Origin of the sequence: Spirosoma endbachense (assembly GCF_010233585.1) — a bacterium.
In the GTDB taxonomy this organism is placed as follows: Bacteria; Bacteroidota; Bacteroidia; order Cytophagales; family Spirosomataceae; genus Spirosoma; species Spirosoma endbachense.
In genome coordinates this window covers 2,102,908-2,160,578 of sequence record NZ_CP045997.1, presented here as the reverse complement: position 1 = coordinate 2,160,578, position 57,671 = coordinate 2,102,908, and the positions used below count along the sequence as shown (strand labels likewise).

The following is a 57,671-nucleotide window of genomic DNA, read 5'->3' as shown; positions in this document are numbered from 1 at the left end:
CCGACGGTTGAATTGCCAGTTTGGCGAAATAGTTGTGTCGGACGACGGTAGTAAAGAAGAACACCGTAATTATCTGAAAAAGCTTCAGGAAGAGTTTTCCTTTCGGATGATTTCGACGCCCAAAAACAAAGGCTTAGGGAATAATATAAACAAAGGCCAGGAGGCTGTTCAGACGCCGTATACGCTCTATATTCAGGAAGATTTTGAGCCTAAACCTGCCTTTCCGGATCGGCTGGTAGAATCGTTAAAGATCATTAATGAACATCCCGAATTCGATATTATTCGGTTTTATGCGTATTATCCCTACGCGTACTTAAAGCCTTATGATAACCAGTTCTCCGAGATGGTTATTCCATCGATATGGGATACGAATTATACCAAAATTTACTATTACAGCGATCACCCGCACTTACGCCGTAGTTCATTTCTGGAGAAATTTGGCCGCTACGTAGAAGGACTGGCTCCTGATAAAACTGAGTACTGGATGTGTGTTTCCTTTATTCAACACAAGGGTAGGGGGTTGTTTTTCAACGAATTCAAACAGCTTTTTGATCAGAAAAACACCCAGACAGAGCCCAGTACCTATAGCCTGAAAAAGTGGGGAGTGAGCAAAAATCAGGTTCTGGTGGTGGTACGGTATGTGTATAGACAACTTAAATACAACTACGATATTTACATCAAAAAGCTGTGATTTTTTAACTCGTCAAACAAAAAACACCGGGCACATTCAGGCTCGGTGTTTTTTGTTTGACGAGTTCGTAGCACTAGTTCACTTTTAATACTTTACGCATTACACGCTCGCCATCCTGCTTGATTTCCAGTATATAGGTGCCGATTGGAAGCTGAGATATGTCGATTTTTGATGAGAATTGATCGCCGGTTTTCTGAACCTTTACCTGCCGATGGATTCTGCCGGTGCCAGCATCAAACAGATTGATTTTAAGGGGCGTATTACTCGAACGCTCGGCCTGTATCGTGACGAAATCGGCAGTAGGATTTGGATAAATACGCACAACATCTTCCAGGCTTTTATCTTCGGCAGTCACCTTCGCAGCTACACGTGCATTGGGTGCAGCAGTCCCCGCGACAACGAACATGGGTGTTTCGGTTACAGTAAGCTGCAGTTTGCCCTGGTTGGTGTTGACCACTTCCATATCCATGTTTTCGCTCCCTACTTTGGGTCGATAAACCTGCGCCTGGGCCGCGCTACCCAGGTCCAGGGTATACGAAGCTGTTCGGCCAACCTCATCGGGCACAACCAAAATATAGGCTGACTTACCATTCAATTCATACCGATCGACAATCGGGTTCTGATTGAGCGTTTCTTTGTAGGAATACTCACCAAAGAGTTTGCCGGTCTGATACATGTAATCAGCAGCAGGCCGACGGGTTGTATTGTCGCCGTTGGCCAGTCCCGAGGTGCCGAACATTCCTCCCGAATTGTTATCGTCATAGAGCTGATAAAAGAACACTTTATCGATACCCTGACGCGCATAAAACAACGACGTCCGCAGAATCCAGTCGCCCTGGGTTTCCAGTGCCGACTTATTGCCAATTGGAATGGCACGCAGGGGACTGCCCTGGTTTACATCATAACCTGCTTCCGTAATCCAGACCGGCATGTCATACGACTGCTGATGGGCTGTTTTACGGAAATCCTCGGCAATTCGGTTGATAGGCGTCACTTCGGGAGCGGCTCCGCGCGTTGAGGTTCCACTCTGCGACGAGGAGGTATTGTCGGAATACATGTGGTAATTGATGATATCCCAGCACAGATTTACGGTGCCGTCGGGTTTGTAGCCCCGATATTGCTTACACCAGTCGATCATTCCTTTGATATAATCGGACCCACTGGAAGCCGACGCCAATCCACCAATGACCACTTTCACACTTGGATCGGCATTTTTAACCCCAACACCGGCTCCCATCGTGTTCTTGTGACCATCGTAAAACGCCGACAGATTGGCCGCATATTCGCGGGCTGTCTGATATGCTTTTCTGCCTTTCCACCACTTATCGCGCTCGTTATCGCATTCGATGTACTTGATCAGCCCAAGACCAATCTTGATCGAATTAGGTGTATCGCCCGTCCAGCGTGGCGTTGAGTTTACACTGAGTAAGGCCGGGTTGACGTTCGGATTACTGCCGTAGCGGGCCATGTACTGAAAGCCTGCTTTCGCCTGTTCCAGATAGGAGTTCGGGTCCAGGAAATCTTTTCCGTAGCGTAACGGAACATTTTCGCCGTCGCGCTGGTCGTCCGGATACGTATTGACCATCCACTCTGGAATCGTTTTCAGGCAGGCCAGTACTTCAATTCCTTCGGCTTTGCAGCGTTCATAAATAGCATCATAATTCCAGCCGCCACTAATGGTCGGATTGTAGGAATAGCTGCCTTCATTCCCTTCCAGTTTATTCCAGTCCATATAATGCCGGACACCGGAAAAACTTTTCACGACGTTCATTTTCGTTTCATTGATCTGCCAGGGCGTATTGCCATCTTCAAAGTTCCATTCATAGGCATTTACCCCGAACATATCTTTTAGTTTCACCGACTTGGCGGGCGCTGGCGTTAGCGGTTGACTGGTTGGTGTGTAGGAACCATATAATTCAATCTCCGTCGGGTAAACACTCCAGGAATTGATAACCAGATAACGGGCATTACTAATGGGCTGATCCAGCTTGAATTTAGCATTTCCAGACGTCGTTCGGTTTGGGTAAGGCCCTACCCAGGTTGCGTATTCCTGACCCGTAAAGGTTGCAATCGGAATCCGTTGCCACTGATCGGTAATGACCGACAATGTCATCGGATTATCGGTATATATCCCCGTAAAATCGTAAAAACGAATGCTCTCCAGTGTCATCGATTCACCATCCAGTAGGGGGTAATAGGCATCGTAATTAGGCAATACTTTACCATAACCCGTTTCGACGTTTACATCCGTAATACCATCGAACAAGCCATCCAGTCCATTACTTACGTTATTGAGCTGATACCAGCGTTTGGGATCGATCGGAATTTTGGCGCTGAGCGGAGTGTTCGATGAAGCCTGAACTACCTGCGTCCGGGTAACATCTGAAGCGGCCAGAAACGAGGAAGAACCCGCCTGCGATGCCGTAATGGTTGCCGTTCCCGCCGATACTATTGTCGCTTTCCATGAACCCGATCCATTAGAAACGCTAACGACAGCTTGATTCGACGAGCTAAACGTAATCGGCGTTTCCGTGTTCGTACTGGTTGCCGACAAACTGAATTCGCCATCGTCGGTCGTCTTGGCCGGGAGATCTGCAAACGTGATCACTGCCGGAGCCACGACTGTGCCGCCCTGACCGACATCGAACCAGTTCATGTTGAAAGCACCCCGCACGGCATACAAGCGCAACACCTGACTGCCAGCCGGTAGGGTGGCCGTGGTGCTGACCGTTGTCCAGGTTTGCCAGCCATACGTCCGGGGTACATCCACGCTCCCCAACACCGAACCACTCTCCGAACGAATCTCGATCTGGCCGTTTCCGTAACTGTTGGCCACCCGAAACTGGAAGGTGTGCAAGCCCGCTGTGGCCACATTGACGTTATAGTCCATCCAGTCCCCATCATCAATATAACCCACATCCGACCCACCCCCACTATCCTCGGTCTGTTCAGGGCGAACATCGGTGGCCACATCGAAGGTCTCAGCCTCGATGCGGGCAGGCAGTGGCCGACTGGCAGCAGCCTCGAACCAGTTGAGGTTCCAGCTGCCCTTGACGATCTGAATCCGCAGGGTCTGGTTGCCCGCGGGCAGGTGAGCGGTGGCGCCAATGGACTGCCAGTTCTGGGCACCCCCGGTTCGGGGCACATCGACGGTTGTCAGCAGGGTTCCGTCGGCGAGTTTGAGCTGGAATTTAGCGCCATCGCTGTAGCCATTGGCGACCCGAAAGCGGAAGGTGTAGACCGCTGCGGTGGGCACATTGACCGAATAATCCATCCAGCCATCATCGGTGATCAGGCTCAGATTCTGGCCCCCGTTCTCATCCGATGTCGTTTCCAATTGGGCACCCTGCATGGCCTTAAAATCTTCCACTTCAATGTGGCCGGGTAAGTTGGCAACACCGCCCCTGGAAACATCGAACCAGTTCAGGTTGAAGGTGCCTCGCACGGCATACAAGCGCAACACCTGACTGCCAGCCGGTAGGGTGGCCGTGGTGCTGACCGTTGTCCAGGTTTGCCAGCCATACGTCCGGGGTACATCCACGCTCCCCAACACCGAACCACTCTCCGAACGAATCTCGATCTGGCCGTTTCCGTAACTGTTGGCCACCCGAAACTGGAAGGTGTGCAAGCCTGCTGTGGCCACATTGACGTTATAGTCCATCCAGTCCCCATCATCAATATAGCCCACATCCGACCCACCCCCACTATCCTCGGTCTGTTCAGGGCGAACATCGGTAGCCACATCGAAGGTCTCAGCCTCGATGCGGGCAGGCAGTGGCCGACTGGCAGCAGCCTCGAACCAGTTGAGGTTCCAACTGCCCTTGACGATCTGAATCCGCAGGGTCTGGTTGCCCGCGGGCAGGTGAGCGGTGGCGCCAATGGACTGCCAGTTCTGGGCACCCCCGGTTCGGGGCACATCGACGGTTGTCAGCAGGGTTCCGTCGGCGAGTTTGAGCTGGAATTTAGCGCCATCGCTGTAGCCATTGGCGACCCGAAAGCGGAAGGTGTAGACCGCTGCGGTGGGCACATTGACCGAATAATCCATCCAGCCATCATCGGTGATCAGGCTCAGGTTCTGGCCGCCATTCTCATCCGATGTCGTTTCCAGTTGGGCACCCTGCATGGCATCGTAGCTTTCGGCTTCGATGTGACCAGGTAGCGTAACGGCAGTTTGGTAGGAAGATTGATTCTGGCTATTATTTATGGGTATTTCTCTTGTTCCGATAAATAACACGCTACTAATTAGGGTAGCGTAAATACTAGTGTGGAGTAAATGTTTTTGCATTTCGTGTTTTATGAATTTTTATGTTACTAAAAAACTCATAAAAATAAATAAAAATTAGTTTTGAAAAATCTTATTAAAGAACTTTAATTTTTAGATTTATTTTTTCATGAAAATATGAAAGCTATGGTTATATTTTTTGTCTATTTAAAAACTAAAAAAATAATTTTGGTGACATATTTTTGCTAGACAAGTTCGTCGATAGTCGACATGTCTACGGCCAGTTTGAGCGTAAGGCCACTTCTCGGTAGGTGATTGACTCCGTATAATTGCTTAGATGGGTACCCTGTCTGACACTGGCCTGCCTGCGGGTATTGCGTGATGTCTGATTCTTAAAGCTGACTTCTGCGGGTTGGGAAACCGCAACTATTTAACGACGAGGTTGGAAGAAGGGAAACGGCGAACCGTCGCATCGGCGTCCTCACTGTGTCGGTTTGAAGAAACCGACACCATATCAAAGAACTCCACGCCTAAAATTTATGAGCAATACAGACAGCCCCAGGTGTGCTATTTAAAACTGATAGATAACGGCATTGATATTCATACCGGCTCCTACGGAAGCAATCACTACTTTGTCGCCCGGCTCTATGTGCTGGTTTTCAAATTTCCCTTTCTCGATCAGATCCAGTAACGTAGGAATAGTTGCCACTGAACTGTTGCCCAGCCACGATATGGTCATGGGCATCAATGACAAGGCAGGGCTGTCCAGATTATATAATTTATAGAGCCGTTGTAGTATGGCGACATCCATTTTCTCATTGGCCTGATGAATGAGGACTTTGCTGATTTGAGACAGATGGATATTCGCTTTATCCAGCGCTTTTTTGATAACTAATGGCACTTGATTTAACGCAAATTCATAGAGCTTACGACCGTTCATTTTCATGAAAATGTCTGGGCTGTCTCCCAGTAAGGGGGCATATGATTTGCTCATGCTCAGGAGCGTGGTATACTCACAGGCATGGGTTTGGGTATGATGCGCTAAAATGCCTGTCTGGTTGCTATCCGACGCTTCCAGAATGACAGCACCGCTACCGTCGCTGAATAACATGGAATCGCGGTCGTGTGGATCAACAACCCTGGAAAGCGTTTCGGTACCAATAACCAGACATCGTTTGGCGTCGCCCGAACGGATGTAATAATTAGCCTGAATGAGCCCTTCTAACCAGCCAGGGCAACCAAACGCGAGGTCATAGGCAATCGTATCTGGGTTGCTGATGTGCAGGAGGGCTTTTATGCGCGAGGCCAGGGAAGGAACCATATCGACCCGGTTGCTGCCATACGTAACATCGCCAAAGTTATGGGCAACAATAATGTAGTCGAGCGTTTCAGGATCGATGCCTGAACTTGACAATGCGTCACTTGCCGCCAGAAACCCCAATTCCGACGCTTTTTGGTCGGGTCGGGCGTAACGGCGTTCGCAGATACCCGTAATTTCCTTAAACTTCTCAAGAACGTGACCCTGATTTTGTGGGATGGCAACCCCTTCTTTCGTATAAAATTGGGAAGTCAGGAAGGACTGGTTAGTGATAGTAACATCAGGAATGTAGCTTCCTGTTGCGGTAAAAACAGATCTGGTCATAGTTACGGAAAAGCCGTCAAACAGCTTCTTTTTTCGGGCAATAAGTCGCGGGTTTTAGAATATCTACTGTTCTTTTAGTGTCGCTAGTAAATAAGTCCTGGCTTCGTTGAAAGCTCTAACCAGATGCCGGTAGAAATAAATACGATCCTGACCGACAAAAAAGGCCAGTTCGTCTTCATGGTTGCAGACAAAAAACAGACCATTTGGAAAATAACCATTGCCTGCTCCGTAGAAGTGATTCATGTCTGGAACAATAACGGTAATGTTCTCGTGGGTATGCCGGTTGGCATTAAAGTTATAAACCGACTGGCGCATGGAATAAATCAGGCTCGTAATGTCCTGAATTTTACCATTGCTCCCCACTTCATCCAGAAAGTCAATGCGTTTGCCCGCCTGTTCAGACTGCTGGAGCAGATCACCTTCCAGACTAAGCAGCTCAATAAAAAGCGACTGGGTTAGATTAGTGTAGGGCGCATTGCGATTGAATGCAGCCTCATGGAGATGATGGTCAATTACGTTCAGGTGCTGTTTAAGCTGCGCCTTATTCCACACTTTACTTGGGTATACTGTCATTAGAGACAAACCTTACTACGTTTAGACAAGCGGGCAGCAGGAGTGTAATAGTATAACGGATTCGACCGGGAATCGCTTTACAATGGGGCGATTCATTTGGACTCAGTCTGACATGAATCAACCCGATCGATTACGTTCGGACTCATAAAGGTAACGAAACCGGATGGACAATCATATAGCCGGGTCTTTGGCGAGTATGCGGAAAGAGTCCTGATCCTATCAGAAGCCAGCTGAAAAATGCTATTCAGGCAGTACGTTCGCTCAAAATATTGACCATTCAATTGCCGGACTGACTACCTTCCGTTATCTATTAAACGGTTCTGATCATGCCGGCTCCAGCTATCAATTTTGAACCACCCTACGACATTCATCTGCTTCGGGGGCAATCGTTCCAAATCGTCAATGCAACAAATGCCTTTGCAACCTTACTAAGAATTGGGGGAGATTTTGCTCACGATTATGTCGATAATCACCATGATATTAGCTATACATTCTGGACCAGCTTCGACGAGGATAAGGCCAATGATTTTGGCATAACCGTTGAGAATCCAGTCGAGCATGATCATGCGTTTGATCGGAAACCTGACTGGCTAATCACGTTGGACGAGAATGAGCCCGCTGCTGCACAAAACCAAGTTCGTAACTTTTACTTATACGCCGAAGTCGAGAATGCGGCTGATAATTCCAGCAACTGGACGGCATTACGAATTCATATTCACACTAGAATCGAAGAGGTATGGATTACGCCTGCGGGTTTAACCATTACGCCTGGTGTTACGCATCAGGCTCGACTGCATGGGCGTTTTGACGACGATGTTATTGCTGAAATCGGTAATCAGCGTTATCGTAATGCTCTGTTTAATATTGATCCCCCGCTCGATATAAGCTGGAATTCGCCTACCCCTACTTTAGTAGATCCGGCCAACGGCTCGATCCGGGCCCAGACTATAACCGGTATTCACGATCTGAATGTATCGGTTGCTTACGATGGGGTCACGCAAACGGCGGCCAGTCTGATCATGGTATCGGAGAATTTGGTAGCCAATTCACCCATACAGGCCGAATTAGTGGCAACGGGTGGGTGCCCAGGCTTTCCCCGATTGAATGAAGTGCCTAATATTCTCTTTTTGTCCGAAGGGTTTACGCTCGAACAGGAATTCAACTTTAAAATTCTGGTTGCAGATTATGTCAAAGATTTGATGAGCAATAAAATTACCGCACCGTTCAATCTGCTTCGAGGCTCGATCAATTTCTGGATGATTTTTATTCCTTCGCGCGAAAGCGGAGCGACCTATCTGGGCGATTTGGCAGTACGCCGGAAACCGAACGAACCAATTCTGCCCAGGTTAACGGGGCGTCCGATTCCATTTATTGAAAGAGATCAGAATAAACCAGTCGACGACTGGGGCATTGAGCACCTCTTGTATTGGGTCGGGTTGCCCGTGAGAGCGGAACGCGACACCAATGACCAGACCGTAATTGATAACTTAGTTACCAAATGGGAAGCCACGACCCACCTGACAGAAGAAGAAATTGAGAAACTAAAGACGAAAAAATCGCTGATAAAGAGTTGGCAGCGACTTGGCGAAAGGCGGTTGCCTCCGGTAAAAGATACCGCTTTGGGCGTTACCATTCAGGATACAACAGCCGCCAGAAGGGAGAACGATTTTAGTGATATTGGTCTGGACCCTAAGCGAATCCAGCGCGGAGATCTGGATACTTTTTTCAGTACATTAAGGGATGATGAAAACAACCTGATCGGTCCCACCTTCGTTCAGCAGGCGAGTCCGACTCAGCCACAGGGAAAGGATTGGGATAACATTGTCGTGTTATCGGCTATTCGTCGGGGGCGGGCTGTAAATAGTTCAGGATACATGTTCTCCGTCGTTGAGAAGGCATCTTATTCAAATGCCAAAGAAGTTTTAATCGGTGATTTAGCCACATTGCGTGTTCCGATTGCGCCAACTGATTTGCCCGACAAACTCCCGATAAAGTCAAAAGCAACCACTACCCATGAACTGTGTCATTCGTTTGGGTTAGAGGATGAATACGGGGAGAATCCTCCCCTGGAAAGCTATAAAAATAAACCGGTCGATGATCCAACGGTTTCAGGCTGGTCGTTTGCCAAGTATACAAAAGCCGCTTCTGCGGTTGATTGGTCCAGCAATGTTCAGGCCAGGGCTGACCTGGAAGTGCCGGTTTCGAGTGGAGGCACTCAAATTCAGCCCTATCGAATCAAATGGCGCTATCATCGCATTCAGAAGTGTGGAGTCGTTACCAATATCACCGTAACGGGTAATCAAATCGAGCTAACGCTGCAGAATGGTCAGGCGGCTCAGTTTGCCGCCAGTAAACCTGTTTTTCTACGGAAACGACGGCGGAATACCACCGTATATTTTATTCATTCCCGCGCTACCGGTCAGGATAGATTAATCGCTTCCATTGTTACGCCTAACCCACTTCCGGCGGCATTTGTAAACGCTGTTGACATAACCGCCATTGATGTCGCTAACGATCGGGTAACGCTTCGTCGTGGTACCGATACGTTGATCGTTCAGGTAGACCGTGGACAGGCGGCTTCGCTACAAACAGGGACGGGATTTACGATTCGGTCCGAAAATAGATATGGTCCTGTGCTGACCTTATTTCGCACAGCGGGTGCCGTACCCAATGGGCCAGATCTAATTACGAAGGCTATTTCTGCTGAACTGACAGTCGTGAGTACTGATCCTGCCAATAATAGACTCACGCTGACCAGTCCGGCAAACGCTACCCTGCCCGACTACATGCGAACCCTGGATGTGAATGAAGCCATCATTGTGTATGAGCCGATTGCCATGCCTGAAGGGCAGCGATCGGCCGATTATCCCTATGCCGAAATTATAGCCCAGAAAGTACTTAATCACTTACTGGTAAATCCTTTTGCGTTCAATACGGATGATCAACACCGTGAAGTAATTGATCGTACGCCGGATAACACGAATATCCCTGGCCATTTAGTGCCTTGTTGCTCGAAGAGAGATAAGGAAATCATCGGTCTCTACAGCGGGGGCAATCTGCATCATGGTGGTGTATATCATCCTGCGGCCAAGTGCATGATGCGTCAACAGGTTGACGATGATCAGTATACGGAGTTGTGTGCTGTATGCCGCTATACGCTGGTCAACCAGATCGATCCAACAAAACATGGTGATTTCGATGCCGATTACATGAAACGGAAAATTTATCCGGATTAAAATGAATGCCGTTGGCTAAATAGCTCTAAAGCGCTATAAGCGAATACATTACCTTTTCTTTTCCTAAACTCAACTTTATTGTATGTCCGCTCCGCGTTGTGCCTTCAACCCGCCCTACGATATTCACCTGCTTCGGGGGCAATCCATCGACCTGTCGAACTTGCTGGAGATTGATGGGACCGACGCGCCAGAGTACACTGACGCACATGCCTCGATTAAATACAGTTTTCAAACGAGTTTTAATGCGTCGACTAATCTGAAGATAACGGCGACGCTCGGCAACCCGACCAGCCGAAAACCTACCTACCTGATTAAACTGGATGCGGCTGCCCCCGCTGATGCCAAATTCCAGATAACGAGCTTTCTGGTATACGCTATTGTAACCGATACGTCCGACAATTCCACGAGCCAGGCTGCCATCCGAATTCACGTGCACAAAACCATTCAGAAAGTCTGGATGACGCCCGACCCGATCACGGTGTATCAGGGTATGGCCGGAGCGCGTGCGGCTGTTTACGCTCTTTTCGACGATAAAGTTGTGGCCGAAATCGGCGATATTTACGTAGGCGACAACGAAGAAATTGTCAAGTACACGATTACCAATAAGGTTCAGATTAAATGGAAATGTACGGCTACGCCCGCATTGATCAACGATAGCGGACGTATAACGCCAGGTAACCGATTTGGTAACCATGTTCTCGGCATTACTGTAAAATACGGTTCACAGACGCTGACTGCTACGGGCACAGTTCAGTTGTCAGACGCGCTGTCGGCCAGTCAGACTACGATCAAAGCGGAGTTGATCACATCGGGCAAATGCCCAGGTTTCGATAAACTGAACGAGGTGCCCAACATTCTTTTTCTGGCGGAAGGCTTCACGAATTCAACCGCGTTCGGGCAACTACTGGACAATTACGTATCGGATCTGGTCAGCAAAAAAATATCGTCGCCGTTTAACCTGCTGAAAGGCTCCATCAATTACTGGAAAGTATTTGTACCCTCCCGCGAAGACGGTTTAACCTATCGGTCGGTGCTGGAAGTGCTGGAAACAGAGCCAAACCGGATGGTAGGCTTACGGGCTAAAGTAGCTACGAAGCCTGCCAGCGCTGATGCCAGTACGTGGACTGCCGAAAACCTGCTTTATTTTGTTGGCGTTCCGGTCAGGAACGACGCAACCGTTGGTAACACTGCGCTTCGGCTACGCTGGGAAAATACCACCAAACTAACGGCGGCCCAGCTGGACGTGCTGTTTGGCCCGACGAGTGGTTTGGTGGCAAGCTGGCGTTCCGATGCCGAATGCCGACTGCCCGACGCGAAAGATACTGCCTTTGGAATTAGCGTGAATGATTACACGGCGGTTGAACAGGATGGCCAGTATAACCTGATCAATTTTGATAAGCGCAGGGTCCAGCGCGATTTTCTGGATGGGTTTATGGGGAGTTTGAAAGACACGGACAACAACCTGATCGGGCCTGTTTTTGTGATGGATACCCCGGCTGGTAATCGGGGAAAAGACTTCGATAATATTATTTTCCTGTTGGTCGATGGGCGCGGCCGGGCGCAGAATGCAACGGGTTATATGTTCTCGGCAGTCAACTTCGACAGTACCATTACACTGATGGGCACCTTAGCCGACGACCGGGTGTCGGAAGTAGCGATCAGCGTACCAGCCACGATTCCGTTGCGGAAAAAAGGGACCATTACGCATGAATTGCTTCACTCATTTGGCCTGGGCGATGAATATGGTGAAGAGCCGGACGATGATGCGTACAAGGGTAAAATCATTACCGATCCACTGGTAGTTAACTGGCCTTTTACTACTTACAAAGACCCGGCTTATTATGCCGATCAATACAGCAATGTTCAGCCCAGAAAGGATTTTGAACGGCCCAAAACAGGCGGTGGAGCCGGAACGGAACTCGATGCCTATAAAATCAAATGGCGCTATCACCGCATTCAGAAATGTTCGTTGGTAACGGCTGTCACTACATCCGGGAATGATGTTCTGCTGACGGTAAAGAACCCGAAGGCTGGTTTTAAGGTGGGCGAATCGGTGTTTTTTCGAAAACGACGAGTCAATCGCTATCAGCTCCGGGTCTTCGATAAAGACATGCGGGTTGTGGCCGACATTGTTAATCCGGCTACCCTGCCGACAGCTTTTACAAAGTACTACGTAAAGGTAAAAACGATCGATGCGGCCAATAACAAGCTGACGATCAAAAGCGATTTCGGTACGAATCAGACGACTATCGAGCTGATGACTGGTCAAACCAGTTTCTTTCGTGTAGGACAGCGGTTGGATATTCGGGAAAAACGGGTGACTGATCCCATTTTTACCATCCTGCGTACACCCGCCACCACTGCCGGTCAGCCGGACACGCAGACCTTTTTGCTTTCACCTGAACTGACCATAAAATCGATAGCTGGCAATCAGGTTACGGTGCAGCCGGTCGGTGCGGCTACGTTTCCAGCGGGGCTTTCCACGCTCAACCCCAATGAAGAAATGCTCCTGTACGCAGCCGTTCCCGTTCGCGATAACCAGGGAACCAATCAATATAAATATGCTGAGTTGATTGCCAGGCCGATTCTGGATTATCTGAATGACAATCCGTTTCCGTTGAATGCGAATACCACGCACGAAGAAATTATCGATACGGACGACATCCAAAATTCGTCACTTCCCCCAAAATACATTCCCTGCTGTTCGCGTCGGAAGAAAGAAATTATTGGTTTGTACAGTGGCGGAATGAGCTACTTTGGCGGAGTGTACCATCCGTCGGCTCAATGCATGATGCATGGCTACTACCTCAGCCCAAGCGATACGAAAGACAAAAAAGAACAGTTGATCGAACTCTGTGCCGTATGCCGGTACACGTTCATCAACCTGATTGACCCAACCAAATTCGAGGACTTCGATGCTGATTATTTAACGCGGAAAATTTATCCTGACAATTTATCCTAGGACTTTCGCTTCGAGCCGTGCCACGGTTCCTGATGACGGTTAACAAACCGTGGCACGGCCCGAAGCGAAAGTCCTATTATCCTGATGAAGACATGGGTACTTTAGAAGAGATCGGGAAGCATCTGGCACTGGCCGTTCGTCCGTTGAAAGACGCGGTGAGTGACGCGGCTCATTTTCGGCAATTTATCTACCAGCTGGGCTGGAAACCCACCGACATACCACCATCTTTTACGGCCCTGACCACCAGGGTCGATGAGGCTCTGTCCGAACTGGATGCGCTGATGGCCAATCCTGACCCGGTAAAGGCGCTGAATGTGCTGGACAAAGTGAAAGCGGTATACGAAGCGCTGGAATCAATCAGTGAAACTCCGCCGGGGGTTAACGATGCGGTTACGTTTCTGGCTGAGATTCAGGAGCGGATTTTCGAATTGCTGGTTGTCGATTACCTCACCATAGCCTGGCCATTTCTGCTCAATTTCTTCAAAATGACGGGCGTCATCGAGCAACTAGCCGTGCCCGGTACCGCCGATCGTAGCCGTCCGTCCTTTATCCGACAGAAACTGAATTGGGATAAGATTCCGCAGATACTGACTCATCCTGATCAACTTCCTGAACTGATTTACGGATGGGGCACTCCTAATTTCAATTTCGAGCTGTTTGCCGAACACCTGCTCGAACTCCTGTATGCGCTGCGGATTCCAGTCTCGCTATCACCCATAGATACCGACACCGGCTATCGTTACGTTGATGCCGACCCCGATGATCCTGCCAGTCCGCGTGTCGATCAGTTTATCCGCATCGCCTTTGCGTACCTGAACATTGCCGGGCAGGATCGGGATCTGGGTCTGGCGGTTTTAGACCTGCCAGCTGTCGATACCAAGCTGCCGGGCATCATTATTCAGCCTGCCTTGCCCTCGGAGATTACCTTACCGACATTGCGGGTCCGTGACGATGTGAACCTGATTATCCGGGCCGGCACTAACATTGCGTCGCTGTTCGGCATTTTGATCCGACCCGGTGAGATCTCGGTAAAGTACCCATTTCAGGACGGTCAGCTCCCTTCGGCTGGCTTTGGGGCAGGTGTGGAGTACGCACCGGTTCAGACGCAAACCGTGGTTGGAAGCGAGAACGGAACCCGTCTCGAACTGAAAGGAGGTTCACTGGAGTTCAGTTTCCTGTTCAATGGCAGTGATCCTGAACTGAAAATTGGTGGTAAGCTGACCGATTTTGCGCTGATTCTCAATCCCGCCGATGCCGACAGTTTTATTCGGAAACTCATCGGGAGTGGACAAATGAAAATCCCGTTTACGCTTGGATTTGAATGGTCAAATAAGAACGGCATTAAGTTTACGGGCGGGGGTGGTTTTGAAGTGGCCGTACATCCACATCTGGTATTGGGGCCGATTTCCATTGAGGAACTACTCATCCGGCTGCGTGGAGAAACTGATCCCAAACCAGCCGCTATTCTGGAAATAGGCGCGGGCATTAAAGGACAATTGGGGCCGCTAACGCTGGTAGTGCAGAACATTGGACTGGCCCTGGTCACGACCTTCGATCGGGGTAATGCCGGACCATTCGACATTGATCTGGGCTTCAAACCCCCAACGGGCGTGGGTATTTCGATCAATGGCGGAGGCTTTACGGGCGGAGGGTTTCTGTTTTTCGACGATGCCAAAAAAGAATACTCGGGCGGACTCGAGCTTACGTTTTCGGATACCATTTCCCTCAAGGCAATCGGGATTCTGACTACCCGGATGCCCGATGGCAGCGATGGTTTTTCGTTGCTGATTATCATTACAGCCGAGTTTACGCCCATTCAGCTCGGGTATGGTTTTACACTTAACGGGGTAGGCGGGCTACTTGGCCTCAACCGAACGTATCTGATTGAGGAACTGCGCAAAGGCGTTAATGACGGTTCGCTCAATTCGATTCTGTTTCCGCAAAACATTGTCGCCAATGCCACCAGTATCGTTAGTAACCTCAAACGGATTTTTCCCCCTCAGCAAGGGCATTTTCTGATCGGGCCAATGGCTAAGATCGGTTGGGGAACACCCACACTGATCAGTCTTGAGCTGGGTTTGTTGCTCGAAATTCCGCGACCGGGTTTTGCCCTGTTGGGTGTACTCCGGATGAATTTACCCGAGGAACAGGCACCCATTGTGAAAATTCAGGTCAACTTCCTGGGCTACGTCGATTTCGATAAAGGGCAGATTTCGTTCGATGCATCGCTGATCAATTCCCGGATTCTGACGTTCACGCTCACGGGCGATATGGTCTTACGGCTGTACTGGAAAGAAAACGCCAACTTTCTGGTTTCGATCGGCGGGTTCCATCCATCCTATACGCCCCCGCCGATGTCGCTTCCTGCCATGAAGCGGCTGAGTCTGGTTATTTTCTCGGGGAATCCGAGTCTTAAGGCCGAATCGTATTTCGCCATTACGTCTAATACCGTTCAGTTCGGCGCCAAAATTGAGTTGAGCGCCGACGCCAGCGTTTTCAACGTGTATGGGTTTCTGTCTCTCGACGTACTGGTTCAGTTTTCGCCCCTGTATTTCATCGCCGATGTAGCCGCAATGCTGGCCGTTCGGTCGGGATCGCATACGTTGTTCAGTGTCAAGCTCAAACTAACGCTCGAAGGCCCCACGCCCTGGCATGCGCATGGGGAAGCATCGTTTGAAATAGGCTTCATATTTACCGTTACCATTACTGTCCATTTCGACAAAACGTTTGGCGAACGCCGTACCGATACGCTCCCCCCGGTCCGCGTCATCGATAAATTGATGGAAGCCCTCAACCAATCAGGTAACTGGCGGCTTGATTTACCCGTTGGTAATCAGTATGTTTCGCTGCGGGAGTTGCCGCAGGATGGCCAGGCGCTAATCCTGCATCCGTTCGGAACGCTGAACGTAACGCAGAAAATTGTACCCCTGCGTCTGGACATTGCCCGCTTTGGTTATCAGCAACCTGATGGTCCACGACGATTCGCTATATCGGGCGTGAAAGTGGGCAATACCCAGTCGACGCCTACCGATGAAGACTACGAAAAAGAGCAGTTTGCCCCGGCTCAATTCATTGAGATGTCGGACGCTGAAAAGCTCTCCAGACCTTCGTTTGAGGCTTTTGATTCAGGAGTGCGAGTGGGAGGGTCGACGCAGCCACAGAGTGATTATGCGGTTGGTCTGGATGTGGCCTACGAACTGATTTATGTCCCTGAAAAACAAAAACCGAAACGCCTGACTTTTGATCGCAGCCTGTTTGGGCTTTATCTGTCAACCAATGCGATCGCTCGCTCCTCATTGGCCGAAGGGCAGCGCAAACCATCGGTGCTGGGAACAGAACCGGTTCGGGTCCGTCCCGAAACATTTGCCGTCGCTACATCAGATACGCTGCAACTGCATCAGCAGCTGGTGTTTAGCACAGAAACGGAAGCGCGGCAAGCGCTAAATAACCTTGTTCGACAGGATGCCGGATTAGCCGACGAATTGCAGGTAATTCCTTCCTACCAACTTAACTGACACCAGAACTGATCATGAGTTTAGCCCGATACACCTTCCTGCCGTGGCTACGCCGGGGCATTGTCAATCAACTCACTCAGGGAGCTACTACGTCGCGGGCGCAACTGGACGTTAGCCTGACGGTTAATGGCGACACGGCTCATCCGATCACTAAAACCGTCAGTCTGATTGGGCCGGGCGACGTCGTGGGTATCAATCAGCAGATGATTGTGCGTACTGAACCGCGTAATCTGATAACGGATTTCGAGCCGAACTACCTGGCTTTTATTGAGTTTTACGATGAAGATTTTCCCTGGCGATACACGCCTGATCGGGTTCAGAACAACCATCGGCTCAGCCCGTGGATTGCGCTGGTCGTGCTGAAAGAAACGGAATTTACGGATGTGAACACGGGCAATCGGCCTTTGCCTGCTATTTCTATAAAGGCTGCCAGAAACGATGTTTTGCCGCCACCGGCCGATACATGGGCCTGGGCGCATGTGCATCTGAACGAACCCATCGATCATCCGGGTAATCAGCCTAATCTAACACAGTTGGATAATCTGCTACGTAACTCGCCCGATCTGGGCATTGCGCGGCTAATGTGCCCCCGGCATCTGGAGCCGAACACCGCTTATCATGCGTTCCTTATACCCGCTTTCGAGATTGGGCGAAAAGCGGGTTTGGGAGAAGCCGTCAACGATTCGGACCCGGCACTTACCATGTCGTGGGCGAAAGACGAAACCGGGGAGAAAGAGTATCCGGTATACTATCGCTGGTTTTTCCGAACGGGCGTCGGTGGTGATTTTGAATCGCTGGTGCGGTTGCTACAACCGCGCGACATGGACAAACGGGTCGGTATTCGGGATATGGACATGCAGGCTCCCGGTTTTGGCATTGGCGCCATTTCGGTTCAGCCCGACAACACGGTTGGGTTAGAAGGGGCCTTGCTGGCACCCACTACCGAGCGGAAACCGAACTATCCCTTCGATTCGGTCAGTGACTTCCCCGAAAAAGTACAGCCGATCATCAATCTGTCGGAAGATGTGCGCGAGGCAAATGGCAGCACCGATCCGGTTATTACGCCCCCTTTGTATGGCAAATGGCATGCCCTGATCAGCCGATTAAGCCTTGTACCTGACGAACAAAACTGGGTCCATGAACTGAATCAGGACCCGCGTTACCGTGTTCCGGCAGGTATGGGAACCCTTGTGGTGCAGAAAAATCAGGAAGATTACATGCGCAAAGCCTGGCAACAGATCGGGGATGTACTGTCGGCTAACCAAAAAATTCGGTTCTCGCAGTTGGCCATGCTGACCAGCATACAGCTTCATCTGAAGCATCTGGCCAGTCTGGATGATACGCTTCGGCTTGCTTTGACGGGACAGCTTCATAAAAAAGTACGAAATGGAGCCACAACGGTGCATTTTCAGGTACAGCAGAGTTTGTTGCCGGTGGCCAGCGTAAGTGGTGCTTTTCGCAAACTCGTTCGACCACGGGGACTGATGGCCAAACGATTGGAGATGAGTACGCCCGTCCGGAGTTTTACGGGTCTGATTCAGGGAATGAACACAGGAAAACTCACGGCGGCTCCTGCCAAAGTCGTTCCGTCCGAAGCGCAGACGCTGCCAGCAGAAATAGGCAAGCAGTTGGATTACAGTGCCGATGCGGTCAAAAACATTGGTGCACGGGGCAACTTTAAAATTCTTCTTCCCGGCCAGACCCAGGCCCCGATCATCCGACGAATCAACCGGGATAATGCCGTCGCGAAAGTGTTCAGAACCGCCCTGACCAATTTGCACGAGGTGATGGTCGAACAGGTTATACCCCCACCGGTTCGGCAGCCCGCAGGCATTAAAGTGATCAGCCAAACGGTGATGAATGCGCTCAATCCGCTCAATACGTTCCCGATTCGGGTGTTGCCCGGCATTACCCAGGGCACCGGAATCGTTCCGAAACTGGATCGGGTGATGGCATACCCCGATATCAGAGATGCCATGTATGAGCCGCTGGTGGCCATCAATAAAGAATTCTTTGTACCGAATCTGAACCTGATTCTGCCCAATACGCTGTCGCTGATGGTAACGAATCAGCCGTTCATTGAGGCATACATGGTCGGGCTCAATCACGAGTTTATGCGGGAACTACTCTGGCGCGAATACCCTACCGATCAGCGCGGAACACCCTTTCGGCAATTCTGGAAACCAATTGGAGATACCCAAACTGCTGCTTTACCGCCGAAAGTGCAGGCCGAAAAACAGAAGGATATTCCGCCTATAAATGAGTGGCTATTCAATGCACCGGAGAAAATCCATCTGGGCGACCATAACCATCGGCTGACGGAGGTCGAAGACGGGTTACTGGTATTGGTCATTCGGGGTGACTTGCTCAAACGCTATCCGAATACGGTTATTTATGCACAGCAGGCGCAATGGGGTACAGAGCCGGACAGCCTCAATCGGTTAGTACTGGTTGACACGACCGGTCAGGCTGTAGCCGATGGCGTTCATATCAAAAATCCGATTTATAAAGCCCAGATCGATCCAGACCTGCATTTTATCGGTTTCGATTTATCAATTCCGCAGGCTAAAGGCGACGTGAAAGAAGAAACCGCGGCCGAAAAACAACGGCTGGGTAACAACAATTTAGGCTGGTTTTTTGTGATTCAGCAGGTTCCCGGCGAACCCCGGTTTGGCCTTGATGACGAAGCTGCTACAAACCCAGGCCCGCAGAAATGGGACAACCTTTCCTGGAATACGCTCGGTAATACGCAGGAGGTGATTGACATGGGCAAACCGTTTGTCCAGCCGCTGACGGGTCAGAACCCGGATGCCGTTGACTGGAATACCCAGTCGGCAGACCTGGCTTACATTCTTTTCCAGAAACCTGTCATGGTGGCCGTTCATGCCCGCGAAATGCTGAAAAACCTTGTTGCCCCTTAATTCTTAACGCTATGAATCTGATAGATATCCAACAGAAAGCCTCACAATTGGCCGCTGAGCGGGATAAAGCGTACGGCCAGGTCGTGGAGCAATTTTACATACTGAATGCACTCGAAAAAGAAGTGACGCAGTTGAAAGCCCGTGGAAAACTGTCGGATAGTGATACCGCGATTTTGAAGCAGCGTTTAGCCGAAATCGACAGCGCTCAGCAGAATCTGGCGGAAATGAAGAAAGGCGTTCTGGAGGGTCGGACGCGGGAGTTGGCTGATTATCAGGCCATGTTCGATGCTACGCCACAAAAGCTGATCGAACAGATGCCCGACAACCTGCCGTTTGTGCTGTTTCCGGTTCGAATAGAAACCCATTTCCATTCGGAGGGCGATACGCATGAACTCTGGGTCCGGGTTTATCCGGATGAGATCACGACGTTTACGCACGAAAAAGACCTTACGGCGGATGAAATCGAGTCGGGCGAAACCTACTGGCGACAGGTTTGGGCGACCCGAACCGAAACCGACGAAGCGAGTAAACAGCAGCGGACAACCCTTTGGAATGGGTTAGCCAACCGATTTGGTGCGAACCGGGCGGCCTGGGTAGCCCGGCAAACACAGCCGACTAACTGGTCGGCGCAATGGCGAACCCTGTCCGAACTGCTTCTGAAACCGCAGAATACGCCCAAATCTCAACCCTGGACGCAGGCCCCCCACACGCGGCTGATGCCGAATCAGTTTGTCGTCATGGCTTTCTCGGGTGTACGGAAAGTGCTGGAAACGGTTGGAAATCCCATCCCCGACTATCTGGTGATGGGGCCTGATCCCCTACAGATGGAATCGTCGTTCGGGCGCGATGCCGATAATAAACTGGTATACAGTAGGGAAATGGCGTGGCTGTTCGATTTCGACGAGGCCCTGGCTGTGGGTATGGCAGTTAAAATGACGTTGCCAAGTCCCTGGTTTCAGAGAGGGTTTGATCGGTTAGTAGTGTTGGGTGTCCGGTTCAGTACTGACGCCGTGCAGAATCAACAGCTCCTGGAAGAACTGGTTCAGAATCACAATTACTCTGCCGAAGGAATTAGTATTCTCCCGCAGGGTACACCTACCAACAACACTGACAAAGCGACGGCAGGGCCTTCAGCATCGATCGATCGCCAGCAGGAAGTAGAAGAAAATACTCCCTATTTTTCGCCAGTCGACGATTACTACCAACAGTCAGATGGTCAGCGGTTTGCCGAAGCGTTAGGTGTCAGTAATGAGTCGGTTTCTTTTGTGCCCAATGCGGGCTGGAACGATGTTCGGGAGGCATTGGCCATGAATAATGCGCTCTGGCCTGCCACCTGGGGGCTGTTCCTGAATGACCTGCTGAAGCCGTTGGTCAGTCGGTCGCGCCAGGCGCTGGCCCGGCAGTTTTTCACCGAATTCGTGACGGGGAGGGGAGGGTTGCCCGCCATTCGGGTAGGTAATCAGCCGTATGGGTTGCTGGTGACAAGTGACTTTAATAGTTGGCAATTTACCGACGCCGAGCTGGGTACCGATAAAGATTTCTGGATGAAATTGCTGGCTATTCTACAGCAGCTACAAAGCCAGTGGGAAACACTTCGTCCGCAGGTGGCCTTTGCCGGAAAGGAGGGAAGTAATCCCGAAAACCTGATGAACATACTAGGCCTACAGGCTTCGTCGGTGGTCTTTCATTCCCGTAAGGCCGTGACAGATAGCTATGCCTGGAATTACCTTAACTTCCGGACGTTAACACCCCAGACCGTAGGACTTTGGGGTAGATTGCAACGGGCTAAAGAACAGCAATTTACGGCCTTAGGATTCAATGCGGCTACGGATTTTCTACTCAAAAAGCTGATTTTTCAGTCAGCCACCGATGCGTTGAATGGCCCAGTTATCGATGCAGATCCGCGAACCCCGCTGTCGGAAACGGCGTTGATTCAGCCATTCAATGGGACCGATAATTACATGGACTGGCTGCTGACGAGTGATTTGCAGACGATCAGAAATGGTCAGTTTCTGGATGCGAATAACCAGCCGGTTGCTGCGCCCAAAGCACTTTTGTATCAGCTTCTTCACCGAGCCTATCTGGAAGAATTCGGGCAACGGATTGCCGACTGGCTCGTTGATCAGCGATTCCTTCAGGACCTGCCTGTTGAGGGCCAGATACAGAATATGGAAGGACGGCAGGATATCACGAAAGCCGATTATTTTCAACTGGATGCGGCCAAACTCCGACTTTCCCAAACAGCCATGCCCGTTGGCGAATATATACGTACATTAATTCCCAAACCGGGCGAGCCTTACAACGGCCCCACCGAGATGTTGCCTTTGATGGGCGTGATCGACGCATTACGCACGCTTCGCGGTTTGCCTACTGCCCGGCTGGAACGGCTGTTTGCCGAACACCTTGATTTGTGCAGCTACCGCCTGGATGCCTGGCAAACCGGACTTTTCGCGCGTCGGCTCTTTAATCTCCAGCATACCGAAAAGAACGAATACCTGCGAAAAGGTACGTATCTGGGTGCGTATGGATGGGTCGAAAACCTAAGACCCAACACTACCAAAACGGGTTTTCCGCAGGATCAATACCCGGCCCCGCTTCAGGACTCCAAAAACAAAACGATTTACGAAGATGCCGCCAATGGAGGGCATATCCAGACCCCCTCGTTGCGTCATGCGACAACGGCTGCCCTACTTCGTAACGCGTATCTCTCCCACGGGGATGATAACGCACAGTTTGCCGTCAATCTGTCGTCGGAGCGGGTTCGGCAGGCGCTGAGTTATCTGGACGGAATTCGGAATGGGCAGGAGCTGGCGGCTTTGCTGGGGTATCAGTTTGAGCGTGGTCTGCACGATCGGGGCTTGTTGCTGAACCAATATATTTACGTTTTGCGTGATCGGTTTCCGTTGACAGCAAAACAGTTAACGCCCGTTCCTGACAATGCCCCGCAGGAAGTCGTGGAGGCCCGTAATGTGATTAATGGTTATGACTTGCTGGACTACGCCCGCTCTCATCCGACTCTTCAGGGAATAGCCAGTCTGCCAGCCGACGGAACGACTGAAAAACAGGCCATTCTGGACGAATTGAATCGACTCACCGATACACTCGACGCCATCGCTGATCTGTCGTTGTCGGAAAGTGTATTTCAGGCGGTTCATGGCAACTACGACCGGGCGGGCGGCATGATGCAGGCTATTTCGGAAGGGAAAATGCCCGCGACTCCCGAAATCGTCGACACGCCCCGCAGTGGCACGGCCATTACGCATCGGGTAGCCGTTTGTTTGCAAACCGATGGGGTCGATGATCAGCATCCGGCCTGGAGCGGTCCGGCTTCGCCCCGCAGCAAAGCGAATCCGTTTGTCAACTATTGGCTTGGGCAGCGGCTTCCACAGGCCGCGTCTATCCAGTTTCAGTGCCAGGCTGGGGCGGTAGATGACATACTGTCGTTCGCTCAATTTTCACTGCAACCCCTTGACCTGGTCCTGATGACTGGGTCTGAGCTGGGTGCGCTTTCGTCGGAAATCGAGCGGTGGCTGACGTTCCAGATTCGGCAGAATTTCAACATTTCGGATGGGCAACTCATTACGTTTGATTTTCATAAAGCCGGAGCAAACGGTGTATCGTTTGCGGTTTTACTGCCACTGTTGCGTTCCCTGAAAAAGATCGTGACAGAAGCCCGGCCGCTTCATGCACTCGACTTTTTTCCACAAACACAATCCTATCTCGAAGGTGTTGCGAATCCATCGGGCTATCAGGATTTAGCTACCTGTAAAACGGACCTGGAAGCGTCTAGTGTAGAACTGAATGCGCGCGCGTCGAACCTGAAAACGGCTGCTGATCAGCTCAGCACCGAGATCGCAACGGCCCGGACGAACCAACTGACCAGCGTAGCTTCGGGAACGCTAAATACGGTTCGGGCAGCTTTGCTGGCAATTGCTGATTACGGCTGGAGCGATGCCCTGCCCACTTCGACGGATGCTACGTCGCTGCCCATTGCCGACGCTTTACTCGCTCAGGCACAAGGCATGGTCAGTTCTATTCAGAAGCAATTGGCAACCGTTGACTTTACTGGTTTTGAGACGATTAGCCCGGATCAGCAACTAGATCGTTGTCGGGATGTGGCTCGTCGGGTATACGGACAATCGTTTAGCTGGATTCCTCGATTTCTATTTCAAAACCAGAGTCAGCTGGACGATGCGCTTGAGCACAGTAAAGAGATGCTCAGCGGTGAACCGGAACTGGTTATGGAAAACTGGCTACAGAGTGTGGCGCGTGTCAGGCCCGAGATGGAAAATGTGGAAACGCTGGCCCTGCACCATGACTTGTATCAGGATCAGCCGTTCGAGCTTACCCCCTTGCAATTGCCCTGGGTATCGGGTGAGAAATGGGTCGGCGAAACCTTCTCCGAATCGCAACGAAATCAGGAGCGAATGTCGATTGTAGTACACCAGGCCCCGGCCGATATGACCCTACCGCAGGCGGGCTGGTTACTGGACGAATGGACAGAGTTGATCCCGACGGACCAGGAAACGACCGGTATCGCTTTCCATTATAACCGCCCCAATGCCTCGCCACCACAGGCCATTTTACTGGCAGTGCCACCCGTATTGACTGGTAAATGGACATGGGACGAACTGGTTGGTATTCTGTACGATACGCTCGAACGGGCCAAACGCCGGGCGGTTGAACCCGATATGCTGACGACAACCGGCTATTTTCAGATACTTCCGGCTGTTCTGAATGATTTTTCTACCGGTGGCCTGTCCACGATTTTTACGAAAGGGAGTACGTTACTGAAAAATTAACTGCGTTATTGCCATGGCCGATATCGATAATTTACGTCCTTTATTTTTTCAGTTGCCTCCGTTTCGCCCGGCCATTAAAGGCTGGAATCGGCTGGAAGGCCGTCCGCGTCAGGCTGACTTCGAACGCAGTCTGCGTGCCGAAGTACGCGATCCACTCTGGATGCTTACACGGCAGTGGCAATTTGGCGAGTTTATCGGCGAAGATGCCGGTTCACCCATCGACGCCCGAATGCTCACCCACCAGACGTACCTGAATCGGTATGCCGTTAAGGGAGGACCCGCTCAGCCACTACCCAACGACATCCCGCTCGAAACCCGCGTTGAGCGCGAAGCCTGGCCCGATGATCTGGGCAGTCAGGTACGTACTGGACGATATTTTGAAAAACTGCTTCGGAAACAAGGCGTGTTTTCCACCAAAAATGCTCACCTGACGCAGTATCCTATTCGAGCGGATGAGCCCAACCCGACTTATGACAAAGACACTGATCAAACCCGCGAAGCCGTAGCTGGTAAAATCATCAATGGCGGGTTATTGGTCAAGGCTATTCGCGATGGCTCATATGCGAACTGGGTGGATTTGACTACGACCTCAGTAGCTGATCGGACAAAACAGAAAGATGCGGGCAACGAACTGATTGCCTGGTTGAGCCAATTTAGTTCGCAGCCACTTTCTGACGCCGACAACGCCTGGACGGGTGCGAATCTGGAATATCAGTTTGCCTGTGCCGCTGATGATGATTCCAATGGATTTGAGGTCGTGTTGCAGGCGGAGCAGTATGAAAACGGCCAACTGGACTGGTATTCGTTTGATGTGGATATCGACAATAAGCTTGAGGCACCTGAAGGGGACACGATTGAACCGATAAAATCGCTGGATGAGTGCCTGTCGTTTATTCCGGCTCCCGTGTCGTTTCAGGGAATGCCCAACCCGCGTTTCTGGCAGATGGAAAGTGAACGGATTGAATTTGCACAGATGGACGTGAATACCACCGATGTCATTAAGTTGATTATGACCGAGTTCATGCTGCTCTACAGCAACGACTGGTGTGTTTTTCCGTATGAGCGTAAAATTGGGTCGCTGTGTAACATTCGGGGATTAGTGGTTACCGATGTATTCGGGCAACGGACGAACATCAGGTCCGCCGGGTCTACGATCGATCATGAATGGACACGCTGGAGCTTCTTCAGACAGCACGCAAAGGCTGATGTATCGGTTGAGCTGTCGTTTCTGCCCCCCGCGCTGGGTAAACCCGCAGAAAGTCAGCCCATCGAAAAGGTTAACTTTATCCGCGATGAGATGTCGAACATGGTGTGGGCCATTGAATCGGTGATTCCGTCGCCGTTGGGACGAGGAGTTAATGGCTATGAAACAGCACTGGCTGCGCAAAATGCCACCCTGCCGCCACCCATTACGTTGTTACCCACTGCGGCAAAAATCCGGTATATACTCGGGACCAGTGTGCCCTACAACTGGATCCCGTTCATCCCCGTTCATGTGCCCAACAATAACCGGGATATTCAACTCCAGCGGGCTCGCATGCCCGATTCGGCGGCTTTGTTCAAAGGAGAAATTCTGGATGAAACCGCGCCGTATCTCATCCACGAAGAAGAAGTTCCCCGCTCGGGCAAGCTCATTACCCGGACCTACCAGCGAACCCGGACACCAGAGGGAAATGTAGCGCTGTGGGTTGGCCGCAAAGCGACTGTTGGACGAGGAGAGGGAAGCAGCGGCTTAGGCTTCGACCAATTGATGGATTTGGACGGTTGAATCATAAGGTGACTTTGTGAGCAATCAATACGGGCAACTGCCCAGGGTTTCAATTGGAGCCATACCACGGTTTTCGTTGAAGATCGGGATCGGTGCATACGGAAGAGTACAGGAAGGTTCGTCAGGGTTAAGTTGTTTTTTTGTGAGCAAATTTCCCTGACCTTAGCCATGCAACGTTTTTCTCACCTACTGGCCTTTAGCCGTTTGATGGTTAAGGGTTGGCCTCCGGTCGTAAGCCGACCAATTCCTGGTAAACGGATTGTGCTGACATTCAATTTAGCTATTCTGACGCTGGTTTCCGTTGGATTAGCCCAGCATGGATTCGCCCAGCCGAAACTGGAAACGGGCGGCCAGACACCAATGCCCGCAACGTGGATCGACAAAGACACGGGGCATAAACTCATGCGGCTGACCACAATCGGCGGAAGCAACGAAAGTTTTTATTTTCACAACAACCCCTTTGTGCGTGAGCTGGCGGGCGAAGGCGACAAAATGGTGTTTTACCATGCCGATGCCAATGGCCGCCAATTGTATACGGTTAATCTGAAAACGGGTCAGGCTGAACCGTTAACAAAGTCGCTCATGCAGAAAGGTGGAGAGATCGTTGCCCCCAAACGACGAGAGGTGTTCTACCAGAGCCGCGACAGTGTTTTTGCTACCCATATCGACACGAAAAAAACACGGCTGGTTTTTGTATTTCCAGCCGATATGAAGGCGACAATCAGCACCCTCAACGCTGATGAGACCATGCTGGCCGGGAGCCGTAGTGGCGAGGAAGCCCGTGAAATACTTCGCAAATACCCCGAAAAGAAAGATTTCTTTCCCCGCATCTTCGAGGCTAAAGTTCCGCATTCGCTTTTTACGATAAACACGCAGACCGGTAAACTGACTACGATCCACGAAGAAAAAACCTGGCTGGGTCACGTGCAATTCTCACCCACAGAGCCCGATTTGCTGATGTTTTGTCACGAAGGCCCGTGGCATCTGGTAGACCGGATCTGGACCATCAATGTGAAAACGGGTGCGGTCAAATTAAGGCACAAACGTACCGTCGATGGCGAGATTGCTGGTCATGAGTTCTTTAGCCATGATGGGAAAACCATTTGGTTCGATTTGCAGAAACCCCGTAGTGTAACATTTTTTCTGGCTGGAACGGACCTGAATACAGGCCAGGAAAAGCAGTACGAAATGACCCGAAATGAGTGGTCGATTCACTTCAACATATCGCCTGATCAGACGCTGTTTGCTGGCGATGGGGGCGATCCGGGGCAGGTAGCGAAAGCAACCGATGGCATGTGGATTTACCTGTTCAGACCAGCAGGCGACAGGTTTCGGGCCGAACGACTGGTCAATATGAAACACCACAACTACAAGCTGGAACCCAACGTCCATTTTTCGCCGGATGGGAAGTGGGTTATTTTTCGGGCCAATTTTGAGGGCGAAAGTCAGGTATATGCGGTAGAAATCGCCAGGACAAATTCTTAAGGGTACATGAATGATCAGGGTGAGAGGACGGGTGATTTCTTAAAAATGAAAAAATACATACTAAACGTTCTGGCAATTGCGGTTCTATTGGGCGGAGTCTCGATTAGCCAGGCACAACCTACGTTGTCGGTTAACAGCCAGCAGGCCAAACCCTGGACATACTGGTGGTGGATGGGCAATGCCGTCAACGAAAAAGACATTACCCAACTCCTCGAACAGTTTGCGAAGGCAGGACTGGGAGGGGTGCACATTATCCCGATCTATGGCGTTAAAGGCTCCGAAAAGCAGTTCATTCCGTTTCTGAGTGAACGCTGGCTGGCTGTTTTCGCGCATACCGTTCGGGAAGGAAAGCGATTGGGCATGGGCGTTGACCTGACCACGGGTACGGGCTGGCCGTTTGGTGGGCCAGGGATTTCGACCGAAACGGCTGCAAAGGCCTGGAAGGTTGACAATGGCAAACTGACAACGGTATTGACCAAACAGCAGGTCAAGCGACCTGCGCCCGGAGGACAGGGGCTGGTGATCGATTATTTTAGTAAATCGGCCATTGAGCAATACGTAAAGCGGTTCGATTCGACGCTGGCTCATCTAAACGAGAAACCGCGAGCGGTCTACAACGACTCGTATGAAGTCTTCGGCGCGAACTGGACGGATAATTTCCTCACTGAATTTAAGAATCGACGCGGCTACGATCTCAATAGTCAGTTAACGGCCTTTCTGGATACCAACCAAACCGAGAGCAGCATCCTTGTTCATCAGGACTATCATCAAACGCTGTCTGAATTAATACACGATGGATTCACGAAGGGATGGGCCGATTGGGCACATACCCATCGCTATCAGGTTCGTAATCAGGCACATGGTTCGCCCGGAAATTTGATCGATCTCTACACCGAAGCCGATATTCCCGAAACGGAATCGTTTGGCTCGAGCCGGTTCCCGATTCCTGGCCTTCGCGTCGATGAAAACTACGAGGTCGACCGATTCGGCACACCGAATCCACTGGCCATGAAGTTTGCGTCATCGGCGGCTAATCTGGCCGGTAAACCGTTAGTCAGTTCAGAAACGGGAACGTGGCTGGCGAATCATTTTCAGGTATCGCTGTCGCAGGTAAAGCCGCAGGTCGATGAGTTATTTACGGCCGGGATCAATCACGTTTTTTACCATGGTATCCCGTATTCACCACCCGCCGAAGCCTGGCCCGGCTGGCTGTTTTATGCCTCGACCAACTATGGCCCTACGTCGCATTTCTGGCCGCATCTGCCGTTGCTGAACCGCTATATTGAACGCTGCCAGACCCGGTTGCAGGCCAGTAAGCCCGACAATGATGTGCTGGTTTATTTTCCCATTCATGATTTGTGGGCTACGCGGGCTAAATCGGCAGGAGGTATTCACCAGTTGGAAGTGCACCATGTGGAGCAATGGTTGTTACCGCAACCGTTCGGGCAATTGTGTGAGCAACTGCTTCAGCGTGGCTATTCGTTCGATTATGTCTCGGATAACCTACTCAAGAGTCTGACTGTCAATAAGCAGGGCGTTCGGAGTACCAGCGGGGCTACCTATCCGGTTATTCTGGTGCCCCGAAGCACGTATCTGCCCGAGCAGTCACTTCGGGAGTTGGAGCGTCTGGCCCGGCAAGGGGCACGTATTGTGTTTGATGGAAAATTGCCTGAACAGGCACCCGGTTTCCAGAATCACACAGCGCGATCTGCCGAGGTAAAACGGCTTGGAAATACGCTCCGGCAACTGAAGTCTGTTGCCGTCAGCCCCGACGTGTTTGGAACACTCAATCAGTTGGGCGTTCGCGTTGAACCCTGGGCTGCAGAAGAGCTTTCGTTTATCAGGAAGCGGCAGGCCGATACGACCCAGTATTTTATCACGAATCTGAACAATCGCTTCCGCCAGAACTGGATCACGCTGTCGGCATCGGGGCGAGTGAGCCGATATGACCCATTAACCAATCAGACGAATTGGCTGCCCATCAGGAAGGGGCAGAGTGGAAAAAATGAAGTATTCCTGCAACTGGAGCCAGGACAATCGTACTTCGTCAATGTGAGTCCGGGTAAAGCGATAGATATGGCCAGCCAAAAGGCAGTGGCCGACCGCTCGACCGGCAAACCCATTGGCTTGCAGAATCCCTGGCAGGTGCAGTTTTTGCGCGGTCGTCCGGCTTTAACGGCGTCGGTAACAGTACCGAACCCTGCATCCTGGATAACGCTGGCCGATTCTGCCGGTTATTTTTCGGGTACCGCCCGCTACAGCACGACCTTCGATTTGCCAGCCGATAAATCGGGTTCACAATCGTATCATCTCGATTTGGGCGATGTGCGGGAAGTGGCTGAAGTGCGGCTCAATGGCCAGCCGCTCGGAATAGCCTGGTGTATACCATTCCGACTGTCAATACCAGCCAATCGACTGAAACCAACTGGTAATCTGCTGGAAATTGATGTTACAAACCTGTCGGCCAACTACATGCGGCTTTATGATCGCCAGAATCCGGGCTGGAAAAAGTTTTATGACATCAACATCGTGGATATTCGATACAAACCCTTCGACGCTACCCGCTGGGACGCGTTACCATCTGGCCTGTTGGGGCCCGTGACGCTGACACCCGTCAGCGCGGCATCAGGACAGTAGATTTCAAGACATGACGGGTTCTGATTCAGAACCCGTCAGAACCAGATGAATCGTTTTTCCTGGATTAAGTTTTCTTGTGCTCTTTCCGCCTTTGGCGAATTGTATACCAATGCAATTAGAGTGCGATTGCGTATCGTAGTTTTGTTTCTCGTAGGGAGTTTCTCCGGTTTGGCTCAGTCGCAGAATTGGGTTGAGACGGCTCCCGGCATCTGGAAATTGTCGGTTGGTAAACCCGAAGCGTATAATTTACTGACCGCTGCCGAATCGAAACCCAATACTGAAGCATTGACCAAATTGGGCAAAACGGGCTTTCCAATTGCTAAAGACGATATTTCGGTGCGGGTAGAAGGTGGTAAAACGTACCTGCGTTTACCGCTTGACCGGGGAGAGCAGATTTTTGGTTTTGGACTGAATTTTCAGACCGTTCATCAACGGGGCAAAATTCTGCAATTGCACATGGACCATTACGGCAACAAAGATAATGGTCGTACGCATGCGCCGGTTCCGTTTTATGTGTCGTCGAAAGGATACGGCGTGTTTGTGAACTCTGCCCGATACATCAATGTCTATGCCGGTACCGCCGTTCGTCAGGATAGCAAAAACCCGCCAAAAGTGCAGGATCGAAATACAGATAAAACCTGGGAAGCCCGGCCATATTCCGATGCCGTTGAGATGCTGGTGCCTGCCGAAGGGGTTGATCTGTACGTATTTGGCGGCCCGACACCGATGGATGCCGTTCGCCGATTCAACCTGTTCAATGGAGGAGGCTGTTTACCGCCACGCTGGGGCCTGGGTTTTACGCAGCGGGTAAATCGGCTCTACTCGGCCGACGATGTGCAGAAGGAAGCTCAGGAGTTTGAAGACAGAAAATATCCACTTGATTTTATCGGCCTGGAACCGGGCTGGCAGAGTAAATCGTATCCCTGCACATTTGAGTGGGATAAAGGCCGTTTTCCGCAGCCCGGTCTGTTTGTCAAAACCATGCTGGACAGGGGTATTCGGATCAATTTATGGACAAATCCGTATGTATCGCCCGAGGCATCGATCTATCCAAAAATCGCCCCTTATACGGGTTCTCACACGGTTTGGGTAGGCGCGGTACCCGACCTAACCATGCCGCAGGCACGGGAAATTTTCTGGGGGAAGTTTGCCAGCGACCATATCGATATTGGTGTGAGCGGCTACAAGATTGATGAAATCGACGGGTATGATTTTTATCTCTGGCCCGATGTGGCTACGTTTCCGTCGGGATTGAGTGCTGAACAGATGCGGCAGACCTACGGCTTGCTGGTGCAAAAACAAAGCGCCGATCTGTTTCACCAGCGAAACCAGCGAACCTATGGGCTGGTTCGGGCATCCAATGCCGGTGGTTCATCGCTGCCCTACGTTATTTACAACGACTATTACAGCCACGAAGACTTCATCACGGCCCTGATCAACAGTGGGTTTGCGGGTGTTCTCTGGACGCCGGAAGTACGGGCTTCCAAAACGAGCGAAGAATGGCTCCGCCGATTTCAGACCGTTTGTTTTTCGCCGATGGCCATGATCAATGCCTGGGCCAGTAGCACCAAGCCCTGGTCGTTTCCCGACGTAGCAGAACAGATCAAAGAGATCGCACAGTTGCGGATGAAGATGATGCCATACTGGTATACCGAATTCGCGAAATACCATTTCGAAGGCACCCCGCCATTCCGGGCAATGAATCTGGAGGACGGTTTTCAGACAGAGGCAAAAAAAGAGGTCCTGACGGCTAGTCTGGAAGAAAATCCCTATGCAGAAGCAGTCAGTAAAGAAATTAAGGATCAGTATATGGCGGGTGAATACCTGCTGGTTGCCCCGTTGTTTACCGGACAGACAACGCGTAAAGTTATTCTTCCGAAAGGGAAATGGTATGATTTCTACACCGGCAAGTTCGCTGGTGATGGCGAAGTAATTACGGTTACGCCGGGACTGGACAAGATTCCGGTTTATGTAAAAGATGGCGGTATTATTCCGATGATGCCACCGCTGTTGCATGCGCCAAAGCCAGACCAGAAGATTGATCTGGAAATTCGGCATTACGGCGAAAAACCAGCCCAGTCACGGCTTTACGACGACGATGGTGAGACGTTTAATTACGAGAAAGGTCAGTATGTCTGGCGAATAATTACTGTTGAGCGGCAGAAAAATGGTCAGTGGAAAGGTTTGGTATCGAACCCGGAAAAAGGGAAGCCTGATACGATCGGTAAGGTAACCTGGCGGTTTATGACCAGCCCGTGAGAGCCAATTCCTGGCTGACGATTTGCTGATACAGGCCCGAACTGACGGCGGATCAGAGCAACCAGTACAGCAACGCGGGTGTGATCAGGACGAATAGCAGGATGAGGGCAAATACAGCCTGTTGACGTGAAGAATAGCTGACATAACGGCTATTCCCTGCCAACAGATTCATCAGTTCGAGTATCCAGTGACGCAAGGCAGAAAAGAGGCTTAAAGTTGAATTCTGACAAAGGTATAGGATTGATTTACTGAGCTATATTATCTTATTGTTAACCTTATTGTGGTCATTCAGATAATTCTATAGAAAAGGTAAGTGATAAAATTAGTTATAATTCACTACGGCTCCGATTCGTGTATTGGGGAGTAATACGCAGAGTCAATCAGTAGGTAGTCGCAATAAAAGTGAACCTGCCCCGCGCCTGTAAATAGAGGTGACATGAAGCTAAAGGCCGCAGATCTGTCAATAATTACAATATAAAATAAAAATAGTTTAAGCAGGAGGGTGCGGGAGTGTCAGGCGGATGGTGTCAAGCAACTTTGTATTGGAGTAGTCCTTAGTACTACGGCCGTATAACCTAACTGATACACTAACTAAATTAATTCTGACCTCATGCTGAAATTTACTCAGTTAGCCAGGCTACTGTTGCTAACCGTTACATTACTGATGAGCGGGGGCGTCATGGCCCAGGTCATCACTGGAGTTGTTACCTCTTCCGACAGAAATGAAGGAATTCCGGGTGTCAACGTGGTGCAGAAAGGGGCGAGTAGCGGAGCCGTTACCAATGCCAAAGGAGAATATACGCTTCGCTTATCGAGTGCTGGTTCATCTACATTGACTTTTTCGTTCATTGGCTATATCACCCAGGAGGTGGTTGTAGGAAATCAGGGCGTAATATCGGTAAAGCTGGAGCCCGACAACCGGTCGCTTAACGAAGTCGTCGTGATCGGTTACGGTACGGCCCGAAAAGCGGACGTTACAGGTGCTGTCGCTTCATTCGATACGAAAACGATCGAGCAACGGCCCATCCTACGGGTCGATCAGGCACTCGTCGGGCAGATGGCGGGTGTGCAGGTCAAGCAAACGAGTGGTGGTCTGGGCAAAGGCTTTAGTATTCAGGTGCGCGGTAGCGGTTCGATTACGGCGGGCAACGAACCCCTCTATGTGATCGACGGTTTCCCACTGGCAACCGCAGCCCCTAACTCGGCCGGTAACTTTAGTTCCGGAAACCCGCTGGATAACATCAACCCCAATGATATTGAGTCGATTCAGGTACTGAAAGATGCGGCCTCTGCCGCTATTTATGGCTCAAGAGCGGCCAATGGCGTGGTGCTGATCACAACCAAACGCGGGAAGCAGGGCAAGGCCAGCATCACGATCAATACCTACGCGGGTTTTATGGAGCGGACCCGCAAATTAGACATGCTCAGCGCCGACGAATGGGTCGACCGGTCGACCGAAATGATTAACGCCCAGTGGGTAGCGTCGGGAACAGGCCGAACGGCGACACAGACCAACGAACAGCGTCGGGTCATTCTGGGTCTGCCAGTGGGCCAGGTAAATACGAGCTTCATGACCGATGATCGCTGGGCGCAGCCAGGACATCCCGGCCTCAACTACATTGACTGGCAGGATCAGGCTTTCCGAAAAGGATTTGTGCAAAATCACCAGATTTCGGCTAGTGGCGGTACCGACAAGGTGCGGTATTATGTTTCGGGCAACTACGCCAATCAGCAGGGTATGATTATCAACACCAACTACACGGCTTATTCGGCGCGGGCAAATGTGGAGGTGAATGCCACCAGCAAACTCAAGCTGGGTCTTAATTTGTCGCCAACGTATTCGATTAACAATGATCCTGGAGTAGAGGGGAAAGACAACATTCTGCACCAGCTGGTCAGTATGACACCCGTGCAGGAAGATACGATGGGCATTTATCCCAACGTAGGCAACAATGGACAATACCGCTGGAGCGTATCGACAAATAGCCCAATTGGCAAACTCCAGAATGTAATCGGCGAAACCAAACGCTTCCGGACGCTGGGTTCAGTATTTGCTGACTACCAGATTCTTAACGGCTTGTCGTTCCGGACATCGGTGAATCTGGACAATACCGATAACAGTTCGAAATCCTATAATCCATATTTAATTGCGAGTACACTAGCCACGAGACTGGCCCAGCTCACGACGTTAACCAGTGGTTCGTATAGCAGCTACCGGAAACGGACGTTCGTTAACGAGAATACCCTGTCGTATGCTACCACATTCCAGAATCGACACAACCTTTCCCTGCTGGGTGGTTTCTCCTACAACTCCGGTAAACTGGAATCGGTAGCCCTCAATTCGAACGGTGGATTCAGCAGCAATGTCATTACCACGCTCAATGCGGCCAATGGGGTAACAGGCAATACGAATGAGTCGCGAAATGTCCTGATATCGTATTTTGGCCGTGTTCAATACAATTACTCGGAGAAATATCTGCTCTCCGCCAGTATCCGGCGCGATGGATCGTCCCGGTTCGGATCGAATACGCGCTGGGGGCTTTTCCCATCAGCGTCGTTGGGCTGGCGGATTTCAGAGGAGTCGTTCATGAAAGGCATCACGCCGATCAACGACCTGAAGTTACGGGCCAGTTTCGGAACGGCGGGTAATTACAACATTGGCGATTACAGCACATTACCAACCCTGGCTACGGCTAACTATACCTTTAACGGCGCGAATGCCATTGGTCAGGCTCCCAGCGGAGTGACAAACCCCGACCTTACCTGGGAAACCTCCGAAACAGTTGACTTTGGCCTCGATGCGACGGTGCTCAATAGCCGCCTGAGCTTTTCGTTCGACATCTATAATAAGCTGAATAAGGGGTTATTGCTGAATGTTCCGATTCCGGGCGCAACGGGTTTCTCGTCCTATTTAAGCAATGCGGGTAGCGTTCGTAATCAGGGCTGGGAATTTGAACTGAACAGCCGCAACACGACCGGTGATTTTAAATGGAATACTTCGTTGAATCTGAGCCATAATGCCAACAAAGTGGAAGCGCTGGCGGGAGGGCAGGAGCAGATTCTGATTCCATCGTCGTTCGATGTGTCGCACTCGCTGTTGCGCGTTGGTGAACCGCTTTATAGCATCTATGTGGTAAGACAGATCGGCATTCTGTCGCAGCAGGACATTGATGGCAAAGCCGCCGTATTTGGATCAGAAACGGCGGGCGATCCGAAATATTTCGATGCTAACGGCGATGGCGTAATTGATGCGAATGACCGGGTTATTGTTGGTCATCCCAATCCCAATTACGTCTGGGGGATTACGAATAATTTCCGTTACAAAGGCTTCGACCTGTCGGTACTGGTACAGGGTCAGAATGGAGGTTCTATCTATTCATTGCTGGGTCGGGCATTGGGTCGCACCGGACAGGGTTTCACCGACAATGCGCTCGGTACCTACCGCGATCGGTGGCGCTCTGCCGAGAACCCAGGAGCGGGTATTGTTAGTAAAGCCTATTCGACATTTGGCCGGATCAAAAATACCGACTGGCTGTATTCGTCTGACTACGTGCGGGTTCGCAACATCACGCTGGGTTACGATCTGAAAACGATCGTGAAATTGCCCCAGCTCCAGGGTGCCCGTATCTACGTGACAGCCGAAAACTTTTTTGGGTTCGATAAATACAAAGGCGGCTTTAATCCTGAGGCTTCCAACACCGATTTGAGTGGAAGTTCGTCGTTCCCTGAAGCGGGCGATTACGGTGGTTTGCCGCTTCCCCGCTCCCTTGTTTTCGGATTGAATGTAACGTTCTAACCAGCCTTAAAACCATGAAAAATACAGCATTATATATAGTAGCGCTTCTGGCCGTGCTGGCCTCCTGTACCGGCGATTTGAATCAGGTGCCGATCTCATCGGCTACGACATCGACGTTTTATTCGCAGACTAACGATTTTTTGCAGGCCAGTAACGCCATCTACAGCGATCTGAGAGGCTATCCGGATCGGCAACTGAATCTCTCCGAAACCCGCTCCGACAACCTATACGCCGTTTCGGATGGGGGCGTTCGCGACTGGGAAGGCATCAATAGTTTCCAGAAAAGTATCGCGGGTAATGTTTATGTATCGGAAGCCTGGTCGACCAATTTCAATGGAATCTACCGGGCGAATGTGCTGCTGGATCAATTGCAGAAAAATGGAAAGCTGATTACGGATGTTAGCCTGAAAACCCGACTGGAGGCCGAAGCTAAATTCTTACGGGCGTTTTTCTACTTCGATCTGGTACGTTTTTTCGGTAAGGTGCCCATTATCGATCATCCCGTTACGGCCAACGAAGCCCTGTCGATTCCACGGAGTCCCGTAAAGGATGTATACACGCTCATTCTGTCGGACCTGACTTTTGCGGCAACGAATCTGCCCGAAACCTATGCCGCTGCCGACAAAGGCCGGGCAACGAAGTATGCTGCCAAAGCGGCTCTGGCGCTGGTGTATATGACCCGTTCGGGACCCACCTACGATATTGAAGGGCCTGGCCTGGGCCTGAACGAATGGTCGCAGGCGTTAACGGTGCTGAATGAAATCATTGCGAGTGGTAAGTTTTCATTCATTACGCCTTTCACCAACATTTTCTCGTTCACGAATGAAAATAACGCTGAGGTTATTTTTGATGTACAGTATGCCAATGGGCTTACTCCGGTAGTAGGGGGCACGTTTCCCTGGGTTCTGGTGCCCGATACCTGGTTTCAGTCTAACGGGAAAGCAACTCAGGGCGGGCTAACGATTCGCCCGGTATCGGTCGATTTGCTGAATGCTTACGCGACTGCTGATACACGGAAAGCATTTACCATTCAATCGGGTTATACCTACAATGGCGTGGCTGAAACCCGGTCGTTTGTCAAGAAATACGTTGATCTGACCAAGGTACCGACCAATAACCGACTCGACTGGCCTATCAACTTCATTGTCTATCGCTATACGGACATACTGATGCTAAAGGCTGAGTGTATTTTACGGGGAGCGACGGGCGGCACGCAGGCCGATGTGGATGCCATTGTCAATCAGGTACGGGTTCGGGCGGGTTTGCCTGCCATCACCAATGTGACCTTGTCGCAGCTGTTGCAGGAGCGCCGGAAGGAGTTTGTTGGCGAAGGGTCCCGCTGGCATGATCTGGTCCGAAGCGGCCAGATTGAAGCAATCATAACGGCCTGGATTGCGGCCGAAGATACCCAGAAACAGATGCAGCCATTCCAGAAAAACTATATCATCTATCCGGTGCCACAGGCTGAACTGGACACAAAACCTGGTTTATATACGCAGAACGCGGGCTATTAAGCGTGAAGTTGGTAATTGGGTAAAGGTCTACATCAGTAGACAGTCTACCCAATTACCAACTTTTCATTTGTTAAATGACCAACTATAACCCATGATCCTCTTCTTTTCGCTCTTGATTTTGCTGTCGAACAGTCTGACTGCACCGGAGCCACTGCCCTGGGTGAAGCAGGTTGGAGCGCAAACGATACCTACCCAAAAGACGGTGTTTAAAACTGAAGACTATGGCGCAGTAGGCGATGGGAAAACGCTCGAAACGAAAGCAATTCAGGCCACCATCGATGCCTGTGCAGCCAAAGGGGGAGGAGTAGTCACCTTTAAATCAGGGCAGTATGTAACGGGTTCGCTGTTCCTCAAAATGAATGTTACGTTACGACTCGACAAGGGCGTGGAATTGCTGGGAAGCCAGTCTCTGGCCGATTATCCGGAAATTGATACCCGCGTGGCTGGCATTGAAATGCGATGGCCTGCCGCACTGATCAATGTTATCGACCAGACAAACGTAGCCATTGTCGGGGAAGGGACGGTCAATGCGCAGGGGCGGGTTTTCTGGGATAGCTACTGGGCCATGCGAAAAGAGTATGAGAAGAAAGGGTTACGCTGGATTGTTGACTATGACTGCAAACGGCCCCGAACCGTGCTCGTTTCAAACTCATCGAACATCACCCTCAAGGGCATTACATTGCAGCAGGCGGGTTTCTGGACAGTGCATATTTTGTACTCCAATCACGTAACAGCCGATGGTCTGATCATTCGTAATAACATAGGTGGTCACGGACCCAGCACGGATGGCGTCGATATCGACTCATCAACCTACATTCTGGTCCAAAACTGCGATATTGACTGCAACGACGATAATTTTTGTCTCAAAGCAGGTCGCGACTGGGATGGTCTCCGCGTCAATCGGCCAACAGAATACGTGGTCATTCGCGACTGCATATCCGGAGCGGGCGGTGGGCTCATTACCTTCGGGAGCGAAACGTCGGGCAGTATACGACATGTACTTGCCCGGAATCTGAAGGCCAAAGGAACGGGCGTTGGCATTCGGCTGAAGTCAGCTATGACCCGTGGCGGAACGGTAGAGGATATTTATCTGGAACGAATTTCGATGGATGGGGTGGGTGTACCGGTTGAGGTAACGATGAACTGGAACCCGAGCTATAGTTATTCGACGCTGCCCGAAGGCTATACCGAAGCAACGTTACCTCCTCACTGGAAAGCGATGCTCCACAAAGTAGAGCCAGCCAGCAAGGGGATACCCCACTTTCGGAGGATCAACATTTCTGATCTGACTGTAACCGATGCGAAACGAGGCATTATGGCGGCAGGACTTGCCGAATCATTGCTGGAAAATTTCGCGCTGAAAAACGTGTCGATTTCGGCGGCAACGGCCGGTGAAATCAATTATGCCCAAAGCTGGAAACTCGAAAATGTACACATCACCGCCAAAGACAGCAGCCCTGTAGGCATCAAAAACAGCTCGGGAGTTAGCTTTTAACTGTATTTCAGAGCGATCCGCGCCGGATCATGTAGAACGGGTTTTTGACTTTAATGTGTTTATTATCAAGGAGTAGGGAGGCCGCAGTAAAGCCCATTGCTTCAAAATCGGTTGTAACGACGGTTATATTTAGCAATTCTTTCAGCGTTGTTTCATTGAAGGATATAACCCCGATTTCGCGACCCAGCGAGTAATTGGTTCGCCTGACTTTTTTGACCAGTTCCGAGAGATCCGTTTCTTCAATGACTACGTAAGCTGTGCCCGCATCAAGATGCTCGTCGGTAGCGTGTTCCTTGATGCTGAATTCTTTGTTGAAATTGATACAGAACGAGCGAAACCCGTGTGCAATTTCAACGGGATAGTTCCCATCGCTTGGCAGGATAAGCACCATGCGTTTGTATTTATGCAGCAGATCCTGGGCATTCTCCAGCGCTCCGCAAATGTCCTTGTCAAAGTTCTGATAGACGCTCAGCGGAGTTCCCGACAACTCAAGTACATCCTTATCAAGCAGGACCAGTTCATGGGAAGGAATCGTTTCGAGGACCTGCATGTAATCTGCTTTGTCGAGATCCTGCGTAAAATGCGGCATCACAACATAATAATTGTATTTGCCCAGATTCTTCTCGATGATTTCCTGAAAGTGATATGCGCTATAATGGTGAATCTGAAGATCGACGGTCGCTTTATCGCCGAGTGCTTTCAGGAAAGCATAATAAATGATTTTTTTATACGAGCTTAACTTGTTGAAAATGAGCAGAATTTTCAGCTTGGCAGTCGTGCTCGTTTGCACATAGTAGCCTTTTCCCTGTACAGAGGTAATGTAGCCCTGTTCCCGAAGCTCCCGATACGCCTTCTCGACCGTATCCCGAGCCAGATAATACTCGGCACTTAGTTCGCTGATGGATGGGAGTTGCTCCTTATTTTTCAATACGCCCCGTTCAATATCAGTGATGACTGATTGGACAATCTGTTTATACTTGGGCGTTTTGTCTTTCGGGTTAAACTGAAGCTTATAGAGCGGAGAGGCTGAATTGGCGTAAACATCAATAAAACCATAAGCCTGACGCCGACTGTACGTATCAGAAGGAAACTTAGCTAGCATAATCCTTGAGGTTTTAGTGATTATTCTAAGATGAACTATGCCTATTCTATATAATCTATAAATAGTAGGCAGCTATAAGCTTCCAAAGAATACTGGACAAAGCGAAAGATATGACGGACTTTTTTTATGCAATCGTTGCCGGGAACGTTGCCAGAAAAGGATAACTGCCGGAAATTGTTGTAAAAAAAATAGGTGTAGTTACATTTGGGCTCATTTGACCTACTAGTTATTGCGTAAAAATTGTAGCTGAAAATTGTATTTATCTAATAATTGGCTCTAAGTAGCGAATGTTTAAACTGCTGCTTTACAGGCGTTTTTAACGCAGCTTTGTCATAGACTGACTTAGCCAGTACGGGTAATGCGTTTGCTTAATCGCTGGAGTACTTCTGGCGTAATCGTCGAACAACGTCGTCGGCCAGTTCATCGCGCATACTATCGTAGAGCGACCAGCGGGAGGGAGCAAATAGACTGGCACTGGCCAGCGAGTGGCCATTCAGGGCACGGTCGTCGCCACTGAACGTTTGCCACTCCGTTTTCCAGTCGCGGGTTTCCCAGATGGTATCTTCCCAGCGTGTTTGTCCGGTTTGTGTGTCAATGGCTCGCAGGCGAAGTGATAGTTCGGCCCTGATTGTTCGTTGGTAGGTTGTCAGCGTGCCGCTTACTTTTTCCATAATGTCGACCTTTGTCGAGTCATTGATTTTCTTTTCGCCCACCTTGTAGGTCTGACTGCTGTATACCGTTGTCGACGATGATGATGTGTTATCGCTATAGGGCTGATAATTCGAAACCTGCATCTGTACAGCCTGATGAATCGGAAAGCCATCGCCTGCCGATTCGTCGGGGTGGTAGAGCCGCACAAATTTGGACGGCGCATCGGTCGGGTTAATCTGACGAAAAATCAGATTCTGCAATTCCTGATTATCCCCTGGACTGATTTCAGAAGTAGGTGATAAGGGTTCAACAACAACGCGCAGAATGGCGAAGGGAAGGGCATCTTCGGCTTTAGCGTGGGCCTGCCGAAAGCCGGATACCCACGACAGAGCTTTCTGATAATTGACATAGGCATCTTTAGCCGCCTGTCGATTGTCTTCCCGGTAGGCAAAAGCCTGTTCAGCCACGTCGTAGCGGTCGCCAGCAGCCAGTTGACGGATTTCCAGTTGACGATCGGCATACGAAACCGGGTAAGCCGCCAGCCAGTCGGCACAGGCAGTGCAGGTTCGGGCGTTGTCGGTAAGGGTTTGCAGCTTTTCGTATTCTGTATGAACAACTTCCCAACGGAATGCATCGGTGTTGGCCGGAGACGACAATTTCCGGATGGCCGTTTGGTGTTCTTCATAGGCACGGGCAAATGCCTGTTTCAGCACCAGTGGTGCTATAGTATAACCCCGTTTGGTTAATCCGCGCCAGCCGTTGAGCCGATGAGAGGCTTGTTTGACAGCCAGATCGAAATGGCCATGCCTAAAGGCTGTCTGGCCACTGCTACAGGCGGTTAGGACTGTAGTTATTGTAACGAAGAGTAGAAGAAGGCGAAACATAGACTAAAATACGATTTTCTGAACATTCGACAATGCACGCGGTAGTTGGTTTATCTTTGACCTATAAAATAAGCTGCTGGTTTAGAAGGTCGGTTTTCGGTTTACCGTTTCCGGCTCGTGACAGTGCAAAAAGTGGCGCTACCGGTGGCTTGCATGGATCTTATCCGAACATTATAAACCAGGTTCAACCGATCATCTATGTCGAGACACCGACGCTATCGCTCGGCCGAGAAAACACTTGGCACTTCTCCCGGTACGCTCACCTATGTAGGTGCAGAAATCGAACACGCGACCAAAATCAAACGAATCGAATATAATGCAACCGAATATCACCTGAATGACGGCAAAAAATTAAGCGAATGCCGGTTACCCGATCCTCATTCACCCTACGTCAACTGGCTTAACGTCGATGGTATTCACGAGCAGAAGGTCGTTTCCACCATTGGCCAGTCTTATCATCTGCACCCCTTACTGCTCGAAGATGTGATGAACACTGAGCAGAAGCCCAAAATTGACCTCTATGACGATACGGTGGTGTATGTAACGCTTAAGATGCTGCACCACAGCCGCCAGCGGCAGGAGATCGATGTTGAACATATAAGTCTTATTCTGGGCAAAAACTACCTGATTTCGTTTCAGGAAGAGCGTACAAACGACGTTTTTCAGCCGGTGATCGACCGCATCAAAGCCTCGTCGGGGAAGACCCGGCGCAACGGTGCCGACTATTTGCTCTATGCGCTGATGGATGTGATCGTAGACCATTACTTACTGATCACGGAACGAATTGGCGAAAAAATGGATGAACTGGAGGAGGAAATTGTGAAGGAACGTGCCAATCAGCAAACACTGGCAGTGCTCTATACCCTGAAACGCGAGCTGACCTTTATCCGCCGGACGGTTTACCCACTACGCGATATGATCGGTGTACTGCTGCGCGAAGAATCACCTCTGATTCAGCATAGTACGCTGCCTTACCTGCGCGATCTGGCCGACCATGTTAACCAGATTGTTGAATCCCTCGATTCTTATCGCGAGCTTATTTCGGGGCTCATGGATGTGTATTATTCCATTGTCAGCAACCGAATGAACTCAGTCATGAAAACGCTGACAATCGTGTCGGCCATTTTTATTCCCCTCACATTCATTGCCGGAATTTATGGTATGAACTTCGAGAATATGCCCGAACTTCGCACCAAAACCGGCTACTTTTGGGTTCTTTTTAGTATGGGAGCTTTGGCCATAGCCGAAGTAATTTATTTCAGACGACGTGGCTGGATGTAACGGCCGAATTTAATTAACCAGTCAACTATAGACATTGGCTATTCGCTAATTTATGCTCGTTCATTTGTTGAACGGCTAGGGTCTACAGGGAGGATTTATGACAACTCAGGAACTTCAATTAGATAATCTTCAGTGGATTACCGATTCCCGGCAGGTTGGCGAACAGGCTTCTGCGGCTCAGTTGGGTAATACCGTTTTTTTTGCCATTCAGGGTGAACACCACGATGCACACGACTTCATTGGTGAATTGTATCAGAAAGGAATCAGGCATTTCGTTGTCGAGCGGGCAGCTCTGACGCCCGATCGCCGGAGCGAATTTATGGCGTATCCTGATGCTCAGTTCATTGAGACCGATAGCAGTCTCCAGATGTTGCAGCTGCTGGCATCTGAACATCGGCGGCAGTTTCGCATTCCAATTATTGGGATTACGGGCAGCAATGGAAAAACGATTGTAAAAGAGTGGCTGGCGCAGTTACTGGCCGACGACTTTGTGGTTGCCAAAAGCCCTAAAAGTTATAACTCACAGTTAGGCGTCCCGCTATCGGTCCATCAGCTCAACGAGAGCCATACGCTGGGAATCTTTGAAGCTGGTATCTCGAAGTCGCACGAGATGCAGGCGCTGGAAGCAATCATACGACCCACGATCGGCATCTTTACCAACATAGGCACTGCCCATGACGAAGGATTTCGAACGCATAAGCAGAAAATTGCCGAGAAACTTCGACTGTTCATTCACTCCGGTACGCTGGTCTACTGCGCTGATTATACCCAGATCGATGAAGAGGTTAACATGCTTCTCAAAGCGGTTAATGCCCATATGCGGTTCATTACCTGGTCATTGACGGGCAAAAGTGCTGTTTATCAGGCTACTTTGCAGCAGGATCAGCTATCGATCAGTGGCCCATCGGGCACCTTTACCTTGAAACTGCCTTTTACTGACCCGGCATCAGTCGAAGATTTGATTCATTGCATCGTAACAATGCTGACGTTGCGGGTTTTGGATGCCGATTCGTTGCAAAGTCGATTGAACCGGCTCCGGCCCGTTTCGATGCGACTTGAACTGAAAGAGGGGATTAATAACTGCGTGCTGATCGACGATTCGTATAACAACGATGTGGCTGGTCTGCAACTCGCGCTCAGCTTTCTCCATCAGCAAAGTACCCGCAAGCATCGGGCCGTAATTCTGTCTGATGTGCTCCAGTCGGGTCAACAGGAAGAAGATCTCTACGAACAGGTTGCCAGCCTGATTGAAGCAAACAGCGTCGATCAGTTCATCGGGATTGGTCCGGTAGTTAGCCGGAATCGTCGTTTTTTTGCCGATAATAGCGTTTTCTTCGACACAACCGATCAATTTCTGACGACATTCCCGGTCAATAATTTACGGGATAGCGATATTCTGGTGAAGGGTGCCCGGCCTTTCTCTTTTGAGCGGATCGTAAACCGACTGCAACGAAAAGTGCACGGAACGCTGCTCGAAATCAATCTCGATGCACTGACGCATAACCTGAACTATTACCGGGAAAAGGTTGGGTCCGATACGAAAATCATGGTGATGGTGAAGGCATTTGCTTATGGCAGTGGCAGCGCCGAAGTGGCTCAACTGTTGCAGTTTCACCGCGTCGATTACCTGGCCGTAGCCTATGCCGATGAAGGTGTGTCGCTTCGCCAGAATGGAATTGAATTGCCGATCATGGTGATGAATCCTGCTCCCGAAACCTTCGCGACACTTCTCGAATATAAGCTGGAGCCAGAGATTTACAGCATTCGGATGCTTCAGGAGTGGGCCAATTTTGTCGCACGAAGTGAACAGCCAGAGACGCCGATTCCTGCACCCAGTCTTTTTCACCTTAAAATCGACACCGGAATGCACCGGCTTGGTTTTTTGGAAAACGAAATACCGATCGTTGTCGACTATCTGAAAAACTATCCCCATTTGCATATAGCGACCGTGTTTAGTCATCTGGTAGGGGCCGATGAAGCGCAGTTCAACTCGTTTTCGCAGCAGCAATACGAAACGTTTTTACGAGCTACAGCCGCACTTGAAGCCGGACTGGGGTATCGACCAATGCGCCACCTACTGAATTCGGCGGGCATTGTGCGATTCTCTGAATACCGACTCGATATGGTTCGGTTGGGCATTGGCCTGTATGGTGTCGAGTCAAGCCAGATTGAAAAAGATGCCGTTCGGCCGGTTGGCACGTTGCACACGGTTATCAGTCAGATCAAAACAGTACCGGCGGGCGAGTCGGTTGGGTATAGCCGCCGGGGCGTATTGGATCACGATGCCCGGATTGCTACACTCGCTATCGGGTATGCCGACGGTTACGATCGCCGACTTGGCAATGGTGTCGGGCACGTGTGGGTCAACGGAACACGCTGTCCAACAGTCGGTAGCATCTGCATGGACATGACCATGATCGATGTGACCAAAGCATCTGCCGCTGAAGGCGATGATGTGATCATCTTCGGAAACGAAATCCGGATCACTGAACTAGCCCAGCAGATGGGAACAATTCCTTACGAAATTCTTACGGGCGTGAGCGAACGCGTGAAACGGGTATTTTTCAAGGAAGGAAACTGACCTTGCGGGCCCGTCGCTCTATTGACTAGCTATGTACTTTCTCATCTATAAACCCTACCTGATGCTTTCCCAGTTTAGCCGGGAAGGTGATAAACCTACGCTGGCTGATCTGGATTATGATTTTCCAAAAGATGTTTATCCGGTGGGAAGACTCGATGCCGATAGTGAGGGATTGCTGTTACTGACAAGCGACAAACAACTCAACCATCGATTACTGAACCCGAAATTTCGCCATAACCGAACCTATTATGTACAGGTTGAGGGTGTGCTGACCAACGAAGCCTGTTGGCAGTTGTCGGAAGGAATTACCATTTCAGTCGATGGTAAACCGTATCAGACGCTCCCTGCCGAGGCCAGGTCGCTGGCAGGGCCTAATCTGCCCGAACGAACACCACCCATTCGCTACCGGGCCACTATTCCAACATCCTGGCTTTCGATAGCACTTCATGAGGGCAAGAATCGGCAGGTACGCCGAATGACGGCGGCTGTCGGTTTTCCAACGCTTCGGCTCGTGCGCTGGGCCATTGTCGATCTGACGGCCGAAGGCATGATACCCGGTCAGGTTAGGGAACTGAGCCGCTCAGAGGTTCTGCGTGGACTGCATTTATAAGTAAGTGACCGGCACGGCTCAAAGCAGTATAACGAATCGGTAAACAGGCAATTAAGGTGCATTGATATTGGTAAATGCGGGTAGCTGGATAGTAATTACCTCATTATCCAATTCCCTACTTACCAATTTTTAGTACCTTACATCAGGTTCTATCTCCCATGCTATGCCGCTTTTTCCCCGACAACTTTCTGATGCTGAAATCATGGCCGGTATCCAGGCAGGCGGAACGCAACGTCGGCTCTACGAAAACAAGTTGTATGAAAAATATGCTTACCGTATTGCTGATGCTACCCGAAAGCACCGGTTAAGTGAAGATGAGTGCGCCAGCGCCTATTCCGATGCCATCCTGACCGTAATCGAAAACGTTGCCAGTAATCGTTTTGAGGGGCGTTCGGAGTTAGCAACGTATCTATATCAAATATTTACGAACAAATGTGTTGACGCAATTCGAAAAAAGACGACTAATCGAAGTAGTGTCCACGATGCGCTTTCGCTCGATGACTCGCTGCTCCAACTGCCCGACGCGGCCCGGTCTGCGGTACAGAATCTTATTGCTCAGAGTGACGTAGAGCGTCTTCATCGACACTTACAGGCCTTGGGCGATAAGTGCCGTGCCATGATTCTGTCGTGGGGGGAAGGATATTCTGACGATGAAATTGCGCAGACACTTGGCTATAATTCGGCCGCGGTGGCCAAAACCAGCCGATTGCGTTGCCTGGAAAAACTCCGTGAACGTTTTCGCGACATTTTATGAACACTGATCTGGAAACAATTGAAAATTATTTAACGGGCCAGCTGCCCGCCGACGAGCGGACGCAGTTTGAATCGGCTCTAAAAACAGACCCCGCTGTGGCTGATGCACTGGCTTTTTATGTCATGTCGAAGCAAGCCGCAAAGGTGCAGGCCCGAGAGCAACGTCTTGCCGAGTTCGATGAACTACGCCGTCAGCAACCCCGTATAGGTCAGCGGTCGATGAGCAGTTGGGTAACCTATGTAGCCGCTGCCGCCAGCATTGTATTGGTACTAAGTTTAGGCTGGTATTTTTTCTGGCCTTCAACGGATTCGACACTTATTGCCAGCCAACAGGTCGATACATATGTTTCAACCCACTTTATGCAGCTACCAACCACAATGGATGGCAGTACGGATAGCCTTAAAATGGGTATTGATCGATTCAATAGAGGACAATTGGCCGAAGCGGCTACTGTTTTTCAGGATGTGCTGACACGCCATCCGGATACAGATACTGCTTTAAAATATGCCGGTATTGTTGCCCTTCGGCAAGGGAATTACGACAAAGCCATTGACCAGTTTCACCGCCTGAGCGAGCGCACCGATCTCTTTGCAAACCCCGGTTTATTCTACGAAAGTCTGACGTTGCTCAAGCGCGGACAACCGATGGATAAAAGCAGGGCCAAAAAATTGCTTGAGGAGGTGATTAAGAAGAACTTGGAAGGGAAAGGAGAGGCTGAGAAGTTGATTGAGAATCTTTAATCTAAATTATACACACCTTCTATGAGTTATGATCTCCCTAAACCCCGCCGATTTACAATCACCATTCCTGAATTAGGAAAAGCTCAGGTAGTTGTCGAGTCAGTTTCTGGTAAACGGCCTGGCCTGATCATAAAGCCAGAACTACGAAATCGACGAACGTACAGCCGATTACAAAATTTAGATAAGTCTGTCGTTGTTCAGTTACGAGACGCTAAGGATCGGAAAGTCAGGTATTTGGCCGTAAAAAACCAGAAAATTGTTTTGTTGACTGATGCTCAGTTAAAGGAATTCGAATCAGAAAAATTAGCTGTTGAGCAGGTAGTTCGTAAACGAGGAAGAGAAATCAGTTCAAAGCCATTAACGATTCGGTACACAGTTAGTGACTGTCCTGCTCTGGTCAAAGGGGAGAACATCCATACCGTATTGCTCGAATGGGAAGAAGATACGGGCTTCGTCAACGGGAGTATTTCGCCGGAGTTCCGCTTCTCTAATGAGAATGGAAGAATTATTGTTGATGCCGGTTCGCAGAGTGACAATTCATTTATTATCAGCCCCGATGATACACTGGATCCTCCTGTACCTCCTCATGCCTGTGCATCTACCGTAAACACGGTACTGGGGGAGTCGGATTACAAGACATTGACCCCTGAGGATATTAGTCACTACCGCCGATGGGCCAATGATTATACCGGGCCAACTGTAGCCGTATTAGATACGGGTTTGAAATTTAATTTTAGAAATAAAGGAGAGGAAGAACCTGAGGATGGATCCTATTATTACCGTGACGCAAAAACTGGGGAACTACGACATTTTGTCGTGGCGTTTCAGGAGGAACGGGGCTCGGCTTGCCGCAATCTGACTGGTAATCATATCGGTTATTGCGCGGTTTGCCGATATAAACAATCGGATTTTCTGCTGCAGGCAACGGCAAACCAAATTAGTGCTGGATTGCCATGCCAGACAAAAGATATTTGTAATAGCCCGTTTGATGATCATCGTATTCTGGATAATACAGGTAAACTACTGGATGGGCGACATGGTACATCGATTGCAGCCATTATCCAGCAAAAAGCCAAGGTTCGCATTTTGCCCGTAAAAGCATTTGACAATCAGGGGTTCGGTACACTGTTTGATATGCTGAATGCCTTTAACTATATCCTGAATCGACAGCAAGCCGATAACATTCGAGTGGTTAATGCAAGCTGGATTACGGGTAGAGATGAACCACTGTTATTGCAAAAGGTTCAGCAACTGATGGGCGCAGATGTGTTTCTGGTGGCGGCTTCGGGTAATATTGGGCAATCGATCGATCCTAATTTAAATAATGTACCCTTATATCCGGCCTGCTACAGTACCATTTGCCCCAATGTGATCACAGTTACAACAGCCGCCCGAACGTATCGAACCCAGACTGTAGGGAGTCGAACAAAAGAATCTGCTACGCAGGACCCCATTGAACATGGATTGAACGAAGAGCGGCAACGGCGGACTATCCTGAAACAGTTTGGTATTGATGACCCGACCATTCGGTTCCGTTTTGAGGGCTTGATCGCTGTAGAAAACTATTCGACCACTTTTGTCAATGTAGGGGTTGTTGGCGATGTGCAAGGGTATTTCAGGAGCCCAGTCTTGAACGGTGGCCTGCTCAACGGTAGTTCTTTTGCCTGTGGCTATGTATCGGCGGCAGTGGCCGAGAAACTTCGTACTCATCCTGCCTCTACCAGAGCGCAGCTAATGGCGGCTCTTACGGGCCGTGATACAATGCTTAAGAGCGAGGGAGTTAATGATGGACGTTATCTGCTTCCTTAACTCCCTTATTCATAAAAGATTCGTTTTCTTACTTATATTGACCAGATATGCTCAACTTTATGGAATAGGTAAGCTACTACCGTTCTATGAGCTGTTTCAGACTCTACTTACTAGTCAGTGTTGGATTAACTATTGGCCTGACAAATTCGGTTGACGGACAATGTCCATCGAAAAACCAGTTTTATCGGTCACTCCAGACTATTTCAGCGCAAACTGATTTAGCCAGGCAGGCTAGTTCCTTCCAGAAATGGAAAGAACAATGGGAGCACTGTGGCTATCCTGCCGACTCGACCTATGTAAACGGGTTGTTAGAATTGGGTCTGGCCCAGTTTAACCAGAATGAATTGGCTACCGCCATTCAGAATACCGAAAAGGCCATTCAGCTATGCAAAAGCCATCAGTCGGTCATGTCGGCCGATCAATTGGCAAAAGGGTTTTATCGATTAGGATTGATATTAAGCTTTCAGGGGAAACCTAAAGAAGCTCAGGAAGCTCTGAATCAATCGATCCGAGAGGGTAGTAAAGTGCCGACAGCTGCCAAATGGGTTGGTAATGCGTATTTATATTTAGCCTTTGGCTATAATGCAGCCGGTGACTATCAACAGGCAGTAAGTACGGCTGAACGAGCCGAAATTGTCGCTCAGAAGACGCATGATAAGCTACTATTGGCAAAATTAGTCCAGGAGAAAGCAAAAGCGCTGACTCGATTAGCTAACTATGTCGCTGCCCGTAAAGCGGCTGAACTCTCCATTAATCTGGTTCAGAATGATAAGTCACTTCAGGCCGCTGTGGCTACCGGCTATCGATTGCTTGGCAGCATTGCCGAAGGACAGGGGCAAATTGCCGAGGCATTGCAATACGAACGCCGGGCTTTTGAGGTGTCGCGGGATAGTAAGGACCCCTATGCACCCAATTATGCCGTGACCTTAGGGATGCATTATTACAAACAGCAGAAGTATGAGCAGGCTGCGCCCTATTTTAGGTATAGTATTGACCACAATACCAGTCCGTACAACAAAGCACAGTCGTTAGATAACCTTGGGGCAGTGTATTGGAAACAGAAGCAGTTTATACCTGCTTTACGTTATTACCAAACGGGTCTTCGAACGATGCCAATTGGGTTTATGGATTCACGAATTGAGAAGTCGCCTTCTCTGGAAATTATTCGAAGGGCGGCCCGTAAACAATATCTGCTAACGATCATTCAGGACAAAGCGGATACCTGGCTCGATTTCGCCAAAGCCACGAATAATAACCGCCAACGGCTTCAATTCGCACTCGATACCTACAATGTTGCTGATCAAATTATCGACTTCATGCGCTGGGAGCAAACTGGTCAGCAGTCAAAACTCTACTGGCGGCAGAAAACGCGAGGGATGTACCAGCGGGCTATTGAAACGTGCTACTTACTGGGCGATACTGAGCAGGCATTTCGCTTTTTAGAAAAAAGCCGGGCCGTGATGCTGGCCGACAAACTAAATGAACTCGGCGCACAACAGCAACTGTCTACGCAACAGGCAGCTGATGAACAACGGTTAAGGCAGACTGTCGGGGAGCAGCAGAATAAACTTGCCGGATTATCGCCCGATAGTGCCAGCTACGCAGCTGTCCGCGACGTTCTCCTGGTTAAACAGGATAGCTTGGAAGCGTTTCTGAAACAACTGGAAGCGACGAATCCAGCTTACTTCCGCTATAAATACGACAATACGACGTCAGCCCTCGCCGATCTGCAGCGTTACCTCAAAAAACAGTCGGGATCGCTTGTTACGTATTTTGTGGGCGATAGTGCGCTTTATGTCATGGGCGTAACAGGTGATTCGGTTACGTTTCAGCAGCAATCCGCCGGAGCTTATAACCAGATACTCAGTCAGTTTGCGCCACTCCTGAACAGCCCCGAAGCCATGAACAAACAGGCCAATGTCAGCCGGTTTCTGACACTGGGTAATGGCCTGTATCAACAGTTACTGGCTCCGTTGAAGCTACCCAAAGGGCGGGTTATCGTTTCGCCGGATGGCTTTTTTATTCCATTCGATGCCTTGAGCCGATCAGCTGACCATCCCGATTATGCTGTCAATGAGTATGCATTCAGTTATGCGTATTCGGCCAGTTTACTGCTCAAAAACGGCATTATTCAGAAACCAGTACCGAGCTTCCAGAAGGCTGGCTTTCTGGGAGTTGCGCCGGTCGATTTTGCCCCCCGATTAAGTCAGGTTATGCTGTCAGGCTCTGATATTGCCCTGATCGCTATTGCCAGTCGATTCGATTCGCCCATGTTACTAACCCACAAAGCAGCTACACGGGGAGCGTTCCAGCGGCAAGTCTCGGCTTATCCTGTCGTGCTTCTCTTCACCCATGCTGCTGCTGATAGTACCAGTCAGGAGCCGATGCTCTACTTTGCCGACTCTACGCTTCGACTCTCTGAACTTGGCGATGGAGCACTACCCAATGCGCAGTTAGTGGTGCTGGCGGCCTGTAAAACCGGCATTGGGGCCAATCAGCAGGGCGAAGGCGTGTTCAGTCTGGCACGGGGTTTTTCGGCATTGGGTGTACCAAGCGTGTTAACGACACTTTGGAGCGTTCAAAACGAGGCTACCTATCAATTGACCAGTCTCTTTTATAAATACCTGGATGAGGGCTTGCCAAAGGATATTGCGCTTCAACGAGCCAAACAGGAATGGCTTACCAAGGCTGAAGGTGTTAATCAGTTACCTAATTATTGGGCTGGCCTGATCGTTATCGGCGATACAGAACCATTGTCGCGAACGAATTACTGGTTATGGATTGCGGGCGGGTTATTGGTTTTGCTGAGTGGTTTTGCAGCCTGGTGGTTCTGGCGGAAACGCCAGGTCAAACCGGTAGTTTCATTCCCTCGCTCAGCTTAAACACTTCCTTCATACACTTGGCCGTGAGCACCGAGTCTTCCAGCGCATTATGAAAGCCATCTTCGCGCGAGAAGCCAAAGTAATTGGCAATGGCCGTCAAACTCAGCCGATCTGGCACTTTGCGTCCGTTCGCTTTCAGGATTCGGAAGGTGAAATAGGCCAGCGTATGCAGATCCAGCAAGACCCGTGAATACGGCCATTTGAGCTTCTCGTAACGATAGGCTTCCTTCAGAAAATTGATGTCATTGATAACGCTCTGGCCGCAGATAATCACGTCGCGAAGAAAGGGCGTCCGGTCTAATTGACCCTTGGGAACCCGAATGCCAAGCTGCTGACAGATCCACTCTTCCAGTTCGGGCAAAACATCATAGATCATCGGCGCGTCTTCCAGATCGGCCAATGACAGATTATGGATCTTTTCGGAAGATGACGAAAAGGCGTCTTTATTTTCAGGATACACATTGGTAAGATACTGACCCTTTTCGACCCAACTGTCATCGAAAAGGACGGCACCAATCTGAATAATTTCGTTGTAATCCGGTTCTGGACCGGTCATTTCGAGGTCAAGTACTAAAAAAGGCATACGTAATTCGTTAACGATTTCGGCGAAAAGTTAACGTATTTATTTTTGAAAAATAGAGTGGAAAATTATGAGCCAGTTTTTCAGAGAATACCCGATTGGGCTCATTTGAGAAGCACAATTTTCATAAGTATAACGAACAGGTCATTCTTGCTATTGTTTGCCTGATTATAGTGATTTAGTCGAAATATGGTAACAAGCCTATAAAATTGATCCGCCAAAGCACCATGATTTATCGCTACTTTTGCCCCGACGATACCAGTAAACTTAAGTTATGATTGACATCGGTCGCATGAATACGCTTACAGCCCTGCGCGAAACCAGTGTTGGGTTTTTTCTGGGTGAACCAGGCTCTGAAAATCCGCAGGATGATGTATTACTGCCCAACAAATACGTACCGACATCGCTGGCGGTTGGCGACGAAATCGAGGTATTTATTTATACCGATTCCGAAGATCGGCCCATTGCGACTACATTGACCCCGCACATCATGCGCGACGAATTTGCGCCCTTACCTGTAGTATCCGTTACGAACGTGGGTGCGTTTTTGAATTGGGGCCTGGAGAAAGATCTGCTCGTCCCTTATCGGGAACAAAGCCATCCGATGGTAGTAGGGCAGTGGTATGTTGTCTATATGTACCTTGATGAGGATACCGGTCGATTGGTCGCTTCCAGCAAAGTGAGCCGGTTTCTGGATGATGATGTGTCTGATCTGTGCAAAGGTGATGAGGTCGATCTGCTGGCTTACGAACGAACGGATCTCGGCTATAACGTAATAATCAACGACCGCTACCAGGGCTTACTTTACCATAGCGGAATCTTTCGGCCCATACAAACCGGCGATCGGATGCCAGGATTCATAAAGCATATCCGCGATGATAAGCTGGTTGATGTTAGTTTACAGCAGGAGGGCTTCCAGAACATTGAGCCGAATGCGCAGCGTATTCTGGACGAACTGAAGGCCAACAAGGGTTTTCTGCCCTTAAACGATCACAGCGATCCGCAGGCCATACACCAGGCGCTGGAAATGAGCAAGAAGACCTTCAAAAAAGCCATTGGCGTGCTCTATAAAGAACGAAAAATCGTGATTCAGACCGATGGTATTTCGTTGGTATAAAAAATAGTGTAGCAGTGGTGTCAGTTTCCAGATGCAGTGGGGTCAGTTTCTTAAAACTGACCCCACTGCATCTGGAAACTGACACCACAAGCTAGTTAATGCACCTAAAGGCTTTCACCCCAGATGTATTTGCTAAACCAGCGGTAGTTCTCTTCCATGACCTGTCGCATCGGTTTTGGCTTCGTAATGCCATGACCAAAGCCCTTATAGACGACCATTCTGACCGGCACACCCTTATCTTCCAGGGCCAGTCGAAGCTCGTAAGCATTGGCGATCGGGACGCGTTTGTCTAACTCCCCGTGTTGAATAAGCGTCGGTGTTTTAGCCCGATTGATGTAGCTGATCGGCGAAGTTTTCTGGTAAATGTCAGCATTGTCCCAGGGCGTACCCTGAAGGTATTGCCTCGTAAAAGGCGTAATATCGGTGTTCTGATAGTAGGTTGCCCAGTTCGAAATACCCGCCCCAACTGACGTTGCCTTGAATCGATCACTGTAGGTCGTGATAAAGGCGGAGATGTATCCTCCCTGGCTCCAGCCCATTGCTCCGACTTTGTCTTTGTCGACCATTCCTTTTCCGATCAGATAATCGACGCCTGAAATTACGTCGTCGTAATCGCCCAGACCCAGATTTTTAACATTCAATGAGCGAAACTTGCTTCCGTAGCCTGCCGATCCCCGGTAGTTGGGTCGCAATACGAGTGCGCCCTTGTTTATAAACTGCTCAACCGGGTAGTATCGGTCGGCGGCAACCGATGGGAGATCGATACCCGTTGGACCACCGTGAATAACGACCAGAAGGGGATATTTACGCGCTGGATCGAAATTGGCGGGTTTAATCAAAATGCCTTCGATCACGTTCCCATCGACCGATTTCCAACTGACAACTTCACGTGTTGCCGTTTTAAAAGGCTTTAACTGGGCACTCATGTCAGTGAGCGTTTTGGGTACAAACTCGCGCACACCCGACGTTTGGATTTCGGCATATTGGTTCGGCATCGCTCCCACAAAGGCCATTTGTCGACCATCTTTGCTGAACGAGAATTGGGTTGCTATCAGGTTATCTGGTTTCGTCAGACGTTCGGTTTTTAGCGTGGCGGGGTCAAGCCGGAAGAGGTGTGCTGCCGTTTTCTGATAACCGCTGAACAAAATACCATCGGCTGTCCATTCCAGAAGATTCGCGTTTTCGTCGAAGGTATTTGTCAGCATTTTAGGTGTACCTCCGGCCACGGGTACGCTGGCAATCAGGCGATTGGTATAAAAAAAGAATTCGTTTTCATTCGCCGTTGTGAAGGCAATCTGCTGGCCATCGGGCGACCAGACTGGATTTTGATCAGGCCCTTTAAGCGATACGATTTTGCGCGTTACAGTGTCGCCCAGCGTCAGTACGTATAAATCCGACGTATGGCTATTGATCAGGTCGGGGTTTTTCGACGCGTCGAACGCAATTTTCTGGCCATCGGGTGAAACGACAAAACTACCTACCGAGAACCCTTCTCCTTTGGTCAGGGCTTTGGGCTTCGCGGGCTTCTCATTGGCGAGACTGTCGAGCAGATAAAGATGAACCATCTTATAATCATCACGGACAACCTCATAATCACTGTATTTTTCTTTCCGCTCCTTATCGAGTTTGCCATCGGGCACAGTAGCCGAAAAGATGAGCTGCTTTCCGGTAGGCGACCATTTAAAGGCCGTTACACCAGTCTCGAATTTGGTTAATGGTCGTGCTTCTCCGCCGGATGGGCTTATCAGGTACAGTTGCGATTTATCGTCGCGCGTTGACAGAAAAGCCAGCCACTTTCCATCCGGCGACCAGGCCGGACTGCTATTCGATTTTTTGGAATTGGTAAGTTGAAACCGTTCGTTCGTAATCGTGCTGGCGAGCCAGATATCGGTATCGTAGGTATTATCGTCCCAATTGGTTTTCGTAAGCGTGTAAGCGACCCATTTGCCATCGGGCGAAAGCTGTGGGTTCGATACGCTTTTCATGTCGATGGACTGCGTAATGCTCGGGGCCTGAGCCCACACAAAATCGAGGCTAACCAGAAAGGCCAGCAACTGAAGAAAGTACACTGATTTCATTGTGAGAAGTGAATGGTTGAAAGAAACTCTCTAATATAAAGCCATTTGACCAGAACTGCCAGCTTCTTTTCCACGGGAATAGCTAACCTATCCGTGAGTTAGCTTTTAAGGGAATAAATCCAGTTTCCTGATTCCCGCCCAAACTCAGCTACCCATTGAGCCGATCGACCAGTTTGCTGATGTCGCTACTGACCTGCTGAATAAAATTTAGTTGCTCGATAAATAATCGATCGTCGGGAGTCGTAGCGGGCGTGTCGGTAGCCGAGAGGCTGGGGGAGAGTGTTTCGGATGCGAGGGCTACCGAGGTATTGTCTAGTCGGCGAAGGCTATCGGTTAAGGCGAAAAGAGCGCGTTTAACCGGGCGGGTTATCGAGGATGTATGCGTTTTGGGTTCGTTGGTGAGCAGCGATGAAATGATCGTGGCAACGTTAGACGACAGGATGTGATTCAGTACCACGAATTTATAGATGAGCCGCTCATTGCGTTGCGTATGCTTTGGCTCAGAGACCATCCGCTCGAAGGCGGCTGCGAGATTGGCCGATGTTACATAAACGTCTTTCCGGGCCAGCCTGTAATCAACCAAGTTGATCGGCTTCCCCGACAGAATGGCAAGCAGAAACTGCACATACCGAACATTTGCGCTCAGAATATCGCGTAAGGGCTTGCTTAACTGTTCCGACTCCCACCGGGGGAAAATCAGGTAACTGGCAACAAAAGAAATAACTCCGCCAAGTATCGTATCCAGCAAACGCTCTTCGGCCGCTCCGAAATAGCTAATACCCAGAAAGTTAAAAAGAATCAGTATGAAGGGCGTCAGGCAGATGACCATGACAATATAGTTGACTCGCTGGGCGCTGTAGGTGCCAATCATGAACAACACCATCAGCACAAAATGAACCGTTTTGTTCGGAATAAACATGAGAATGGCCAGCCCGATCAGTCCACCGGCAAACGTACCGATGATTCGTTCAATATTACGTTGTTTGGTCAAACTGAAAGCTGGTTTCAGAATGACCGAAATCGTCAGCAACACCCAATAGCTATGGTGGCCGTAGTCGAGTGTTTTCGTGACAACAAAACCCAC

30 protein-coding genes (2 of these 30 only partly in view) are annotated in these 57,671 nt (G+C 50.0%); 21 read left to right on the top strand and 9 right to left on the bottom strand.

The genetic code is table 11. The features are described 5' to 3' along the window. Window positions 1–691, top strand: partial view of a glycosyltransferase family 2 protein gene (locus GJR95_RS08415; protein ID WP_162385457.1) — the 3' portion only. Its footprint begins 89 nt before the window's first position; the window shows 691 of its 780 coding nt (coding positions 90–780); its start codon lies off the left edge, out of view; the stop codon is at window positions 689–691. A 73-nt stretch (window positions 692–764) separates the two neighbouring features. On the opposite strand, the gene GJR95_RS08410 is transcribed toward GJR95_RS08415, so the two are convergent. The 3 genes from GJR95_RS08410 to GJR95_RS08400 all read right to left on the bottom strand — a co-directional run bounded on the left by GJR95_RS08410 (window position 765) and on the right by GJR95_RS08400 (window position 7,128). Continuing rightward, window positions 765–4,976 carry a carbohydrate-binding protein gene (locus tag GJR95_RS08410; protein ID WP_162385456.1) on the bottom strand — a complete coding sequence of 1,404 codons (4,212 nt, stop codon included), beginning with the start codon at window positions 4,974–4,976 and terminating at the stop codon, window positions 765–767. Between the two features lie 508 nt (window positions 4,977–5,484). Beyond that, a complete protein-coding gene (locus tag GJR95_RS08405; protein ID WP_162385455.1) occupies window positions 5,485–6,555 on the bottom strand; it encodes a 3-oxoacyl-ACP synthase III family protein in 1,071 nt (356 codons plus the stop codon). Between the two features lie 63 nt (window positions 6,556–6,618). Next, complete coding sequence (locus GJR95_RS08400; protein WP_162385454.1) at window positions 6,619–7,128, bottom strand: hypothetical protein; 510 nt, start codon at window positions 7,126–7,128, stop codon at window positions 6,619–6,621. 326 nt (window positions 7,129–7,454) lie between these two features. Here GJR95_RS08400 and GJR95_RS08395 point away from each other — a divergent pair, with 326 nt between their 5' ends. The 9 genes from GJR95_RS08395 (at window position 7,455) to GJR95_RS08355 (ending at window position 32,713) form a co-directional block, all read left to right on the top strand. Then, window positions 7,455–10,364 carry a M64 family metallopeptidase gene (locus tag GJR95_RS08395; RefSeq protein ID WP_162385453.1) on the top strand — a complete coding sequence of 970 codons (2,910 nt, stop codon included), beginning with the start codon at window positions 7,455–7,457 and terminating at the stop codon, window positions 10,362–10,364. Between the two features lie 82 nt (window positions 10,365–10,446). Then, window positions 10,447–13,326, top strand: a complete 2,880-nt coding sequence (locus GJR95_RS08390) for a zinc metalloprotease (RefSeq protein ID WP_162385452.1) — start codon at window positions 10,447–10,449, stop codon at window positions 13,324–13,326. Between the two features lie 32 nt (window positions 13,327–13,358). Then, entirely contained in the window at window positions 13,359–16,841 is a 3,483-nt protein-coding gene (locus GJR95_RS08385; RefSeq protein ID WP_162385451.1) for a DUF6603 domain-containing protein, read from the top strand. A 14-nt stretch (window positions 16,842–16,855) separates the two neighbouring features. Next, complete coding sequence (locus GJR95_RS08380) at window positions 16,856–19,762, top strand: hypothetical protein (RefSeq protein ID WP_162385450.1); 2,907 nt, start codon at window positions 16,856–16,858, stop codon at window positions 19,760–19,762. A gap of 11 nt (window positions 19,763–19,773) precedes the next feature. Further along, window positions 19,774–24,564, top strand: coding sequence for a hypothetical protein (locus tag GJR95_RS08375; protein WP_162385449.1), 4,791 nt, complete (start codon window positions 19,774–19,776; stop codon window positions 24,562–24,564). Between the two features lie 13 nt (window positions 24,565–24,577). Next, the gene (locus GJR95_RS08370; protein WP_162385448.1) at window positions 24,578–26,332 is read left to right on the top strand and encodes a hypothetical protein; all 1,755 of its coding nucleotides are present in this window, start codon (window positions 24,578–24,580) and stop codon (window positions 26,330–26,332) included. Window positions 26,333–26,500: 168 nt separating this feature from the next. Next, complete coding sequence (locus tag GJR95_RS08365; protein WP_198424817.1) at window positions 26,501–27,817, top strand: oligogalacturonate lyase family protein; 1,317 nt, start codon at window positions 26,501–26,503, stop codon at window positions 27,815–27,817. A gap of 45 nt (window positions 27,818–27,862) precedes the next feature. Next, complete coding sequence (locus tag GJR95_RS08360) at window positions 27,863–30,454, top strand: glycosyl hydrolase (RefSeq protein WP_162385447.1); 2,592 nt, start codon at window positions 27,863–27,865, stop codon at window positions 30,452–30,454. A gap of 45 nt (window positions 30,455–30,499) precedes the next feature. After that, window positions 30,500–32,713, top strand: coding sequence for a glycoside hydrolase family 31 protein (locus GJR95_RS08355; protein ID WP_174260196.1), 2,214 nt, complete (start codon window positions 30,500–30,502; stop codon window positions 32,711–32,713). Between the two features lie 52 nt (window positions 32,714–32,765). Here the strand turns inward: GJR95_RS08355 and GJR95_RS08350 are convergent, their stop codons facing one another. Then, window positions 32,766–32,909, bottom strand: a complete 144-nt coding sequence (locus GJR95_RS08350) for a hypothetical protein (protein WP_162383924.1) — start codon at window positions 32,907–32,909, stop codon at window positions 32,766–32,768. Window positions 32,910–33,323: 414 nt separating this feature from the next. On the opposite strand from GJR95_RS08350, the gene GJR95_RS08345 reads away from it, so the two are divergent. The 3 genes from GJR95_RS08345 to GJR95_RS08335 all read left to right on the top strand — a co-directional run bounded on the left by GJR95_RS08345 (window position 33,324) and on the right by GJR95_RS08335 (window position 39,518). After that, a complete protein-coding gene (locus GJR95_RS08345; protein WP_162385446.1) occupies window positions 33,324–36,509 on the top strand; it encodes a SusC/RagA family TonB-linked outer membrane protein in 3,186 nt (1,061 codons plus the stop codon). 14 nt (window positions 36,510–36,523) lie between these two features. Further along, window positions 36,524–38,023 carry a RagB/SusD family nutrient uptake outer membrane protein gene (locus tag GJR95_RS08340; protein ID WP_162385445.1) on the top strand — a complete coding sequence of 500 codons (1,500 nt, stop codon included), beginning with the start codon at window positions 36,524–36,526 and terminating at the stop codon, window positions 38,021–38,023. 91 nt (window positions 38,024–38,114) lie between these two features. Continuing rightward, window positions 38,115–39,518 carry a glycoside hydrolase family 28 protein gene (locus GJR95_RS08335; protein WP_162385444.1) on the top strand — a complete coding sequence of 468 codons (1,404 nt, stop codon included), beginning with the start codon at window positions 38,115–38,117 and terminating at the stop codon, window positions 39,516–39,518. A gap of 7 nt (window positions 39,519–39,525) precedes the next feature. On the opposite strand, the gene GJR95_RS08330 is transcribed toward GJR95_RS08335, so the two are convergent. Further along, a complete protein-coding gene (locus GJR95_RS08330; RefSeq protein ID WP_162385443.1) occupies window positions 39,526–40,620 on the bottom strand; it encodes a GntR family transcriptional regulator in 1,095 nt (364 codons plus the stop codon). A 368-nt stretch (window positions 40,621–40,988) separates the two neighbouring features. Further along, window positions 40,989–42,155 carry a hypothetical protein gene (locus tag GJR95_RS08325; RefSeq protein WP_162385442.1) on the bottom strand — a complete coding sequence of 389 codons (1,167 nt, stop codon included), beginning with the start codon at window positions 42,153–42,155 and terminating at the stop codon, window positions 40,989–40,991. Window positions 42,156–42,353: 198 nt separating this feature from the next. Here GJR95_RS08325 and corA point away from each other — a divergent pair, with 198 nt between their 5' ends. The 7 genes from corA (at window position 42,354) to GJR95_RS08290 (ending at window position 52,812) form a co-directional block, all read left to right on the top strand. Continuing rightward, complete coding sequence (gene corA, locus GJR95_RS08320; protein ID WP_162385441.1) at window positions 42,354–43,436, top strand: magnesium/cobalt transporter CorA; 1,083 nt, start codon at window positions 42,354–42,356, stop codon at window positions 43,434–43,436. A 97-nt stretch (window positions 43,437–43,533) separates the two neighbouring features. Further along, window positions 43,534–46,017, top strand: a complete 2,484-nt coding sequence (locus GJR95_RS08315; RefSeq protein ID WP_162385440.1) for a bifunctional UDP-N-acetylmuramoyl-tripeptide:D-alanyl-D-alanine ligase/alanine racemase — start codon at window positions 43,534–43,536, stop codon at window positions 46,015–46,017. Between the two features lie 31 nt (window positions 46,018–46,048). Then, a complete protein-coding gene (locus tag GJR95_RS08310; protein ID WP_162385439.1) occupies window positions 46,049–46,627 on the top strand; it encodes a pseudouridine synthase in 579 nt (192 codons plus the stop codon). A 163-nt stretch (window positions 46,628–46,790) separates the two neighbouring features. Further along, complete coding sequence (locus GJR95_RS08305; RefSeq protein ID WP_162385438.1) at window positions 46,791–47,381, top strand: RNA polymerase sigma factor; 591 nt, start codon at window positions 46,791–46,793, stop codon at window positions 47,379–47,381. Beyond that, window positions 47,378–48,121 (top strand): tetratricopeptide repeat protein, encoded by a 744-nt coding sequence (locus GJR95_RS08300; RefSeq protein WP_162385437.1) that lies wholly within the window; start codon window positions 47,378–47,380, stop codon window positions 48,119–48,121. Before GJR95_RS08305 ends, GJR95_RS08300 begins: the two co-directional genes overlap by 4 nt. A 21-nt stretch (window positions 48,122–48,142) precedes the next feature. Continuing rightward, window positions 48,143–49,930 (top strand): S8 family serine peptidase, encoded by a 1,788-nt coding sequence (locus GJR95_RS08295; protein WP_162385436.1) that lies wholly within the window; start codon window positions 48,143–48,145, stop codon window positions 49,928–49,930. A gap of 86 nt (window positions 49,931–50,016) precedes the next feature. Further along, window positions 50,017–52,812, top strand: coding sequence for a CHAT domain-containing protein (locus GJR95_RS08290; RefSeq protein ID WP_162385435.1), 2,796 nt, complete (start codon window positions 50,017–50,019; stop codon window positions 52,810–52,812). Here the strand turns inward: GJR95_RS08290 and GJR95_RS08285 are convergent. Further along, a complete protein-coding gene (locus GJR95_RS08285; RefSeq protein WP_162385434.1) occupies window positions 52,778–53,395 on the bottom strand; it encodes a 3'-5' exonuclease in 618 nt (205 codons plus the stop codon). The genes GJR95_RS08290 and GJR95_RS08285 overlap by 35 nt on opposite strands. A 271-nt stretch (window positions 53,396–53,666) precedes the next feature. On the opposite strand from GJR95_RS08285, the gene GJR95_RS08280 reads away from it, so the two are divergent. Next, window positions 53,667–54,509, top strand: coding sequence for a CvfB family protein (locus GJR95_RS08280; RefSeq protein ID WP_162385433.1), 843 nt, complete (start codon window positions 53,667–53,669; stop codon window positions 54,507–54,509). A gap of 104 nt (window positions 54,510–54,613) precedes the next feature. Here GJR95_RS08280 and GJR95_RS08275 read toward each other — a convergent pair whose 3' ends face one another. Together GJR95_RS08275 and GJR95_RS08270 are read right to left on the bottom strand one after the other, a co-directional pair. Beyond that, window positions 54,614–56,587, bottom strand: a complete 1,974-nt coding sequence (locus GJR95_RS08275; RefSeq protein ID WP_162385432.1) for a S9 family peptidase — start codon at window positions 56,585–56,587, stop codon at window positions 54,614–54,616. Window positions 56,588–56,735: 148 nt separating this feature from the next. After that, window positions 56,736–57,671: the end of an FUSC family protein gene (locus GJR95_RS08270; RefSeq protein ID WP_162385431.1), read on the bottom strand. It continues 1,203 nt past the right edge of the window; the window shows 936 of its 2,139 coding nt (coding positions 1,204–2,139); the start codon falls outside the window, past its right edge — the gene reads right to left on this strand; it ends in the stop codon at window positions 56,736–56,738.

Coding starts and splice junctions, on each gene's coding strand:
- GJR95_RS08410 (WP_162385456.1), bottom strand. CDS start 4,976: ATGCAAAAACATTTACTCCACACTAGTATTTACGCTACCCTAATTAGT.
- GJR95_RS08295 (WP_162385436.1), top strand. CDS start 48,143: ATGAGTTATGATCTCCCTAAACCCCGCCGATTTACAATCACCATTCCT.
- GJR95_RS08395 (WP_162385453.1), top strand. CDS start 7,455: ATGCCGGCTCCAGCTATCAATTTTGAACCACCCTACGACATTCATCTG.
- GJR95_RS08375 (WP_162385449.1), top strand. CDS start 19,774: ATGAATCTGATAGATATCCAACAGAAAGCCTCACAATTGGCCGCTGAG.
- GJR95_RS08405 (WP_162385455.1), bottom strand. CDS start 6,555: ATGACCAGATCTGTTTTTACCGCAACAGGAAGCTACATTCCTGATGTT.
- GJR95_RS08355 (WP_174260196.1), top strand. CDS start 30,500: ATGAATCGTTTTTCCTGGATTAAGTTTTCTTGTGCTCTTTCCGCCTTT.
- GJR95_RS08385 (WP_162385451.1), top strand. CDS start 13,359: ATGACGGTTAACAAACCGTGGCACGGCCCGAAGCGAAAGTCCTATTAT.
- GJR95_RS08335 (WP_162385444.1), top strand. CDS start 38,115: ATGATCCTCTTCTTTTCGCTCTTGATTTTGCTGTCGAACAGTCTGACT.
- GJR95_RS08290 (WP_162385435.1), top strand. CDS start 50,017: ATGAGCTGTTTCAGACTCTACTTACTAGTCAGTGTTGGATTAACTATT.
- GJR95_RS08390 (WP_162385452.1), top strand. CDS start 10,447: ATGTCCGCTCCGCGTTGTGCCTTCAACCCGCCCTACGATATTCACCTG.
- GJR95_RS08275 (WP_162385432.1), bottom strand. CDS start 56,587: ATGAAATCAGTGTACTTTCTTCAGTTGCTGGCCTTTCTGGTTAGCCTC.
- GJR95_RS08340 (WP_162385445.1), top strand. CDS start 36,524: ATGAAAAATACAGCATTATATATAGTAGCGCTTCTGGCCGTGCTGGCC.
- GJR95_RS08360 (WP_162385447.1), top strand. CDS start 27,863: ATGAAAAAATACATACTAAACGTTCTGGCAATTGCGGTTCTATTGGGC.
- GJR95_RS08285 (WP_162385434.1), bottom strand. CDS start 53,395: ATGCCTTTTTTAGTACTTGACCTCGAAATGACCGGTCCAGAACCGGAT.
- GJR95_RS08345 (WP_162385446.1), top strand. CDS start 33,324: ATGCTGAAATTTACTCAGTTAGCCAGGCTACTGTTGCTAACCGTTACA.
- GJR95_RS08370 (WP_162385448.1), top strand. CDS start 24,578: ATGGCCGATATCGATAATTTACGTCCTTTATTTTTTCAGTTGCCTCCG.
- GJR95_RS08300 (WP_162385437.1), top strand. CDS start 47,378: ATGAACACTGATCTGGAAACAATTGAAAATTATTTAACGGGCCAGCTG.
- GJR95_RS08380 (WP_162385450.1), top strand. CDS start 16,856: ATGAGTTTAGCCCGATACACCTTCCTGCCGTGGCTACGCCGGGGCATT.
- GJR95_RS08330 (WP_162385443.1), bottom strand. CDS start 40,620: ATGCTAGCTAAGTTTCCTTCTGATACGTACAGTCGGCGTCAGGCTTAT.
- GJR95_RS08280 (WP_162385433.1), top strand. CDS start 53,667: ATGATTGACATCGGTCGCATGAATACGCTTACAGCCCTGCGCGAAACC.
- GJR95_RS08400 (WP_162385454.1), bottom strand. CDS start 7,128: ATGACAGTATACCCAAGTAAAGTGTGGAATAAGGCGCAGCTTAAACAG.
- GJR95_RS08315 (WP_162385440.1), top strand. CDS start 43,534: ATGACAACTCAGGAACTTCAATTAGATAATCTTCAGTGGATTACCGAT.
- GJR95_RS08325 (WP_162385442.1), bottom strand. CDS start 42,155: ATGTTTCGCCTTCTTCTACTCTTCGTTACAATAACTACAGTCCTAACC.
- GJR95_RS08305 (WP_162385438.1), top strand. CDS start 46,791: ATGCCGCTTTTTCCCCGACAACTTTCTGATGCTGAAATCATGGCCGGT.
- corA (WP_162385441.1), top strand. CDS start 42,354: ATGTCGAGACACCGACGCTATCGCTCGGCCGAGAAAACACTTGGCACT.
- GJR95_RS08310 (WP_162385439.1), top strand. CDS start 46,049: ATGTACTTTCTCATCTATAAACCCTACCTGATGCTTTCCCAGTTTAGC.
- GJR95_RS08365 (WP_198424817.1), top strand. CDS start 26,501: ATGCAACGTTTTTCTCACCTACTGGCCTTTAGCCGTTTGATGGTTAAG.